This is a genomic window from Kitasatospora sp. NEAU-CNBT7 (assembly GCF_057220535.1).
Window position 1 is genome coordinate 226,409 of record NZ_JBXQQB010000006.1, and the last position, 55,643, is coordinate 282,051.

Sequence of the window (55,643 nt, forward strand, 5' to 3'; positions counted from 1 at the left end):
GGGAAGTACGGGCGGATCCGGGCGGGCTCGTCGGCGTTGTCGAAGACCAGCAGCCAGCGGGAGGTGGGCGAGCCGCGGCGCAGCGCGTCGCGGGCGGTGTCGGCGGCCTCGGTGACGCTCTCGCCGGTGCGCAGGCCGAGCCGGCCGGCGAGTTCGGCGAAGGACTGGGCGGCGGACTCGGTCTGCTCGGCGTTGATCCACCAGACCAGGTCGTAGTGCGACATGTAGCGGTGCGCGTACTCCAGCGCGACCTGGGTCTTGCCGATGCCGCCGAGGCCGTAGAGGGTCTGCGGGGTGGGCAGGACCGCGGTCGGGCCGCCGACCAGCTGTTCGCGCAGGTCGTCCAGCACCTTGGTGCGGCCGGTGAAGGAGTGGTTGCGCTGCGGCACCGACCAGTAGGCGGGCTTGGCGCCGGGGAAACGGGGGGCGTCGCTGCCGCGTTCGCCGAGGTCGGCCTCGGCCCGGCCGAGGGCGCGCAGCAGCGCCAGCACGGCCTCGCCCTCGTCGCGGCCGACCAGGTCGACCGGGTTGCGGTTGTTGTACGGGGCGGTGATGCGCACGTCGCCGACCCGGACCGGGATCATCTGGCGGCGGGCGCCGGCCGGGTCGGCGTTGACGGTCCGGCCCCACAGCGCCTGGGCCTGCGGGGAGGAGAGGTAGGCGGAGGAGAGCAGGGCGACGGTGCGGTAGGCGGAGTCGATGCCGCGTTCGGCGGCGGCCCGCGGGTTGGCGCCGACGCCGAGGTCCATCGACAGCACCCGGAAGCCGGCCCGGGTGAGCACCTCGGAGATCCAGTCGGCCCAGGCCCGGTCCTGCGGGACGTAGCTGAGGTAGAGGTCGGCGGGGGCGGTCGGCCGGCGGCGGACGAAGGCGGCGAGGTTGCGCAGCCGCAGGTCCTCGTCCATCGGCGGCAGCCCGGTGACCTGCCCGGAGGTGAGTTCGGCGGTCAGCCGCTCGCAGGCGGCGAGGATCGAGGCGGGCTGCTGCGGCAGGTCACCGAACGGCGCGAGGATCTCCTCGTAGGCGTAGAACGGCCGGTACGGGATCTCCACCGAGGCCCAGTAGCGCAGCAGTTCGGACTCGCCGAGGCCGGCCGGCAGGCCGCCGAACTTGATCCGGGCGAGCGCCCGGCCGGCGTCCGCCTTCTCCTTCTCGCCCTCGTCGATCCGCATCGGCACCGGGAAGATCCGGATCCCGCGGGCCTCGTAGAGGCTGTCGATGGTGTGGGCGACCCGGGAGGCGCCGTCGATCGACTGGTCGCTGAGGGTGAAGCAGACCACCAGGTCGTCGGGCATCTCGACGGTGCAGATGTCGGCGGTGTCGGTCAGGCCGGTGCGGCTGTCGATCAGGACGTAGTCGTAGCGGCGCTTCATATCGCGGCGCAGCGCCTCGATGAAGGCGGAGCCGTTGTGGGCCTCGTAGAGCAGGTCCCAGTCGATCCGGTTGCCGGTGCCGGAGTAGTCCCGGTTGAGCTGGCCGGCCGGGACGAAGTCCAGGCCGCCGTCGCCGGGGAAGTGCGGCCAGGCCAGCGAGACGGCGTGCGGGTGGATCCGGGCGAAGTCCTCGTGCCAGTTCGGGTCGCGGTCGAGCGGGCGGCGGGCCTCCTCCAGGTAGTCGGCGAACAGGTCCATGATGCCGGTGGTGCCGGCCACCACGTCCGGGTCGAGGAACGGCCGGAAGAACTGGTCGAGGCCGGGGGCTTCGAGGTCCCAGTCGACGGTGAGCACCCGGTGGCCGTTGGAGGCCAGGATCCAGGCCGTGTTGGCGAGCGCCATGGTGCGCCCGGTGCCGCCCTTGTACGAGTAGAAGGTGACGATCCGGCCGTGCCGGTCGTCATCTGTCCTGGCGTCGAAGTCCCGCTCGGTGCGGTGACCGGTGGCCCGCAGGCCCCTGGCCGGTGTCTCGGTCATGGCTCTCCTCCCCCACGGGCAGCCCGCCCGAGGCCGCCGTCCTCATCGCTGCCGTGTCCCTCGGTGTCCGGCCCGGTCGGCGGCTCGCCGCCGTGGATCCCCAGCCGGAGGCTGGGCCTGCGCGGCCCGGTCCCGGGGGTCCGCGTCTCGCCGCGCTGTTCGAAGCCGTTGGTGGCCTGCATGACCGCCCGTTCGAGTTCGCCGCGGAACTCCTCCAGGCTGCCGGGTGTGCCGCCGGCCTGGCTGCGCAGCGTCGGCCGGTGGGCGCCGCGGCTGAGCCGCAGCACTTCCTCGCTCAGTCCGTTGAGCATCTCCTCGTCTCTTCGGCACTCCGGGTCCTCCGGGTTCCACGGCTCCAGCACGCTCACCCAGGGCAGGTTCTTGCGGTCCAACTGACGAATCTTACCCGTTCGCTGACGATCCGTCAGGGCCCAGCGGTCGACCAGCAGCACGCTCGGGCCGGTCGGCTCCTCGGCCAGCAGCCGCTCCGCGTCGTCCTCGAACTCGGCCACCGTCGGGTCGAAGCCCATCCGGCGCGCCACCTCGGCCGCGTCCTCGGCCAGCGGACGGGCGGAGTGCGGCTGGTACGGCTGCCAGTCGAGCCGGCGGGCGCCGTAGCAGTCGGCGCTGCGTCCGGCGGGCAGCTCCCGGCGGCGCAGCGAGTAGACCGAGATCCGCACCCGGTCGGTCGGCGTCGGCGGCTCGAAGGCGCTGGGCTGGGACTCGAAGTCGGCCTGCTCCCCGAGCGGGATCACGGTGTGCCGGGCGACGTGGACGATCCGCTCGGCCAGCCGGTACACCGCGTTCTGGTACTGGGCCCGGTACGAGGCGATCTTCATCAGCGCGTACAGGCCCTCGGCCGCGTAGTCGCCGCCGAAGCTCTCGTGGCTGAACTGGAGCTCGCTGGCGACCCGGGGCAGCGGGTAGTGGTTCATCGCGACCCAGAGCACCGGGACGATCCCGGTGTGCCGCTCGCCGCCGGCCCGGCGCTGGTACACCGGGCGCTGGCTGAACAGCTGCCACTCCTTGCCGCAGGCCTGGCTGGCGAAGTAGCGCGGCGAGTAGAGCGGGACGAACACCCGGCAGTTGGCGAGTTCGGCGGAGAGCCGCTCGGCCCACTTCTGCCCCTGGTGCATCGAGCGGTCCATGAAGCCCACCGGGTGCCCGGAGGGCGCGTCGGTGAGCTGGAAGATGGCTTCGCAGAGGTCGTTGTAGAGCTGGGCCACCCAGATGTTCGGGTCGCCCGAACTCCTGTTCCCGGCCCGCGGAATGTGCGCGTAGCTGAGAAAGAAATAGGGTCGCTGGTCCCTGCCGCCGTCCCCCTGGCTGTTCAAGACGCGCCTCCCCCGAGACTTCCGGCCTGTTGACTGCCCGGCCGCACCCGCGACCGCACCGGCGTACTCGGCCGGCCGCCCCGCCCCACCCCCGCTCCCACTGGTCCCCGGGCTGCTTCGCCACCCCACAAAGGGACTTCAGTGTAGGAAGGTCAGGTTCCCGAATGGAATAGGGCCGCGCCGCGCAATCCGTGACCGAGCGTCAACTCCAGCGGTTTCGCAGCCATTTGTTCACGTGGTCGACGGCGTCGGGGATCGGCAGCAGAAAACTCGCCGCGTCGCCGAACCGGCCCCGCACCACCCCGGGCAGCTCCTCGGCCAGGACCTCGCCCAGCGTCTCGAAGTGCCGCACCTCCAGCCGCAGCGCGTCGAAGTGCACCCACTGCCGCCGCTGCCGCTCGTCCCTGACCACGCAGCCGTAGCGCTGCGTCACCTGCTCGGGCTGCCAGTACTCGGCGAGGTGGAACGGGGTGCAGCACCACAGCGGCACACCCACCAGCAGCGCCCGGGCGCCGTCCTGGTAGAGCCGGTGGGTCGGCGAGTCCTCGCCGAGGTGGCAGCGCAGCTCGTGCCCGGCCGTCAGCAGCCCGGCCTTGGGCCCCAGCGCCGTGAACGAGGTCTGCGGATGGGCGCTGCGCACCGCACCCGGCGTGGTGCGGACCTCCTCCGCGATCCGGCCCATGCTCGGCGAGGCGGGTGTGGTGTCCCGGTCGAACGGCGGCATCGCGGCCCGGAACGCCCGCAGCCGCTCCGGGTCCAGACCGCCGGTCCGGGCGGCGTCCAGCGGCGAGGTGTCGGAGTTCTCCGGCGTCGCGGTGTACACCACCAGGGTGCCCTGCGGGCCGAGCACCTCCCGCAGCGCGGCGACCACCGCCGCCGAGCCGCCGCGGACCGCGCCGATCGCCCGGGTGGAGGACTGCACCAGCAGGGTCTCGCCGGCCCGGACGCCCAGCGTGCGCAGGTCGGCGGCCAGCGTCTCTACGGAGTACAACGGGGCCTCCCCGGCAGCCGTCTCGGTCGGTCGGTGGATCGTGGTGGGCTGCGGTCGTACCGCGGTGGACCGCGTGGTGGGCCGCGGCCCGGGCGCGGGCCCCGGCGCGGTCCACCCGGGGCAGGGCGGGGCGAGGGGGCCGGGGTCCGGGGCCCGGGTCAGGTACCGGCCGGGGCCGTCCGTCCGCTGCGGGCCCGCCACCGCGCCAGGTTCTCGGCCGCCGCCTCCCGGGCCCGCCGCTCGGCCTGCTCGCCGACCGGCACGGCCAGCCAGGGCTCCGCGGTCGCCCGCATCCCGGCCGCGAACCGCTCGCCGAGCGCGGTCAGCGAACCGGAGCCGGCCAGCACCGCCACCGCGTCCACGGTGTGCGCCCGCCAGGTGGCCAGCTGCAGCCGGGCGGCGTCGGCGGCGTCGCTGCGCAGGCCGTCGTACGCCCGGACCCGGGCGGCCCAGAACTCGGTCACCGCGAGGTGGGCGTAGGTGCCCTGGAGCAGGCCCTCCAGCGGGCGCGGGTCCGGCCGCCAGGGGGCGTGGAAGAGCCGGTCGTCGGCCGGGTCGTACAGGTCGTGGAAGTCCAGCACCGCGCCCAGCTTGACGTGCTGGAACTCGTGCGCGACCAGCAGCGCGAGGATCGGCGCGGTGGCCGGACGGGCGATCCCGACCGCACCGAACGCCTGCCGGGAGGCGGCGCTGATGTCCCGCCCGTCCGGCCCGGCGGTGAGCGGGGTGACGGTGCCGAGGCCGGCCCGGATGCCCGGCGCGTAGCCGGGCAGGTCCCGGCGGATCAGCTCCCAGGCCTCCTGCAGCGGGCCGGCCCAGTCCAGCACCTCGGCCCCGGTCAGCCGGCCCGCGACCGGCCACTGGTGGCTGTCGCGCTGCGGGTCGGTGTCCTCCAGGGCGACCGTCCAGCCGCCCGCCAGGACGAGCCGGCGCACCGGCTGCCAGGGGCCGCCGTCCGGGGTGTCCCAGTCGATCCGCAGCGGTGCGGCGGCCGTGCGGACGGTGAAGCCGTCGGCGTCGCCGGTCACCCGCGCGGTGGCGTCGGACCGGTCCAGCAGGACCCGGCCGAGGCCGGGCAGCCGGAGCGCGCCCTCGTGGACCGGCACCTCCAGCTCGAAGTCCACCCCGGCCCGCAGCGCGGCCACCGCGGCGGTCCCGGCCAGCGCGCCGGGGTCCGCACCCGGCTCGCCGTTCAGGCAGCGCACCGCCCAGGCGCGCAGGTAGGGGTGGGCGAGCGCCGCGTCCAGCGCCCGGGGGGCCTTCGCGTCCAGCGCGGTCAGCAGGTCCCAGGCCTCGGCGGTCTCCGCCCGGCCGGCCGCGACGGCCGCCAGCAGCCGCCGGGTCAGGCCGAGTTGGGCGGCGGCGAGGGCGGCGACGGTCGGTGCACTGCCGTAGCCGTCCGCCAGCTCGTCCAACTGGGCCTCGGTGAGCACCGGTTCGACGGGGACGCTCTGCTCCGGGATGCCCGCCGGACCGGGGGCCAGGTCGCGAATCGTGGTGATCAGCTTCATGAGGTCCCCGCAGAAGACGGACGGATTGGCGAAGCCACTGCCGTCGCCCCGGTAGCGGTGCGCATACAGGCCACCTCCGCAGGAGCGGACGACGGGGCAGGCACGGCAGTCGGTGCTCAGCCCGGCGAGACCGGACTGCCGCTCCATCATGCCCGGGTGGCGCGCGACTTCATCCAGGGAGTGGGCGAAGATGTCGAAACCGGTCGCGGGTGCGCCGTCGTACGCCGTCTTCAGGCTGTCGGCCTGCTCGAGTTCGCCGTCGGTCTCGATCACCACCAGATCGGCCGGGTCGAGGCCCAGCGACTCGGTCAGGCTGGTCCTTCCGCGCAGGGTGCGGTGCACCGACTCGAAGATCCGGACCGGCACCGGGCGGCCCGCCGCCGTCCAGCGGTCGTAGACGGCGATCAGCCAGTCCGCGTAGGGCGTTCGGCCCATCCCGGGGGGGCGTTTCGGCGGAGTGTCCCAGGTCGCGTGGGGCAGCAGGAAGTCGATCCGGGGCGGCTCGAGCTCGATCAGCGCGTCCAGCACGGCGGCCGGGTCGTTCTCGACGTCGATGGTGCACAGCAGTCCGGCGTACAGGTGCCGGAACTCGCTCTCGCGCAGCAGTGCGACCGCCGCCAGCACCTTGGCGTGGCTGCTGCGGCCGTCGGCGAACCGGCGGTGCCGGTCGTTGGCGGCGCGGTCGCCGTCCAGCGAGATGCCGACCTTGATCCCGACCTGGTCGAACAGGCGGCAGAACTCGCGGTCGAGCAGCACCCCGTTGGTGTGGATCCGCAGGTCCAGGGCGCATCCGGCGGGCAGGGCGGCGCGCAGGAGTTCGGCGGCCCGACGCAGTCGCGCCGGGCCGGCCAGCAGGGGTTCCCCGCCGTGCAGGACCACGTGGACGGCCGGCAGCCGGTGCGCACGGGCGTGCTCCCCGATCCGCCCGGCGGCCTTGGCCAGCACCTCGTCACTCGCGTGCCTGGGGCGCCCGCGCCAACTGGTGTCCGCATGTTCGTAGACATAGCAGTGGTCGCAGGCAAGGTCACAGCGACTGTGCACCTTCAGCACGAACTGCCTGAAGGGGACCGGGGTGAGGGTCATCGAGGTGGGGGGCCGTCGTCAGGGACGCACAGGAGTCCGGGGAACCGATTCTTCCCTCTCAGATGGAGGACTGGAAGGCGGCGACCGGGACCTGGCCGCGGGCCCCGCCCGGGAGCGCCCGGGCGAGCTGGGCGGCGAGCTCCTCGGCACCCAGGGCGGCGAGGTCGGCCAGGGAGAGCCGGGTCGCGTCGAAATGATCGTCCGTCAGATTCTCGGCGGGCTTGGCGGCAAGTGTGATGGTCATGGCGATGCCCCTCTTTTAGGCTTGCGCGATGGAGACCAGTTAGGTGACTTGCACTCAGATGCCGATGACGGAGGCCGTCGACGGTGGCGGGCCACTGCGACACGAGTCCAAGAAGACCATGCTAGGACACCGCCGCCGCTGCGAGCGCGCCCAGAGGTCAACGCACCCGCCGGATCTCCCGGGGAGCCCGCGGCGACCACTCGTTCAGCCGAAGCGCGGCCGCCGGACCGGCCGGCAGGCGCCCTGACCGGCCCCGATCTCCACCCCGGACCGGCGCCCCGACGGCCTTCGCGTCACCATGGATTGACAGAGCGTCAGAACGCCAGGCCCCCGCCACGGACCGCCACCCGCAACGCCCCGGTTCCCGCCCGCGGACACAATCACCCGTCCGGAGGAACAGCACCCCCGGCGGCCCCGGGGCAGCCCCCTCGGCCGCCCCTCGACGGCCCCTCGGCAGCCCCTCGGCGACCCCGGAACGGGCCCGCCCGGCCCCCTCAGGGGCAGAGGCGCTCCACCCGCCAGCCGCCGCCGTCGGCGACGTAGCGCAGCCGGTCGTGCAGCCGGTTCTCCCGGCCCTGCCAGAACTCCACCGTCTCCGGGACCACCCGGTAGCCGCCCCAGAACGGCGGCACCGGTACGCCCTCGCCCTCCGGGTAGCGGGCCTCCAGGTCGGCGTACCGGCGCTCCAGGACCTCCCGGCCGGCCACCGGGCTGGACTGCTCACTGGCCCAGGCGCCGAGCTGGGAGCCGTGCGGCCGGGTCCGGAAGTAGGCGGCGGTCTCGTCCCGCCCGACCTTCTCCACCCGGCCGCCGACGATCACCTGGCGGGCCAGCGTGATCCACGGGAAGAGCAGCGAGGCGTACGGGTTGGCGGCCAGGTCGGTGCCCTTGCGGGAGCCGTAGTTGGTGTAGAAGACGAAGCCGCGCCGGTCGAAGCCCTTGAGCAGGACGGTGCGCGAGCCGGGGCGCCCGGCGGCGTCGGCGGTGGACAGCACCATGGCGTTGGGCTCGTCCACCCCGGCGTCGGCCGCGTCGTGGAACCAGTCGGTGAACTGGGTGATCGGGTCGGCGGCGATCCGGTCCTCGAGCAGGCCGTCGTGCTGGTACTGCCGGCGCATCGCGGCCAGGTCCGGACCGGACCGGGTCTCGGTGCGCTTGGTCAGGGCTGTCGGGTGGCGTTCCGCGGTAGGCACCCCAACATCATCCCGTACGACAAGCGTCGGGTACCGCTACGTCTGTGCAAACCCGGGTGGGAGATAAGGTGTCTCGCCACCGCTCCACCGCCCGCCGCACGGGAAGATTGTCCGGGAATGTCCGGCGATCCCCGGATTGTCCGCCGATGACGTCGGACCCGCAGGACCGGGTCGGCGCGGCCCGTGGGGGAAACATCACCGTGGTGGTGTATGGCGCAATGCACTGGGTGCCTGACAGTCTGACACCGAGTGCCAACCACCATCGGTCACCGGCGCGCCGCACCACCATGGCGACGCGCCGTATCGGATCACTGAAGGAGCCGTCTGATGTCCGATTTCGTACCCGGGCTCGAAGGGGTAGTCGCCTTCGAGAGCGAGATCGCCGAACCCGACCGTGAAGGCGGCGCCCTGCGCTACCGCGGTGTGGACATCGAGGACCTCGTGGGTCACGTCTCCTTCGGGCACGTGTGGGGTCTGCTGGTCGACGGGAAGTTCGCTCCCGGTCTGCCGGCCGCCGAGCCGTTCCCGATCCCGGTCCACTCCGGCGACATCCGGGTGGACGTGCAGTCCGCCCTCGCGATGCTCGCCCCGGTCTGGGGCCTCAAGCCGCTGCTCGACATCTCCGCCGAGCAGGCCCGCGACGACCTCGCCCGGGCCGCCGTGATGGCCCTGTCGTACGTGGCCCAGTCGGCCCGCGGCCAGGGCCGTCCGATGGTCCCGCAGAGCGAGATCGACAAGGCCGAGACCATCGTCGAGCGGTTCATGATCCGCTGGCGGGGCGAGCCCGACCCCAAGCACGTCAAGGCCGTCGACGCGTACTGGACCTCGGCCGCCGAGCACGGCATGAACGCCTCCACCTTCACCGCCCGCGTCATCGCCTCCACCGGCGCGGACGTCGCGGCCGCGCTCTCCGGCGCGGTCGGCGCGATGTCGGGCCCGCTGCACGGCGGCGCCCCGTCCCGGGTGCTCGGCATGATCGAGGAGATCGAGCGCACCGGCGACGCGGCCGGCTACGTGAAGAAGGCCCTCGACAAGGGCGAGCGCCTGATGGGCTTCGGCCACCGCGTCTACCGCGCCGAGGACCCGCGCGCCCGGGTGCTGCGCCGCACCGCCAAGGAGCTCGGCGCCCCGCGCTACGAGATCGCCGAGGCGCTGGAGAAGGCCGCGCTGGAGGAGCTGCACAACCGCCGCCCCGACCGCGTGCTCGCCACCAACGTGGAGTTCTGGGCCGCGATCATGCTGGACTTCGCCGAGGTCCCGGCGCACATGTTCACCTCGATGTTCACCTGCGCCCGGACGGCCGGCTGGTCCGCCCACATCCTGGAGCAGAAGCGCACCGGCCGCCTGGTGCGCCCGGCCGCCCGCTACATCGGCCCCGCCTCGCGCGGCCCGCAGGAGGTCGAGGGCTGGGACGCGCTGACGTCCTGAGTCCGCGGCCCACCCGGCCGTCAACGGACTGAGAACTCGTCACCCGCTCGAGCGGGCCCGGAATCACCCTCCGGGCCCGCTCGAACACGCAGGACGACATCTCAGCGTGCGGACGAAGGCCACACGGGCGTTGCGCGGAGCAGTAGGCTGCCGCTGTGGCTCAGATCCAGATCCCCGCTGACATCAAGCCCGCCGACGGCCGTTTCGGCTGTGGCCCCTCCAAGGTCCGCCCGGAGGCGCTGAGCGCCCTCGCGGCCACCGGTACCTCTCTGCTGGGCACCTCGCACCGGCAGGCCCCGGTCAAGAACGTGGTCAAGCGCGTCCGTGAGGGCGTCGCCGACCTGTTCTCACTGCCCGAGGGCTACCAGGTGGTACTGGGCAACGGCGGCTCCACCGCGTTCTGGGACATCGCGGCCTTCGGGCTCGTGCGCGAGAAGTCCCAGCACCTCAACTTCGGCGAGTTCTCCTCCAAGTTCGCCTCCTCGGTGAAGGCCGCCCCCTGGCTGGGCGACCCCTCGGTGATCAAGTCCGAGCCGGGCACCCACCCGCTCCCGGTCGCCGAGGCCGGGGTGGACGTCTACGCGCTCACCCACAACGAGACCTCCACCGGCGTGGCGATGCCGATCCGCCGCCCGGTCGGCGCCGACGAGGGCTCCCTCGTGCTGGTCGACGCCACCTCCGGCGCCGGCGGCCTCCCGGTCGACCTCACCGAGACCGACGTCTACTACTTCGCCCCGCAGAAGTCCTTCGCCTCCGAGGGCGGCCTGTGGCTGGCGACCTTCTCGCCGGCCGCCCTGGAGCGCGCCGCCGGGATCGCCGCCTCCGGCCGGTACATCCCGCCGTTCTTCGACCTGCCGACCGCGATCGACAACTCCTCGAAGGACCAGACGTACAACACCCCGTCGATCTCCACCCTGTTCCTGCTCGCCGAGCAGCTGGAGTGGCTGAACGGCAACGGCGGCCTGGACTGGGCGGTGGCCCGCACCGCGGAGTCCTCCTCGATCCTCTACACCTGGGCCGAGAAGTCCTCCTTCGCGCAGCCGTTCGTGGCCAAGGCCGAGGAGCGCTCGCAGGTGGTCGGCACCATCGACTTCGACGACTCCGTCGACGCGGCGGCGGTCGCCAAGGTGCTGCGCGCCAACGGCATCGTGGACACCGAGCCGTACCGCAAGCTCGGCCGCAACCAGCTGCGGATCGCGATGTTCCCGGCCGTCGACCCGGCGGACGTCCAGGCGCTCACCGCCTGCATCGACCACGTGGTCGGGCAGCTCTGACCCACCTCCGGCCCCGGCCGGAGAGCGCGAGGGCCGCCACCCGGAGCACGGGTGGCGGCCCTCGCCGCGTCGGGGGTGCGGTGGTCAGCGTCCGGCCAGCGAGCTGACCAGCACGACGGCCAGCAGCAGTACCAGGGCGCCGGTCACGATCCGCATACGAGTCTTGGGGTCCACGGTCATCGAGGTTACCCGGTGGCCCGCGCCGCCCGGGCCCGGCCCCGCCCCGGGCCGTCCGGCCCGGCCGGCCGGGCCTGCGGGACCGGCGCGGGCACCGGCCGCAGCTGCTCCTCGCCGCGGTACTGCTGGGCCCGGAAGACCGACGGCGCCACCCCCACCCGCCGGGTGAACAGCCGGGTGAAGTACGCCGGGTCCGCGTAGCCGACCCGGCGGGCCACCGCCGCCACCGGCAGCCCGCCGGCCGCCAGCAGCTCCTTCGCCCGGTTCAGCCGGACGGTCAGCAGGTACTCCTTCGGCCCGGCCGCGCCGACCGCCCGCACCGCCCGGCGCAGCTCCGGCACCGTCATCCGGGCCCGGCGGGCGTGGTCGGCCACCGACAGCGGCAGGCAGGCGTCGCGGCGCAGCGCCTCCAGCACCGGCGCGCCCTGCGGGTCCAGGCCGGCCCGGTGCCGGTGCAGCTCCACCAGCAGCTCGTGCACCCCGGCGGCGGCCTCCGCCCCGGCCGGCGGGCCGTCGCGGCGGCAGGCCGCGGCGATCTTGGCCAGCACCCGCTGGGCGGGCTCGGCGGCGTCCAGCGGCACCACCGCGGCCTCGGGCAGCAGCCCCAGCTCGGCGTAGGCCGCGGTGGCCGGCCCGGTGAAGTCCACGAACGACTCGGACCAGCCGCCCTCGTCCGGCGCGTAGTGGTGCGCGACGCCGGGGCGCAGCCACAGCACCGCGGGCCCGGTCACCGGCCGGCGGGTGCCGTCCGGCTCCTCGAACCAGCCGCGGCCGCGGGTCACCACCACCGCCACCCAGTGGTCCAGGGTGCGGGGCCCGACCGTGGGCAGCCGGCCGCGCTGCATGCCGACGCCCAGGCAGGCCAGGCCGGTGCGCAGCTGCGCCGGGCCCGGGGTGAGGTACTGCCACCAGCGTTCCACCCGTCGTCCCTCCCTCGCCGGTGTGCCCCGGGTGCGTCCGACAATCCAACACGCCGCCGGGCTTTGTCCATGGTCCCGGCCGGGTCGTTGCCGCAGGCTGGGGGCATGCTCACCTACGACTCCACCGGCTTCCTCCTCGACGGGCGCCCGCTGCGGATCCTCTCCGGGGCGGTGCACTACTTCCGCACCCGGCCCGAGCAGTGGCCCGCCCGGCTGGCCGCGCTGCGCGCGATGGGCCTGAACACCGTCGAGACCTACGTCCCGTGGAACCTGCACGAGCCGGCCGAGGGCCGCTTCGAGCGGCTGCCCGAGCTGGCCGCCTTCCTGGACGAGGCGGCCCGGCAGGGGCTGTGGGCGATCGTCCGGCCCGGTCCGTACATCTGCGCGGAGTGGGACAACGGCGGGCTGCCGGCCTGGCTGACGGCCCGGGTGGGCCGCCGGGTGCGGACCGCCGACCCGGGCTACCTGGCCGCCGTCGACGCCTTCTTCGACGTGCTGCTGCCGGCCGTGGTGGAGCGCCAGGTGGACCGGGGCGGCAACGTGCTGCTGGTCCAGGTGGAGAACGAGTACGGCTCCTTCGGCAGCGACCGCGACCACCTGCGGCACCTGGCGGACGGGCTGCTGCGCCGGGGCGTCACGGTGCCGCTGTTCACCTCGGACGGCCCGGAGGACCACATGCTGGCCGCCGGGACGCTCCCCGGGGTGCTGGCCACCGTCAACTTCGGCTCCGGGCCGGAGGACGGTTTCGCGGCGCTGCGCCGCCACCGGCCCGAGGACCCGCTGTTCTGCATGGAGTACTGGAACGGCTGGTTCGACCACTGGGACAAGCCGCACCACACCCGGGACGCCGCCGACGCGGCCGACACGCTGCGCCGGATCCTGGCGGCGGGCGGCTCGGTCAACCTCTACATGGCGCACGGCGGCACCAACTTCGGCACCACGGCCGGGGCCAACCACCAGGACGCGCCGTTCAACTCGACCTCCTGGGAACGCTCCCCGTTCCAGCCGGTGACCACCTCGTACGACTACGACGCACCGCTGGACGAGCGGGGTGCGCCGGCCGCCAAGTACGAGCTGTTCCGCGAGGTGCTGACCGAGTTCGCGGCCCGGCACCCGGAGCAGGCGCGCTTCCTGGACGACCGGGTGCCGGCCTTCCCCGCACTGCCGCCGGTGCTGGCACCGGACCGGGTGCCGCTGACCGGGTTCGCCGCGCTGCCGTTCGGGCCGGCCGTCCGCGGACCGGTGCCGCCGACCCTGGAGGAGCTGGGCCTGGAGCAGGGCCTGGTCCGCTACACCTTCCGGGTGCCGGACGCGGGGTCGGCCACCGGGCCGCACGCCGAGGGGCCGCACGTCGAGGGGCTGAGCGTCGAGGGGCTGCGGGACCGGGCGACGCTGCGGGTGGACGGCAAGCGGGTGGCGGAGCTGTACCGGGGCGTCGTGGCGGAGCCGGTGCAGGTGGCGGCCGGCAGCGAGGTGGAGCTGCTGGTGGAGTCGCTGGGCCGGGTCAACTACGGGCCGCAGCTGGGCGAGACCAAGGGCATCACGGGCGGGGTCCGCTTCGAGCGGCAGTACCTGCACGGCTGCCGGGCCGAGCCGCTGGCCCTGGAGCCGCTGCCGGCGGCGGAGTTCGGCCCCGGCGAGCCCGGCTCGGAGGTGCTCGCCCGGGGCACGCTGACCCTGGCGGCCACCGGGGACGCCTTCCTCGCCGTCCCCGGCGGTCTGCACGGGTACCTGTGGGTGAACGGCTTCCTGCTCGGCCGGTACGAGGCGGGCGGCCCGCAGGTGACGCTGTTCTGTCCGCAGCCGCTGCTGCGCGAGGGCGCCAACGAGCTGGTGGTACTGGAGCTCGGCGACGCCGCCCCGGCGGCGGTGGAGCTGCGCGCGGCGCCCGAGCTGGGGTGACGCGGGCCCGGGGGGCGGGCGTCGGCACCGCTCAGCCGGCCTCCCAGCGGGCCAGCGGCCAGCTGGACAGGCTCCGGTAGCGGGAGGGTCCGAAGCCGGTCTCGCTGAGCATCAGGTGCAGCTCGGCGGCCTCCCACTCGGCGCCCCGGAACTCCTCCAGCGCACCGGCCATCGCGTGCAGTTCGCCCACCGCCGAGCGCCGTTCGGCCCGCCGCTGCCCGTGCGAGGAGCCGGCCCGGGCCAGTGTGAGGTGCGGGTGGAAGCCGTGCTGGTCCGACTCGATCCCGAGCTCGGGCAGCACGGCGCGCACCCCCTCGGCCAGCCGCCGCAGCGCCCACACCTCGCCCGCCACCCCGGCCCACAGCACCCGGTCGCCGAAGGTGCCGCCGCCGGCCAGCCGGAGCCGGTGCGCGCCGTGCTCCCCGGCGACCCGGGCGAGCAGCGGCTCCAGCCGGGGCACCTCGGCGGCCGGCACCTCGCCCAGGAAGGCGAGCGTGAGGTGCCAGCCGGCCACCTCGCTCCAGCGCAGCCGGTCGGCGCCCGGCAGCTCGTGCAACGGTGCGGCCGCGTCGACCAGTTCCTGGAGTGCCGCCGCCGGCGGGTTGACCGCCACGAAGAGTCTCATGGCGCCATCCTGCCGTCCGGGTACCGCGGTCTCCCGCCCATTTCCCGGTGTGCGGCCCGCCGCGGCGGTTAGAACTGTCCTATGAACATCAGAACCGGAGGACCCGAGGACACCGCCGACACCCTCGCCCTGCTCGACTCCGCCGTCGCCTGGCTGGTCTCGCTCGGCCGCACCGGCCAGTGGGGCGAGCAGCCGTGGACCAGCCATCCGACCGCCGTCGAACGCACCGAGCGGTACGCCCGCGACTACCTGCTGCGGGTCGCCGAGGACGCCGACGGCCGGACGGTCGGGGTCTGCGTGCTGGCCGAGGAGATCCCCTCGTACGCCACCCCGGTGGACCGGCCCGAGCTGTACGTCCGGCTGCTGGTGACCGACCGGAGCCGCAAGGGCACGGGGGTCGGCGCCGCGCTGATCGCCGACGCGGTCGAGGAGACCCGGCGCCGCGGCCACGGCCTGCTGCGGGTGGACTGCTACGCCGGGGACGACCGCCGGCTGGTCGCCCAGTACGAGCGGCTCGGCTTCACCGCGACGGACGCCTTCGTGGTCGAGCAGGGCAGCGGGCCGTGGCCGGGGCAGATCCTGGAGATCAGGGTCTGACGGCCGGGACCCCGCCCGTCGGACGGGGCCCCGGCCGGAGCTCAACTCGCGGTGGCCAGCTGGTCCCTGGACACCGAGCGCGGCACGAAGGCCACCACCCGGCTGCCCCGGTGCAGGTCGACCCGCACCTTCAGGTCCGCGGCCCGGGCCAGCACCAGGCCGACCACGGCCGCCGCCAGCGCGGAGACCGCACCGCAGGCCAGCAGGCCGAGCCGCGGCCCGTACGCGGCGGTGACCCAGCCGACCAGCGGTGCGCCGATCGGGGTGCCGCCGGTGAAGACCAGCACCAGCAGGCCCATCACCCGGCCGCGCATCGCGGGGTCGGTGGCCAGCTGCAGGGCCGAGTTGACCGCGGTGTTGAAGGTCAGCCCGAACACGCCGATCAGGGTCAGCAGGGCGGCGAAGGTCCAGTACCCGGGCGCGAACGCGGCCGCCACCTCCAGCACCCCGAAGGCCAGCGCGGCCGCCACCAGCCGGCGCAGCCGCGGCGAGCCGCGGCGGGCCGCCAGCAGCGCGCCGACCAGCGAACCGACCGCCATCGCGGTGTTCAGCAGGCCGTACTCGCCGGGGCCGACCTTGAAGGTGTCGTAGGCGAAACCGGACAGCAGGGTCGGGAAGTTGAACCCGAAGGTCCCGATGAACCCGGCCAGCACCATCGGCCAGAGCAGCTCGGGCCGCTCGCGCACATAGCGCAGCCCCTCGCGCAGCTGGCCCTTCTCGCGGGCGATCGGCGCGGTGGGCCGCAGTTCGGCGGTGCGCATCGCGAGCAGTCCGCCGATCACGGCGGCGAAGGACAGCGCGTTGACGGCGAACGCCCAGCCGCTGCCCACGGCGGCGATCAGCAGACCGGCGACGGCCGGGCCGACCAGGCGGGCGCACTGGAAGTTGGCGGCGTTGAGGCTGACCGCGTTGGCCAGGTCCCGGGGGCCGACCATCTCGCTGACGAAGGCCTGCCGGGTCGGGTTGTCGACCACGGTGACCAGGCCGAGCAGCAGCGCGAACAGGTAGACCCAGTACTCGGTCACGGCGCCGGTGACGGTCATCACCGCGAGGCCGGCGGCCAGCAGGCCCATCACGCCCTGGGTGAGGATCAGCAGCCGCCGCTTGGGCAGCCGGTCGGCGAGCACGCCGCCCCACAGGCCCAGCAGCAGCATCGGGAGGAACTGCATCGCGGTGGTCACGCCGACCGCGAACGGGCTGCCGGTGAGGCTCAGCACCAGCCAGTCCTGGGCGATCCGCTGCATCCAGGTCCCCGAGTTGGAGACGATCTGGCCGGCGAAGAAGTAGCGGTAGTTACGGACCCGCAGCGAGGAGAACATCCCGCCGGGCCGGGTGAAGCGGGCCCCCGTGGGGCCGTCGGTGGTACGGGTGGTGCTGTCCCCCGCGGGGGCGGACGCGGCGGTGGAGGCCGCCGCGGTGCGTTCGCAGGGGTCGTCGTCGCCGGTGCCCGGCAGGCCCACGGGGGCGGGCGCCTGGCTCTCGGCGGTGGCGGTGGTGGCCGTCACGGGGTCGGTGGCTCGGTGGTGGGTACGACTGGCGGCGCTGGCTGCGGCCGGCGGTGTCACGTGGTGCTCCCCTCGGTGCGCGGCGGCGGGCAGGTGCGCCGCCGCGCTACTGGTCTTCCTGATCGGTCCTGCGGTGATGCGGTACTCCTTCGTGTTGCCGTGCCTGATGTCGTCCGGTGCCGTCCCGGGCCCGCGGGCCCGGGACGGGCAGCTCAGAGGTGGGCGAGCTTGTAGAGCACGGGCGCCGCCGCACGCAGCTGCGCCCACTCCTCCTCGGTCAGCCCGCGGGCCAGTTCGGCCAGCCAGGCGTTGCGCCGCCGACGGCTCTCGGCGAGCATCGCCTCGGCCTCCTCGGTACTGCTGACGACCACCTGGCGGCGGTCGTCCGGGTGCGGTTCGCGCCGCACCAGTCCCTTCTCCTCCAGCATCGCGATGATCCTGGTCATGGACGGCGGCTGGACGTGCTCCTTCCTGGCGAGCTCGCCAGGGGTGGCGCTGCCGCACCGGCCGAGGGTGCCGAGCACCCCGATCTCGGTGGGACTCAACGACTCCTCGACCCGCTGGTTTCTCAGCCGGCGGGCAAGGCGCATCGCGGACGAACGCAGCTGGCTGATCGCCGCCAGGTCGTCCTCGGACATCTCGGGCATGTCCTTAGACTATGTCATTACCCTCGCTAAGGAAAATCCGTTTCCCACCCGCCCCGCCGGACACACCGCCGCCTGTGATGCCCGGCGCGACGCCCGGCCGACACGGCCGCACCCGGCCTCGCACATCCCACCCCGGAACCGCCCGGATGCGGCATGATTATCGAACACCTGATCGATCAGCTAGGGAGAACGCGCCATGCCCGGATTCGCCGACCTCGCCATGGTCAACATCGACTGCGCCGACCCGGTCGAACTCGCCGAGTTCTACGGCGCCCTGCTCGGCTGGGAGCTCACCCACAGCCAGCCCGAGTACGCGATGCTCGCCGACCCGGCCCGGGGCGGCGCCCCGATCGGCTTCGGCCGGGTCGACGGCCACCGCCCGGCCGCCTGGCCGGACCCGGACGGCAGCAAGCGGTTCCACCTGGACTTCTACGTCGACGACGTGGAGCAGGCCGTCGCCCGCGCCCAGGAACTCGGCGCCGTCCGGCCGGACCACCAGCCGGGCGAGAGCTGGACGGTCATGCTGGACCCGGCCGGCCATCCGTTCTGCCTCTGCCGCCGCTGAGCCCCGCCGCGCCGGCCCCCGGTGCCCCGGCCGCCCGGGGCGCCGGTCCACGCAGGTGCCCGGGCGTCCCGGCCCCGCGGGTGCGGTGCACGAACGCCCGCCGCAGCGCGTGGTACGGCTCGCCCGGCTCGAAGAAGGCCCGCCGCATCTGCTCCAGCTCGTGCGCCCGGTACGCCGCCAGCGGGCGGTCCCGCTCCTGCGCCGCCCGCCGCTGCTTCTTGGCGAGCAGCCGCTCGGTCAGCTCCGGCGAGGCGGCGAGGGCCGCCGCCTCGCGTTCGACCCAGGCCCGGAACCCCGCGGTGGTGTCCTCCCGCACCCGGTCGACCAGCCCCAGCCGGGCCGCCTCGGGTGCCCCCACCGGCAGCGCGTCCCCGGTCAGCCGGCGGGCCTGCTCCTCGCCGACCCGGCGGGGCAGCGTGCAGGTCCAGTACTCGGAGCCGTACAGGCCCATCAGCCGGTAGTGCGGATTGAGCACCGCCGAGGCCCGGCACCACACCTCGTCGGCGGCGATGGCGAGCATCAGGCCGCCGGCCGCCGCGTTGCCGGCCAGCACCGAGACGGTCGGCTTCTCGGTGGTCAGGACCGCCTCCACCAAGTCGTCCATCGCGTTGATGTTCCGCCAGGACTCCTCACCGGGGTCCGCGGCGGCCTCGATCACGTTCAGGTGGATGCCGTTGGAGAAGAAGTCCCGGGCCGGTCCGAGCACCAGGACCGCGGTCGGCCGCTCGCAGGCCGCCCGGTGGGCCGCCAGCAGCCGCTCGCACTGCCCGGTGCTCATCGCGCCGCCGGGGAAGGCGAATTCGAGGTACCCGACGTCGTCCTTCTCCCGGTAGCGCAGCTCGGACCAGGTGTCCCGGCAGGCCGCCGCGGCCGGGGTCACCGGCACCTCGGGCACCCCCGCCAGCGCTTCGCCCAGCACCTGGGCCGCGGGCAGCTTGTACGTCGCCGGGCCGCCCGGTGCCCGCCGCGGGCGCAGCTGCGGGATCCACACCGCACCGTCCGCGGTGGCCCGGCACACCGCGCCGTCCCTGGTCGCCAGGACGGTGCCGGGCTCGCCGCGCAGCCGGTCCTCCCGGTGGCCGCCGTGCAGGTAGTACTCGCGGCCGAACAGGGCGTCCAGCACGCCGGGTTGCGAGTCCGCGGCGCGGAGCCTGCGCAGCACCGCGTCGGTACCGTCCGCCGCCCAGTCGATCCGCCGGAACCCCTGCGCGTGGTACGGCCGCATCGGCCCCCGCGCGCCCGGAGCGGGGACGAAGGTGCCGCCGGCCCAGCGCTCGACCGCCAGCGAGACGGCCCGGGCCGCCGCGTCGGCGACCTCGGTACGGTACAACTCGCTCTTGCCGCACGGCCGTACGGCGAACGGGACGGCGGCCCAGACCGGTCCGCCGTCCAGCTCGGCGGTGGCCTGGAGCACGGTGACGCCCCACTCGGCGGCGCCGTCGGCGATCGCCCAGTCCAGCGAGGAGGGCCCGCGGTCACCGGGCGGCCCGGGGTGGACGATCAACACCGGGTGGCGGCGCCAGACGTCCTCGGGCACCGGGCAGGTCAGCATCGGCGCCACCAGCAGGTCCGGGGCGAACCGCTCGACCGCCGCCGACGGCGGCTCCCCGCCGGGCATCAGCTCCACGGCGACGGTGTGGCCCCGCTCTCGCAGGTCGCAGTGGATGCGCTGGGTCAGGCTGTTGAAACCACTGGCGAGGAGCAGGATGCGCACGGCGCCCTCCGGCGGCACGGCGGCCGGACCGGGCGCGCCCGGCGCCGGAGCGGACCGGACCCCGCCGGAGGTACCCGGCCGTGACGGATCGTCACGATCTCCGGCCCGGGGTGGCCGGAACAGGACCGTAGCGCGTCACTGGCCGATCAACTGGAAGGCGAGCCGCCCGAACCTCACCTGGTCGCCCGCCCGGACGAGCACCGCGCCCGCCACCCGCAGGCCGTTGACGTAGGTGCCGTTGCTGGACCCCAGGTCCTGCAGCACCCAGCCCTGCGGTTCCAGCCGCAGCTCGGCGTGGACCCGGGACACCGAGGCGTCCCCGAGCCGCAGGTCGGAGCCGGTCTGCCGGCCGATCCGCAGCACACCGGCGCCCGGTCCCGGCAGGCACAGCCCCGGCAGCTGCTCGGTCTCCCAGCTGCGCCGCAGCCGGACCTTGAACGCCGACACCCCGGCGACCGCGCGCAGCAGCGCCCTGGACACCCGGCCGTACGTCCGCAGATCGGCCACCACGGTGGCCAGTTCGGCCCGGCTCTTGGCGGTGAGCACCAGCTCCATCCGGCGGATGAAGGTGTCGTGGGAGAGCTGCCCGCTGCCGACCCCCTCCCGCAGCACGTCCAGCGCCCGGTCGCGGTCGGCCTGCGACGGCCGGGCCACCTGGGTGCGGAACTCGAGAGAGGTCATGGACAGATTGTCGGCGCGCCGACCTGGCCCTGTCCAGATTCCGTCCGGGCAACCGGCCCGCCGGGCCCGGCGGGGACGACCCGCCGGGCGGGCTGCCCGGTGATGCCCGCGATCAGGTCGTGGTCGCCGTCGTGGCGGAGGACCGTGACGCTCGGCAGTCGCCGCAATGAGGATGTCCCCTATCGACTGCACTCGGTGGTAGCCCCGAAAGGGAGCCGTGCCGGATCTCCTTCGCTCGGTCCCAGACCTCGTCGGTGCCCGACAGGTGGTCGAAACCGGTACGCGGGTGACGCAGGCGGTCCGCCTCGGCGACCGAGCGCGCACTGGACAGAACCTCCGTCTCGACCGTGGCGCTCACGACGAGCAGCGCCCATTGCGAGAGGTAGTCGAGCACCGGCGGTACCGCCGGTCTGTCCCACCGGGCCAACGCCGACCTGTCGATCAGGCCGTGCTCCCGGCTCACCCCACCGCCCGGCCGCTACGGGCAGCAGGCGACTCCGGGACCGGTGGGAGGCTCGCCGGCGGGCGCCGGTCCCGGCCGCTCGCGTGGAAGCCGAAGCTCACGAGGATGATCCGCTCCCCGGCACCGAGGGGGGTCCGGCCGTGCGGCGTGAGGGCACCGTCGAAGACGACGCAATCGCCCACCGCGAGATCGCACTCGAGGTAGCCGCCGGCGCCGATGAACACGCTCGTGCTGACCCTCGGCGTCGCACTCGGACGCTCATGGGCGAGGCACAGGATCAGGTTCGCTTCACCGAAACCGAACTCGTCCACATGGACGTCAAGGAATTGCCCTTCGTCGTAACCGATGTAGACACCCGCGTGAGGCTGCTCGGTGTCCAGGCCGGTGGACCGAGCCACGACGGCGGCGAGGTCCACGTGTTCGACGAAGAGCTTCGCGGCGTCACCGACGGGAGCGTTCGTCTTGCCGTTGTGCAGGTACCCGTCGGCGGACAGCGCCTTCCTTGCCTCGGCTGCCATGGCGGCGATCCGCTCGGCGGGGAACGGGCGTCCCCCTACGCGGCGGGGCTGGACGCGCTGCTGGCCGACGAGTGCCTGCACAGCGTCCCGAATGGCGGGGAAGTCGTCGCTCCACCTGCTCCGGTCGCGCACGGAGGTGCGGCCCTGAAGCCATGACGTCCATCCCCGGCTCCACTCGCTCAGGGCCGCGGCGCCCGTCCCTGCCTCGGTGGCGGCGATCAGCGACTCGACCCGGTCGAGTGCGGCTTGAGTCGATGCAAGCAACTCGATGTCACCCTTGGCGATCCGCAGCCGCAGCACCTCACGCAGGTGGGTTCGGGCATCCCGGAGGGCGCCTGATTCCATGAGGTGCTTGCCGAAGTGCTGGAGTGCGTAGTCCAGAATCTCCGGGCACTCGCTCCGCGCGGTTGCCAGTGCCCCGCGGTAGAGCGAGTCCGCAGCCTGAAGGTCACCGGCGTACCGGTGGGCGTCGCCGAGGTTGAGTCCGGTGGCGACGACGGCCCTGATGTTGTGGGCGGACCTGGCCAGGGTGAGCGACCGCCGAAGGAACGCCTGGGCCTCACCGGGGTCGCCCAGGCTCAGCAGGCCGATGCCGATCCACCGGGTGAGCACCCGGGTGCGGGCCGGGTCGGCCTGCTCGGCTTCGCCCGTCAGTTCCTCGCGGAGCCGGGCGACTTCGGCGAGCAGGGCGTTCCGGTCGGTGGGAACCATCCGCAGGTCTTCGTCCTGCGTGATGAGGTGCTGTAGCACTGGGCCTTCCCTCGGTCGGTTGCGGTCAGCCTGGCACTACAGCTGGTCGATCTGCTGGCGCAGGCCGGCCAGCAGGGCCACGCCGTGCGGGGTGAAGTGCTGTTCCAGGAGTTCGAGTTCGCGCATGAGGTACCGGGCGGCCGGCAGACCCTCGTCGTAGGCGCTGCGGAAGCTCGCGCGCTCGGTCTCGGTCAGGTCGTCGCGTTCCAGCTCGGTGCGGCGGAAGCGCAACAGCTGGCCGTAGACGCAGGTCGCGTGGAACGCGCGGTCGACCTCCCACGCCTGGTTGCGGGCAACGCCCTGGCCTGCACGCCACGCGATTTCGACCTTCGGGGAGGTCTCGGACGAGTATCCGTCGGCGAAGACCTGGTGCTGGTGGATGTGGAGGGCCACCGACTGGTGCGTTCCCTCGTGCAGCAGGTTCTCCGCCAGGAAGAGAGGGGATGGTTCCGGGCTGACGGTGTTCGGCGGGATGTGGTGCCGGGCCTTGTCGGAGAACACGATGACGTACGGGAGCGCCGGGTCGCTGGAACTGGTCAGGGAGGAGGCACGAACACCGTGCTGGAGGCCCACCCACAGCAGCCCTCGAACGAACTCACGCATGCGGTCGAAGCCCTCGGGGTGGACCAGCGACAGACGCTCCAGCGCCGCGATCAGTGCCGCACGCCGTTCGTCGGTGTGCTCCGAGATCCGGTAGTTCGTCAGGTTGATGTCGTCGGCGATCTCGCGGGGCAGCTCGGCGTCGAACCAGTCGAAGGTCACGCCGGCCACCGTCAAGGACTCGCTGCGCAGGGTGCGGGCGTGCTCCGCGTGGGAGGTACCCGACCTCAGGATGCGTCCCATCAGAGCGAAGGGGAGGGCCGGCTCTGCCCCCTCTTCCCGGAGCCGGGTCAGCTCCGGGTCGCTGCGGCTGAGGTCGAAGAAGGAGCCGGACGGAACGCGGGCGGCGATCGTGGTCGGCACGGTGGGCTCTCCTTGGGCAGAAGGTCGGAAGGCTGAGCGGGAGGGGTGCGGGTCGGCTCGGCTGTTCACACCGAGCCGACCCGCAGTGCCGTCGACCGGACGGCGTCACTTCGGGTCCGGGATCAGCTCTCGGTCACAGACGCGAAGCCGCCGTCCGGGACCACCTGGTCCGGGGACCGGGTCAGGTCGGTGACCGTCGGCGCGAAGTCCCCGTCCGGGACGGAGTGGTCCAGCCGCCGCGTCAGGGCGGTGATCTCCGGGGCCTGCTCGGTGTCGGTGCTCATCTGCTCCTCCATTCATTTGCTCTGCCCGTCCGGCAGCGGGCGGGCGTTCGCACAGGTGTTGGGGCCCGTTCCGGCGGAAGCGTCCTTCCGGTGGTCCGGGAGTTCATGTGCACCCGAGGGCGCCGTGCGGTCGGGCGCGGCACCCGTCGGAAGCGGTCCGGGCGGCACTTCGGAGAGAGCCCGGCCGCGTTGAGCGCTCTGACAGTTAGTGAACCGGACGACCGGCACACTCGGTACGCTTGTCGGCACGTAGAGTGGTTTAAGCGGTTTACAGCGCCACCTGGGGGCCGGTCGTGGACCCGAGCAACGAACCCAACCAGCTTCTGAAAGAAGCAATTTCGAGCACACGCTGGACCTACGAGGCGCTTGCCGCTGCCGTTCGACGGATCGGTGCCGAGAACGGCGAGACCCTGCGCACCAACAAGTCGGCCGTGGCCCACTGGGTCAAGGGGCGGCAGCCGACCGGTCAGGTCGGCCAGTACGTCGCCGAAGCACTCTCCCGACGCGCCGGACGACCGGTCACGACGACGGAAATCGGGCTCGCCGAGCCCACGGATTCCCTCGCCAGCAGCCAGAACCCCATCGAAACGGCGGCCATCCTGGGCCGCGCCGATGTCGGACGTCACAACTTCCTCGCTGTGGCCGCATTTTCGACCGCAGGCGTCGCCATGCCCCTGGGCTACGACCCCGAACCGATCTCACGCCTGATGCGGACCCGCACCTCCGGCGCACGTGTCGGCCTTGAAGAGATCGAGATTGTCCGCCAGATCACGGCGGTATTCAGCACGGCAGACGAACGGCTCGGCGGAGGACACGGGTTGACCACCGTGACCGCGTACCTCGCCGACACGGCCGCCCCTATGCTCAGTGCCCGGTATCCCGGCGAGGGCATCCGACAGCAAGCGTTCGGAGCTGTGGCAGAACTCGCCTACCTTGCAGGCTGGAAACACCACGACCTCGGGCAGGAGGGCGCTGCCCAGCGCTACTACCAACTCGGCTACCAGCTCGCCGTCGAAGCCGACCCGCACGGCCATGCAGGCTGGATGATGCGCGCACTCGCGCACCAAGCACTCAGTCTCAAGCAACCGCACAACTGCCTCGCGCTGATCGAGAACGCGCTCGGCCGAAGCGTCGGACGCGTGGACGGGCAGACCGAGGCACTGCTCCACATCACTCACGCGAGGGCGTTCGCGGCCACCCGCGACAAGCCTGCCGCAGCCCGCGCGCTGTTGGCCGCAGAGGACGCGCTCGCCCGGCACGACGCCCCGCAGCCGAGCTTCTCACTCGTCAGCGGCCCCGCCGCCGGCACCGTCGCCAGCCACACCGCCCGGACTCTCACCGACCTCGACGACCACGCGGGCACCGAGCACCAGCACCGGACGGCACTGATCCGTTGGGACTCCGAGAAGTACAAGCGGGTCCATGCCCTCACCTACGCCGACCTCGGAGACAGCCTGGCCGCCCAGGCCCGAGCGGACGAGGCCGTGGCAACGTGGGGCCGAGCACTCGACCTCATCGAGGGGATGACCTCCGACCGGACGAGAAAAGCGATCAGCTCGATCCGGCCGCAGCTGGCGATCTACCGTAGTCGAGGAGTCCCAGGAGCCAGCGACCTGGAACGCCGAGCACGCGAGGCACTGACCTGACCGCCCCATCGCCGGAAGGAACCGAACCCGTGGCCCAGACAAGCACCGATCGGCCCGTCGCGCTCGAGCCCGCCACGGAGTCGATGACACTGCTGGTCGCCGCTGTGATCGTCCACGACCGCGAGGCCCGGCAAGTGGCCCTCCTCCGACGCGGCCCCAGGGCCAAGTTCGCACCGGGCATGTGGGATCTCCCGGTCGGCAAGAACGAGCCGGGCGAGCCGATCACCCGGACCGCCGTGCGCGAACTCGCCGAGGAGACCGGACTCGTTGTATCGCCCGACGCGCTGAACCTGGTGCACGTCATCCACGGAGCACGTGGCGTCGAGGCTCCCAACGGCTTCCTGACCGTGGTGTTCGCCGCACACGAGTGGTCGGGCGAGCTTCGCAACGGAGAGCCCGAGAAGCACGCAGAGGTCGCATGGGTGGGCACCGAAGCACTCCCGGAGGAGTTCGTCTCCACCACCGGCGCGGCCCTGAGCCGCTACCTCCGGAACGGCCCCAGCGTCTCGCTCGACTCGTGGCAGGCCGAATCCTGACTTCTCATCGCAGGTGGGCCCCGCACTCGTTCGGAAGTGCGGGGCCACCGTCGGGGCTCGCCGGTCGGACGGGCGGTCAGTCCAGGCCGAGGGCCGGGAGCAGGTAGTAGAAGGCGAAGACCGCCGCGACCGCGTACATCGCGACCGGGACGCTGCGCCAGCGGCCGGCGGCCGCCCGCAGGATGCAGAAGGTGATGAAGCCGACGCCGATGCCGTTGGTGATGGAGTACGAGAAGGGCATCATCACCATGGTCAGGAAGGCCGGGACGGCGATCGTGTAGTCCGTCCAGTCGATCTCCGTGATGGAGTTGGCCAGGATCAGGAAGCCGACCGTGACCAGGGCCGGGGTGGCCGCCTGGGCGGGGACCATGGTGGCGAGCGGGGTGAGGAAGAGCGCGACCAGGAAGAGCGCGCCCGTGACGATCGAGGCGAAGCCGGTGCGGGCGCCCTCGCCGACGCCGGCCGTGGACTCGACGAAGCAGGTGTTGGCGGAGGAGGAGGTGACGCCGCCGGCCGCGGTGGCGATGCCGTCGACCATCAGGATCCGGTTGATGCCGGGCAGGTCGCCCTTCGCGTCCAGCAGGTGGGCCTCGTCGGCGACGCCGAGGATGGTGCCCATCGCGTCGAAGAAGCACGACATCAGCACGGTGAAGACGAACAGCACCCCGGTCAGCGCGCCGACGTGGGAGAAGCCGCCGAACAGGCTGACCTGGCCGACCAGGCCGAAGTCGGGGGCGGCCACCGGGTTGCCGGGCCAGGCCGGGACGGTGAGGCCCCAGGCGGTGCCGGGCAGGTCGGCGAGCTGCTGGATGAGGACCGCGATGCCGGTCATCACCACGATGCTGATCAGGATCGCGCCGGGCACCTTGCGGATCAGCAGGACGAGGGTGAGCAGCAGCCCGAGCACGAAGACCAGGACCGGCCAGCCCAGCAGGTGGCCGTTGCTGCCGAGCTGCAGCGGGACGGTGGTGTGGGCGGCGTCCGGGATGCGGCTGACGAAACCGGAGTCGACCAGGCCGACCAGGCAGATGAACAGGCCGATGCCGATGGCGATGGCCTTGCGCAGCCCGAGCGGTACGGCGTTCATGACCCGCTCGCGCAGCCCGGTGGCGACCAGGATCATGATCGCGAAGCCGGCCAGGACGACCATGCCCATGGCGTCGGGCCAGGTCATCCGGGGGGCGAGCTGCAGCGCCACGATGGTGTTGACGCCGAGGCCGGCGGCCAGGCCGATCGGGACGTTGCCGACCACGCCCATCAGCAGGGTGGTGAGTCCGGCGGTGAGCGCGGTCGCGGTGACCAGCTGGGCGCTGTCCAGGTGGGTCCCGTTCATGTCCACGGCGTTGGCCAGGATGATCGGGTTCAGCACCAGGATGTAGGCCATGGTGAAGAAGGTGGCGACGCCGCCGCGGATCTCGCGCGACAGGCTGGAGCCGCGGTCGGAGATCTTGAAGAAACGGTCGAGGGGGCCGGTCTGGTGGTGCGGCGCCTTCGGGGCGGGCGTGGCGTCCGACGCTTCGGTCGAGTCGGCCAGCGGAGGCATTCGGGTGTCCTCGTCGGGTGGGGGCGGAGGAGGAAGGGGGCACCCGAGCGACGTCGGCCGGGTGGGCCGGGGGCCTTGGCGCTGGCGCCCGGAAGGCGACCGGCCGGGAGCCGACCCGGAGCCCCAAGTATGAGTTCCCGGATCGTGCACGCGCCATCTTCGCGCGTAGAAGCGACCCCTTACGGTCGCCCTCGGTCGCCACGGCACCCCCCGCCTCTGCCGTGCCTCCACGCCTCACCCGTACGCTAGGGCGCATGCCGAAGACCCCGCTGCACCCCTCCCCTCCGCCGCTGGAGGCCAACGACGTCGCGATCGTCGGCGGCGGCACGGTGTTGTGGTTCCTCGGCTTCGTGGTGCTGCTGCCGTTCCAGGGCGCGCTCTCCGACCACGGCCACGGCTCCTGGCCGTGGATCTGCCTGTCCGGCGGCCTGCTGGGCCTGATCGGCCTCTGGTACTGCGTCTCGCGGCGCAACGCCATCCGGCGCAGCCGCGCCGCCGCCGAGGGGGCGGAAGGGGCCGGGCCGGCCGGGACGAGTGCGGCCGCCCCCGGGGACAACCACGGCTGAGCCGGGCCGCCACCCGGTTGGCCCGAATCGCCCCACAGTGGGGCGCAACGGGCAAATCACCCCCCTAGAGTCGGTGCCATGACGCACCCCGGGGAAGACCGCTCCGATGCCGGGTCCGAGACCGGGTTCGACACCGGGTCCGCTGCCGGGAGCGCCTCACCGGCCGCCCGGTCGGCCGCGATGGCCACACCCGGCGCGGACCTGCCCGACCCCGACGGCCCAGGCCCCGGTCCCGACGGCACCGGCACCGGCACCGGCCTGCCGGACTCCCAGCGCTCCGGTCCGCCGCTGCCCGGCGCCCACGCGACCGGGCCGCGGCCGGCCCGGGCCCCCGGGCTGACGGCCGCCGAGGTCGCCGAGCGGGTGGCCCGCGGCCAGGTGAACGACGTCCCGGTCCGCTCCAGCCGCTCCACCCGGGAGATCGTCCGGGCCAACGTCTTCACCCGGTTCAACGCGATCATCGGCGTGATGTTCGGGATCATCCTGGTGGTCGGTCCGATCCAGGACGGCCTGTTCGGCCTGGTCATCGTCGCCAACACGGCGATCGGCATCGTCCAGGAACTGCGCGCCAAGAAGACCCTGGACAGCCTGGCGCTGATCGGCGAGGCCAAGCCGCAGGTCCGGCGCGACGGCGCCGCCCGGACCGTGCCGACCTCCGGGATCGTGATCGACGACACCGTGCTGCTCGGCATCGGCGACAAGGTGGTGGTGGACGGCCTGGTGGCCGAGGCGGACGGCCTGGAGATCGACGAGTCGCTGCTGACCGGCGAACCCGACCCGGTGCTCAAGCACCCGGGCGACGAGGTGATGTCCGGCAGCTTCGTGGTGGCCGGCGCGGGCGCGTTCACCGCCACCAAGGTCGGGCGCGAGGCGTACGCGGCGCAGCTGGCCGAGGAGGCCAGCCGGTTCACGCTGGTCCGCTCCGAGCTGCGCAGCGGGATCAACGACATCCTGCGGTTCATCACCTACCTGCTGATCCCGACCGCGCTCGGGCTGGTCGTCAGCCAGCTGGCGGTGGAGGGCAACGACTGGCGGGAGGCGGTGCGCCGGATGGTGGCGGGGATCGTCCCGATGGTGCCCGAGGGGCTGGTGCTGCTGACCTCGGTGGCGTTCGCGATCGGGGTGATCCGGCTCGGCCGCCGGCAGTGCCTGGTCCAGGAGCTGCCGGCGATCGAGGGGCTGGCCCGGGTGGACACGGTCTGCCTGGACAAGACCGGCACGCTCACCGAGGGCGGGATGGACGTGATCGAGCTGCGGCCGCTGCGCCGGGCGGACGGGGAGCCGGGCGAGGAGCCGGCGGTGCTGCAGCAGGCGCTGGGCGCGATGGGCGGGGCCGACTCCCGGCCGAACCCCAGCATGCAGGCGGTGATCGACGCGTACGGCCCGCCGGGGGACGGCGGCTGGCGGGTGCTGGAGGCGATGCCGTTCTCCTCGGCCCGCAAGTGGAGCGGGGTGCAGCTGCTGGAACCGCAGGGGACGGAGGCGAGCTGGCTGCTGGGCGCGCCGGACGTGCTGCTGCCGGCCGGCGACCCGGTGCTGGCCGAGGTGGACGAGCTGGGCGCCAAGGGCCTGCGGGTGCTGCTGCTGGGCCGCACCCCGTCCGCGCTGGACGGGCCGGACCCGGCGGCCGCCCTGGAGCCCCTGGCGCTGCTGGTGCTTCAGCAGCGGCTGCGCGACGACGCGGCGGACACCCTGCGCTACTTCGAGGGCCAGCAGGTGCGGGCGAAGGTGATCTCCGGTGACAGCGCCGTCTCGGTGGGCGCGGTGGCCGCGCACCTGAGCCTGCCCGGCGCCGAGCACCCGGTGGACGCCCGGACGCTGCCCGCCGGGCAGCAGGAGCTGGCCGAGGTCGCCGAGCGGACCTCGGTGTTCGGGCGGGTGACACCGCAGCAGAAGCGGGAGCTGGTCGGGGCGATGCAGTCGCGCGGCCACACCGTGGCGATGACCGGGGACGGTGTCAACGACGTGCTGGCGCTGAAGGACGCCGACATCGGGGTGGCGATGGGCACCGGCTCCGACGCGACCCGGGCGGTGGCGCAGATCGTGCTGCTGGACGACCGGTTCGCCACGCTGCCGTCGGTGGTGGCGGAGGGCCGCCGGGTGATCGGCAACATCGAGCGGGTGGCCACCCTGTTCCTGGTCAAGACGGTGTACTCGGTGCTGCTGGCGCTGCTGGTGGTGTTCACCAACGTGCCGTACCCGTTCCTGCCGCGGCACTCGACGGTGCTCTCGACGCTGACCATCGGGGTGCCCGCGTTCTTCCTGGCGCTGGCGCCGAACAACGAGCGGGCCAGGACCGGTTTCGTGCGGCGGGTGCTGCGGCTGGCGGTGCCGGGCGGGGTGATCGCGGGGACCGCGACCTTCACGGCGTACATGCTGGCGCGGGCCGACCACTCGAGCGACCTGAAGGCGGACACCAGTGTGGCGACGCTGACGCTGTTCCTGGTGGCGATGTGGGTGCTGGCGATCGTGGCCCGGCCGTACACCTGGTGGCGGCTGCTGCTGATCGGGGTGATGGGCGGGGCGTTCGCCCTCGTGATGGTGGTGCCGTGGCTGTCGGACTTCTTCCAGCTGTCCCTGGAGGGGGCGCGTGACGCCTGGATCGGGGTAGGTATCGCGGTGGTGGCGGGCCTGCTGCTGGAAGTGGTCTGGCGGGTGGTGGTCCGCCGGACGGATGCCTGAACGGGGGCCGGGGTGGCGCGCAGGGGCGGGGAGTTGGAGGCGTTCATCGCCTTTGGGGCGGGCGGGGCGGCCGCGCTGGTGCTCTGGCTCGCCCTGCGGGGCGCGGCCCGGCTGACCGGGCTGGGCGTACCGCACGGCGGGGCGCTGCTGGTGCTGTCGGCCGCCGGGGCCGGGTGCGCGGTGCTGGTGTACCGCGCACTGCGGGCCCCGGAGGCCGCGAGGCAGGCCCAGGACCTGGCCTCGCTGCAGCAGCTGAAGGAGCGTCAGGACTCGAAGTCGCGGGCTGCCAGCAGCTCGTAGGCCCGGTCGGGCTCGGTGAGCGCGGCGAGGACCTCGAACCGGCGGTGCCACTGGCCGACCGACCAGGCGAGGCCCGCGGCCAGGCCCTCGGGGGTGGCGGCGTGCAGCAGCCCGGGGACCGGCGGCACCTCGAACTCGTCGTCCTCGTCGGCCGCTTCGGCGTCCTCGGGGTCGTAGGGCAGCTCGGGCGCCGGGGCCGCGGTGTCCCAGCGCCAGTGCACGGCGGCCTCCTCGCCGTCCGGGCCGACCACCAGCAGCTCCTCGTGCTCCTCGTACCCGGCGGGGCAGCCGGGCAGCAGCTCGCGGACGACCGCGGGCACCCGGTGCAGGGTGCCCTCGGAGAGCACCCGGCCGCCGGCCACCTCGCTGGCCAGCGAGACGTGCAGCCGCTCGGCGAGGTCGGCGGCGTACCCGGGGTCGACCGGCAGGACCGGGTGGTCGTGCAGGAGTTCGACCAGGTCGGGGGCGTCGGCGACGACCGCGTCGGCGGCGTCCACGATGACCGTGGCGTCGCCGCGCCGGCCGGTCTCCCGGTCCAGCGCGGTGAGCGCCCGGACCACGTCCAGCGCCTCCACCTGCTCGGCCGGCAGCTGGGCCAGTGCGGTGTAGATGCCGTGCAGCTGGCGGTGGGTGACCTGGGAGGCGGGGTCGGTGAGGCGGTCGAGCAGCTCGTCCGGGCCGTGCGGCTCGGCGAGCAGCGCGGCCAGCGTGGTGCGGACCCCGAGGGCGTGCAGGAACTGCTCGTCCAGGGTGGTGCGGGCCTCGTCGTACAGGCCGCGCAGCAGCGGGTCGGCGCCGGCCGCGCGCAGGCCGGCCGGCTCGCGGCCGTCCAGCACCGGGTGGTCGCGCAGCCACCAGGCGGTGTACGGCGGCAGGTCGGTGTAGCTGCCGTCGGGCAGCAGGGTGCGGACCGGGTCGACCACGGCCTCGCGGTAGGGCGGGCGGGCCAGCAGGGCGAGCGCCTCGGGCCAGGCGGCGTCGTCCACCAGGTCGAGGTCGCGGACGGCGAGCAGTTCGGCGGCGACCGGCGGCACCCCGAGGCCGGCGTCGTCGGAGTGCAGGGCCTCCAGCACGTCCTCGCACCACTCGGCGAGCCCGTCCGGGGCCTCGTCCAGCAGGCCGGTCGGGCGGCCGCCGGCGGCGTGGCCGGCGGGGGCGGTCGGGTCCAGGCGCTCCAGGTCGTCGGGGTCGAGCACGACGTCCTCGGCGCGCACCAGCGCGAAGGTGGCGAGCACCCCGGCGGCGGCCAGCACCTCGGGGCCCCAGCGCTCCAGCAGGTCGTCGTCCACGTAGCCGGCGTCGTCCTCGCGGGCGAGGGCGGCGAGCGGGCTGTCCGGGAGGATCAGCTCGCCGGCCCGGGTCAGCTCGCCCTCGTCGTCGGGAAGGGCGAGCCGGGCCAGCCAGGGGTGGCCGCCGGGGGTCGTGTCGGCGGCCTTGACCAGGGCGAGCACGGCGTCGGCGAGGTCGACGGCGGCGTCGAAGTCGTCCTCGCCGACCTCCATCGAACGGGCCACCGCGGCGCGGACCTCGGGGGTGTCCAGGACGCCCGCGGGGGTGGCGGTGGCGGCGCCGAGCTTGGCCAGCAGCGGGTGGGCCGCGTCCGGGTGGGCGAGGCGCAGGTCGAGCAGCTCCAGCGCCTCGGCGAGGGCCTCGGGGTAGCCCTCGTACCCGGCCCAGTCGGCGGGGTCGGAGGGCAGCAGCACCCGGCGCGGACCGGTGACCGTCCGGCCGTCGGCCAGCGGGACGGGGAGCGCGCCGAGCGACTCCGGGTCGGCGCCGCCGAGCGCCGCGTACAGGTTGCGCCACCAGGAGGGCTCGCGGTCCAGGCCGCCGAGCTGGTCGACCACCTCCGCCAGCGGCACCCGGCGCACGGCCAGCGCGCGCAGCTCGCTGCGGCGCTCCAGCCCGGCCGGCAGCAGGCCGGGGAAGATCGGGGCGAGCGCCTCCACCACCAGGTGGTCGGCGCCCTCCAGCAGGGTGGCGTCGCGCGGGCGCAGCGCCGGGGTGCCCTCCTCGACGGCGCCGGGGTGCGGCAGGAACGGGGTGGCGGGCAGCCGCTGCAGGATCGCGGTGCGCAGCGCGTTGTCCAGGGCGCCCTGGCCGAGCGGGCCGGGTACCAGGCCGAGCGAGCCGAGGTCGGCGCCGCGGCCGCGCAGCAGGTCGGCGTAGGCCTCGGCGGCGCGTTCGGTGAGGAAGTCGGTGAGCGGCCCGGGGGCGACGTGGCGGCGGGTGGAGTCCAGCGGGTACCCGGCGATCAGCAGCGCGGGGACGCCGAGCGGCTCGTCGCTGGGGGTCGGGGCGTGCACCACGGGGGTGGTGCGGGGCGGCTGCGGGGTGCCGTCGGCGGTGACCGGGACGGCCCAGGTCACCGACCAGTACGGGCGGGCGCGCTCCTCGGTGGTGCGGTCGGCGAGCAGCGCGGGGTCGAGGCCGCCGGAGCGGGCGACCAGCTGCCACCGGGCCTGCCGGTCGCCGTCGGTGATGGTGACCTCGGTCAGGCCGTCCGGCCGTGCGGTGGCGGCGGAGCGGGTCAGGGTGCGCACGCCGTCCGGGGTCTCGACCACGATCTCGGCGAGGCCGGGCAGGGTGAGCAGCAGGGCGTCGTCGATCTCGGCGAGCAGCCGGCGGGTGAGGTCCTCGGCGGCGGAGTCGCGCAGCGGCAGCACCACCACGGTGTCGTAGCCTTCGGGTGCGGCGCCCTCGGCGGGCAGCGGCAGGCGCAGCAGCGGGACGTGGCCCTCGCGGCGGCGCAGTTCCCCGGCGAGTTCGGGGCGGGCGTCGGCGAGCGCGTGCGCCTCGGTGAGGGACCAGCGGACGCCGCCGTGGGCGCCGAGCACGGCGGGTTCGTCGCTGACGGCGAGGACGGCGGAGAAGCCGACGCCGAACCGTCCGACCGCGCCCTGGCCGCCGTCGCGCTTGGCGGAGGCGCGCAGGGTGGACAGCGACTCGACGGCGGTGGCGTCCAGCGGGGCACCGGTGTTGGCGGCGGCGAGCACGCCCTCGCGCAGGGTCAGCCGGAAGCGGCCGGGGCCGTGGCCGGCGCGGGCGGCCGCGTCGGCGGCGTTCTGGGCGAGTTCGACGACCAGCCGGTCGCGGTAGCCGCCGAGGGCCAGTTCCTCCTCCGCGTTGGCGTCCTCGCGGAACCGGGCGGGCGCGGCCGCCCAGGCGTCCAGGACCCGCCGCCGCAGTCCGGCCGTGTCGAACACGTCCGCCGCCTGTCCGTCCGTACCACTGCCGATGATCCGAGACTCCACCGCGACCTGCCGCCTTCCGCCGAGCTGCCGTGCGTACGGAGGCATTCTTCCCTGCCGGACCGTCACCGCGGACCACGGGTGGGCGTGCCGCGGCCGCCGTGCGGGCCCGGGCGGGAGCCGTGGCGGAAGCGGTGGTGGGGCGTGGTGCGCCCGGCCGGTACCCGCTGACCGGGCGCGCGGCGGCGGTGGTCGGCGCGGACCACGGGCGGGCGCCGACGCCGGCGTCGGCCGAGGAGGCGGCCCGGGCCCGGGGCTCGCGGGTCGGTGCTCCTGCCAGGTACGGCCACGGCCGGTCCGGCGGGTCCGGCGGCGGACCCCGCCGGAGCGGGGCCCGTCCGGCCGACCGGCCGGTCCTGCGCTCAGGAGTGGCCGAGCTCCTCGGCGGGGGCGTCGGGCTCGACCGAGCCGCCGGTGCGGTCCGGGCGCAGCTGCAGCGGCTCGACCACGGTCTCGTCCAGGATCAGCTCGGAGGGGACCGGCGGAGCGGGCAGCACGGCGGCCTCGGAGTGCGCCCCGCAGCCGTACCCGAGGGAGACGACCTGGCCGTCGGCCGGGCCGAACTCGTTGCCGCAGACGCCGAACGCCTGGCCGAGCGAGCCGCCGATCGGGACCAGGAAGCCGCAGCTGGTGCAGGACGCCGGGGCCGCCTGGGCCATCGGCGTCTGCGGGCCGAACGCGGACTCCCAGCGGTCGGCGGCCAGGTGCAGGCCGAGCCGGGACAGCACCCGGGGGCGGGCCAGGCCCAGCTCCTCGGCGATGGCGCCGATCCGGGCCCGGGCGGGGGCGGGCTGGACCTCGGGGTCGGCCACCACCACGTCCTCCTCGGCGGCCAGCGCCACCGCGGAGTTGGGGGCGGGCTCGTCCTCGCCGGTCCAGCCGGGCTCCAGGCGCAGATCGTCGGCGCCGGTCGGCAGCAGGTCGCCGGGGCCGAGGTCGCCGGGGCGCAGCCGCTCGCTCCACGGCACCCACTCGGGGGCCAGCACGGCGTCCTGGCCGGGCAGCAGGACGGTCTCGTCGAGGGTGACGTTCTTGGCCCGCGGCGCCCGCGCCACGGTCACGGCCCAGTGCCAGCCGCGGTAGGCGGCGTCCAGGCACTCGAAGGTGTGGGTGACGACACGGTCGCCGTCCGCCTGCACACCGAGGTGGCTGCCCACGCTCTCGGGGCCGACCGCCTCCTCGGCGGCCTGACGGGCGATTTCGACGGCCTCGGCACAGAGCCGGTCCGGGGTACGGCTTCGCATCGCAGCGCTCACGGCGTCGATTCTCTCCCAGTCCTGTCGTTCCTGCGGTCGATATCCGGCTCACCGCCCCGCCCGAGCGGTGCCCGCAGTGCTGCCGGCGGGCATCGGTCCGCCGGATCACGGTGTCCATTCTGCTCGAACCGGGGAGACCGCCGGGACGGGCCGCGCCGCCCTGGCCCTCCCCTGCTCACGGCCCGGCACGCGCCGTAGTGCAGGCTACCCGTCGGTCGGCCGGGGAGCACAGCCCGGGGCACCGGCGCGGCCCGGGCGGGGCACCGGACACCGTCCGGTCGGCGACTCGCCATCCGTACGCAAGGCCCAATCACTCGTAGGCCGGGCCGTTCTCGGGCAGGATGACGGTGTGACGGACGAGACCCCGTCGCAGCACGGGCCGCACTCCCCGCAGGGCGAGGACCACGCGGAGGCGGACACCATGCCGCGGCAGCCGACGGTCCCGCCGGCCGGTGCGGCGCAGCCGTCGCCCGGGCCGGAGGACGGGTCGGCGCAGCCCGCGCGCGGCGGGAACGCGCTGACCCGCGGCGCGTCGGCGGCGGGTGCCAGGACCGGCCGGGTGGTGCACGGCACCGGGCGGCGGATCCGCCGGGCGACGTCCGCGGAGGGCGCGGGCGAATCGGGGCTGGCCAAGCTGATCGAGTTGCACGCGCTGAACTCGTTCGGCGACATGCTGATCACCATCGCGCTGGCGTCCACCATCTTCTTCTCGGTGCCGACCGGTGAGGCGCGCGGGCGGGTCGCGCTCTACCTGCTGATCACGATGGCGCCGTTCGCGGTGCTGGCGCCGGTGATCGGCCCGCTGCTGGACCGGCTGCCGCACGGCCGCCGCTCCGCGATGGCGATGTCGATGCTGGCGCGGGCGGTGCTGGCCTGGACGATGGCCGGCACGGTCAGTACCGGCGGGCTGGCGCTGTACCCGGAGGCGCTGGGGGTGCTGGTCGCCTCGAAGGCCTACGGCGTGGTGCGCAGTGTGGTGGTGCCGCGGCTGCTGCCGCCGCAGTTGTCACTGGTGAAGGCGAACTCCCGGGTGACGCTGGCGGGGCTGCTGGCGACCATGGTGGCGGCCGGGGTCGGCGGGGCGCTGCACCTGATCGGGCCGGGGTGGCCGCTGCGCGGGGCGTTCCTGGTGTTCGTGATCGGCACCCTGATGGCCTTCCACCTGCCGCACAAGGTGGACTCCGCCAAGGGTGAGCAGCGGGCGGTGCTGCACTCCGAGGAGCACGGTCCGGCGCCGGCCAAGGGTGTGCTGCGGGCGGTCGGGCCGTCGGTGATCCTGGCGCTGCGCGGGGTGTCGGCGCTGCGCTGGCTGGTGGGTTTCCTGGTGATGTTCCTGGCGTTCCTGATCCGCAACGACCCGCCGGGCGGCCTGCCGGAGACCGCGACCCTGGGCGTGGTGGCGGCGGCGGCCGGGGTCGGCAACGCGCTGGGTTCGGTGTTCGGGTCCTGGCTGCGCACCCGCGGCTCCGAGGTGATCATCACCGGGGTGCTGCTGCTGGCGACGGCGGCCACCACCTGCGCGGCGCTCTGGTACGGGCTGCTGACCATGGCGCTGGTGGCGGCGACGGCGGGCATGTCGGCGTCGCTGGGGAAGCTGGCGCTGGACGCGCTGATCCAGCGGGACGTCCCGGAGGCGGTGCGGACCTCGGCGTTCGCCCGCTCGGAGACGCTGCTGCAGCTGTCCTGGGTGCTGGGCGGGGTGATCGGCATCTCGCTGCCGCTGAACGCGGTGCTCGGGCTGTCGCTGGCCGCGGGGGTGACCTGTCTGGCGCTGGTACTGACCATCTGGTCGCTGACCAGGGTCGGCCTGCGCGGGCCCGCGGCCCGCCCGCGGGTGGCCTGAGCGGGCCCGGATCGGCCGCCCGTGGGGCGGGTGCCGCGACTCGGGCACCCGGGCGCACCGTGATCGCGAAAGCCCGGTAGCCTCTTGCCCATGAGCCTCAGCACCCGTGTCATCGCCGCCGTCGGCGCCGTCGTCGTGATCGGCGCCGGCACGGTCGGCGGGTCCATCGCGTACGCCAACAGCGAGGGCAAGCCCCCGAAGCGCGAGGCGACCCTCGTGGTCGGTACCACCTCGGTCCGCAGCGCCCCGCTCTGCTACAACAACGGCAAGCCGCTGGACCAGGACCAGATCGAGAAGTGCCAGGCCGACGGCAAGGCCGCCGCCAAGGACAAGAAGCTGACCTCCTCGGACGTCCGGGCCAGCGACCGGATCGGTGTCGGCGTCGACACCGACACCGCCGACCGCGGCTGGTTCGCCTTCACCGACGGCGGCCAGCAGGGCCAGTCCCCGATCGCGCAGGAGGTCAAGGGTTCGACCTTCTCCGGGTCGGTGCTCGCCTCCACCCTGCTGAGCACCACCGGCACCACCACGGTCACCGTGGTCGAGGCCGACCAGAAGACCAACGACATCTACGGCGTCTGGTACTTCACCCTGAACACCAAGGACTGACCGGTCCCGCGATGAGCGTGCGCGGCACCGACGAGCAGCCCGGCCCCTCGCAGGCCGGGCTGCTCGTCGTGGTCGCGGTCCCGGCCGAGGCCGAGGCGGTGCTGCGCGGCCTGCCCGCGGGCGGGAGCGCGCTGCCGCTGCCCGGCGGCGGTGAGCTGCGCCGCGCCCGGTCCGCCGACGGCGTGCCGGTGGACGTGCTGTCCGCCGGGGTCGGCCCGGCCGCCGCCGCGGCGGCCGCGGCGGCGGCGCTCGCCGCCCGCCCGTACGCGCTGGCGGTCTCCGCCGGGATCGCCGGCGGGTTCGCCCCCCGGGCGCCGATCGGCTCGCTGGTGGTGGCGGAGCGGATCGTCGCGGCCGACCTCGGCGCCGAGACTCCCGAGGGCTTCCAGGACGTCACCGAGCTGGGTTTCGGGACCGTCCGCCACACCCCGCCGCCCGCAGCCGTGACGCTGGCCGTACGGGCCCTGGAGGCCGCCTCGGGGGCCGTGCTGACCGTCTCCACGGTCACCGGCAGCGCCCGGCGGGCGCGGGAGCTGACCGCGCGTCACCCGGACGCGGTCGCGGAGGCGATGGAGGGGTTCGGGGTGGCCGAGGCGGCCGCCCGGTTCGCCGTCCCCGCCTTCGAGGTCCGGGCCGTGTCCAACGCCGTCGGGCCGCGCGACCGCGCCGCCTGGCGGATCGGCGAGGCGCTGGGGGCCCTGGAGCGGGCCTTCCGGACGCTGCCGTACCGAGCCCTGCTCCAGGAGGTCCGCCATGGCTGAGCCGCTCAGGGCCGCGTACTCGCCCTGCCCCAACGACACCTTCGTCTTCCACGCCTGGGCGCACGGCCTGGTGCCCGGCGCGGCCGCGCCCGAGGTCACCTTCGCCGACATCGACCTGACCAACGGCATGGCCGAGCGGGGCGAGCTGGACCTGCTGAAGATCTCCTACGGGCAGCTGCCGTGGGTCCTCGACGAGTACGCGCTGCTGCCCTGCGGCGGGGCGCTCGGCCGCGGCTGCGGTCCGCTGGTGCTCACCGCCGGGGAGCGCGACGCCGCCTCGCTGGCGGGCCGGACGGTGGCGGTGCCGAGCGAGCGGTCGACCGCGTACCTGCTGTTCCGGCTCTGGGCCGCGAAGGCGGTGCCGGGCGGCTTCGGGGAGATCGTGGTGCTGCCGTTCCACGAGATCATGCCCGCCGTGCGGGACGGCCGGGTGGACGCCGGCCTGGTGATCCACGAGGCCCGGTTCACCTACCGGCGGTACGGGCTGCACAGCCTGGCCGACATGGGCGAGGCGTGGGAGCTGGAGACCGGCCTGCCGATCCCGCTCGGCGCGATCGTGGCCCGCCGCTCGCTCGGCGCCGAGCGGCTGCGCGAGCTGGCCGCGACCATCCGCACCTCGGTGACCATGGCCTGGGACGACCCGGCGGCCTCCCGCGACTACGTGCTGGCGCACGCCCAGGAGATGGACCCGCAGGTCGCGGACAGCCACATCGGGCTGTACGTCAACGAGTTCACCGCGGAGCTCGGTGAGGAGGGCCACGCCGCGGTGCGGGCGCTGCTGGCCCGGGCCGCCGAGGAGGGGCTGGTCCCCGCGGTCGACCCGGGCGCGCTGGCGTTCTGAGCACCGGCCGCGGACGGCGCGGCGGCGGCGCTCAGACGTCGAACTGCTCGGCCACCGCCCGCAGCAGGACCGCGAGCTGCTGACCGGTCGGCTTGGCCGGGTAGCGGCCGCGCTGCAGGCCGGGCAGGACCGCGTCGAGGGTGGAGATCAGGTCCTGCACGATCGGGGCCATGTCGTCCGCGCTCTTGCGCTGGGCCGCCGCCACCGAGGGCAGCGCGTCCAGCAGCGTGACGCCCATCGCCTGGTCGCCGCGGTGGCCCGCGGCGATGCCGAACTCGACCCGCTGCCCCGGCCGAAGCGTGGTCACGCCGGTGGGCAGCGCCTTGGTGTGCACGAAGACCTCGCCGCCGTCGTCGCGCGACAGGAAGCCGTAGCCCTTCGTCTCGTTGAACCACTTGACCTGGCCGGTGGGCATCTCGGAAGTCCTCGTGTGGGTGTGGGAGCGGCCCCGGCATCGCCCGGGGCCCGCTGGACGGGGAGCCGGACCGACCACGCGCGGCGGGTCGGCCGGACAGCGGATCAATGATCTCTCAGCTGCTCACTCATGCGCTGCAGCAGATCCGGACCGGGGCCTGGCCGGGCCAGGGTGCGACATGGCGCTGACCACTGGCTCTCACCCCCGATCGGTAGGGCGGGGCGTCCGCCGGACCCCGCGCGATGGCTGCATACCCCGGCCGGGGCGCGGTCGAAACTCCCCGCTGCCAGGAAACTCCGGGCAGTGACCGATGCCTGGTCACAGCGGGCGCCGGAGGGTGGGCGGGGCCGCGCGGGCCGGTTCGGCCGGGGCGGCCGTCAAGGGGTGGGTCAGGAGGGGGCGTTGAGGTGTTCGGAGAGCCAGCCGAGCGAGGCCGGCAGCATCCGGTTCCAGGTGTTGAAGTTGTGGCCGCCGGTCTCCAGGGTGATCGAGGACACCTTGGTCGGACCGCCCTCGGCGGCGGCGACGAAGCGCCGGGTGTTGTCGTAGTAGTCGCCGTCGCCCTCCTTGCTGCCGCCGACCAGCAGGGAGACCGCGGGGTGCGGCAGGTTGGCGAGGCGCCAGCCCAGGTCGGCCTCGTCGCGGCGCTGCTGCCGGCCGTCGAACAGATCGCCGGTGGTGGGGTCCTCGGCGGCACGGTAGTAGCCGGACAGCGAGACGGCGGCCGAGTACACCTCGGGGTGCTTCATGGACAGCTTCAACGCGCAGTAGCCGCCGGTGGAGTTGCCGATCAGCCCCCAGTCGCCGGCCCCGTCGCCGACCCGGTACGAGGCGCGGATCGCGGCCGGCACGTCCTTGGCGAAGTACGACTCGGCCTGCGGGCCGCCCGGAATGTCCTCGCACTCGGTGTCGCGCGGCATCGCCGGGGAGGGGCGCATCAGCACCAGCACCGCGGGCTTCATCCTGCCGTCGCGGATCTGCTGCAGCTCGGTGGCCGGGTAGTTGAGCTTGCTGACCAGGTTCTTGGCGTCGCCGGGGAAGCCGGTGATGGCGATCACGGCGGGGAACCTGCGGTCCCGGTAGTCGGGCTGGAAGTACTGCGGCGGCAGGTAGACGTAGCCCTCGGTGGACAGGCCGGTGGTGGCGCCGGGGATCCGGATCCGCTCCAGCTTGCCGACCAGCGCCGGGTCCCGGCCGACCGACTTCGTGCCGCGCACGTTCTCGTCGGAGATCTGCTGGATGCCGGCCGTGCGGCGGCCGTCCGCGAACTGGTTCTCGATGGTCACCGGGCCGTTGTCACCGGTGCCGAGCAGGTCGTCCCAGCTGCTGTAGAAGGCGAAGGAGTTGTTGGCCAGCAGGCCCAGGGTGCACATCACGGTCAGCTGGGTGGCGATGATCGTGCCGATCCGGCCGCAGATCGCGGCCCAGCCGCTGCGGGCCAGCCGCGGCCACAGCCAGACCGTGCCGGCCACCATCAGGAGGGAGACCAGCGCGGACAGCGCCAGCACCTTGTGACTGGTCAGACCCATGCGTGTATAGCCCCTGTATCCCGATGGCCCGGCCTCCGGGAATCCCCCCGCAGAAACCGCAGTACGACAATCACCAGGGTGCCTGAGAGTTCCCTGGGAAACCTGAGCGTACAGACGGACCCCGCCCCCGCCGATCGGCGGGGGTCGGGGCGTTCTGCGACACTGGGCCGTCGAGGCGAGAAGGAGTCAGTTGTGAGCAGTCAGCGTGCGGACCGGGGCGATGCGCTGGTCAGGACCGGGGGTCTGGTCTTCGGCGCCGGGGCCGTGGCCACCCTGGTGACCTTCGTGCCGCTCTTCTTCGACCTGCCGCGATTTCCCAGCTTCGCGTACTGGCTGTGCATGCTGATGCCGCTCGGCTTCCTGCTGTCGGTGACCGGGCTGCTGCTCTCCGCCCGGGCGCAGCGGCGCCGGGTCACCGAGCGGGCCGCGCAGCCGGCCGCCGCCGCGGCTGCCCAGGCGCCCGCGGCAGCTCAGGCGCCCGCAGCGGCTCAGGCGCCCGGGGCGGCGGCCGAGGCCAGGTAGCCGGCCAGCCAGGCCGGGAAGCCGGTCAGGTCGTCGAGCACCACGTCCGCCCCGGCCTCGGCCAGCTCCGCCACGCCGTACGGCCCGGTGGCCACGCCGACCGCGACCGCGTCCGCCGCCCGGGCCCCGACGATGTCGCCGAGGTGGTCGCCGACGTACACGGCCGCGCCGTGCTCGCGCAGCGCGGCACCCTTGGTCTCCGCCCACAGATCGCCGACCAGGACGTCCGCGTCGAGACCGGCCGCGGCCAGGTGCAGCCGGGCGTTGGGCTCGTGCTTGCCGGTGATCACCGCGACCCGGCCGCCGCACTCCCGGACGGCGCGGAGCGCCTCCAGTGCGCCCGGCAGCAGCAGGGCGCGCTCCACCGCGTGCTCCGGGTACAGCGCCCGGTAGCGGTCGGCGGCCTCCGCCACCCGGGCGGGCGGGAACCACTCGGCGATCTCCCGGGCCAGCGGCGGGCCGAGCCGGCTGACCGCCAGGTCGCTGTCGATCCACACGCCGGTCTCGGCGGACAGCACGTCGTAGGTGGCCTTGATGCCGGGACGGGTGTCGAGCAGGGTCATGTCGAGGTCGAAGCCAACGGTGAACGCCATGGCCGCCAGCCTATGCGGTGGCCGACAGGCCACCCCGGGAGCGGCGAAATGAACCGGACCGAACCGGCGAACCGGACATAATCGCTGACATCCGGCCGCGTCGACCCGAGCACGGGCCGGGCACCGACCGCGATCCGGAGGTCCGCGCGTGCCGCCCCAGCCGTCCCGCCGCACCGCCCTGGCCGGGCTCGGCGCCGCCCTGCTGGCCGGGTGCACCGGCTCCGGCGGTCACCCGCAGTCCCCGCCGGCCGGCACCGCGGCGGGCCGGGCCCCGGTACCGACCCCGGGCGGCACCGTGCAGGCGGGCAACGGCCCGGTGGTGGTACCCGCGCACCCGGTGCGGGTGATCGCGCTGGACACCGCCGAACTGGACTCGGCGATGACGCTCGGCATCACCCCGGTCGGCGCCCTCAAGGCCCCGCTGGACGCCGGGCTGCCCTCGTACTGGCCGCTCTCGCGGCTGGAACAGGTCGAGCCGGCCGGGGACATCGGCAACCCCGACCTGGCCCGGATCATCGACCTCGCCCCGCAGCTGATCCTCGGCAACCTCGCCCGGGACGACGGCCGCTACGACGCGCTGGCCCGGATCGCCCCCACCGTCCTCAGCCGGACCACCGGCGCCCCCTGGCGGGACAACTTCCAGCTGCACGCGGCCGCGCTCGGCCGCCGGGAGCAGGCGGCCGCCGTGGTGGGCGCGTACAACCGGCACGTCGCCCAGGCCGTGCAGGCGATCGGCGCGGCCGGCTCGGGCGGGCGGCGGATCAGCGTGGTGCGGTTCGTCGAGGGATCCCCGGGGATCCGGCTGTACGGGCGGCAGAGCTTCATCGGCACGGTCCTGACCGACCTGCAGCTGAACCGGCCCGACCCGCAGAACACCGACCGGCTCGACGTGGAGGTGACCCTCGACCAGCTCGCCCTGGCCGACGGCGACTTCCTGTTCCACTCCACCTACGGCGACCCCGACCGGGCAGGTGCCACCACCGCCCTGAGCAGCTCCGCCTGGCAGGCGCTGGGCGCGGTCAAGGGCCACCGGGCGTTCCCGGTCGAGGACCAGCTGTGGTTCGAGGGCATCGGCTACACCGGCGCCAACCTGGTCATCGCCGAACTCCAGCGCGCCCTCGGCGGGTAGTGCGGCGGGTGGTGCCGAGAATGGGTGGTGCGGCGGGTGGTGGGCGCGCGGGGAACGGCCTGGGGCCGCTCTTGCCCGGTGGCCGCCCGGCGGGCGAGCATGACGGCATGCCCGACGCCCAGCAGCGCCCGCCCGACGCCCGCGACCGCGCGACCGGCGCCCAGGACGGCACGCCCGGCGCCCGGCGGGGCGAGGACGTGTCCCACCGGCGCAAGGACGAGCTCGCCCGCACCTTCTCGCTGGTCGCCGACGACTACGAGGCCCGCAACGGCCCGTTCTTCAACCCGGTCGGGGCCCGGCTGGCCAGGCTGGCCGCGCTGGGGCCGGGACGGCGGGTGCTCGACCTCGGCTGCGGGCGGGGTGCGGTGCTGTTCCCGGCGGCCGAGGCGGTCGGGCCCGGGGGGACGGCGGTCGGGATCGACCTGGCACCCGGGATGGTCCGCCGCACCTCGGCCGACGCCGCCGCCCGCGGGCTGACGCAGGTCTCGGTGCGGCTCGGCGACGCGGAGCGGCCGGACTTCCCCGACGGTTCCTTCGATGCCGTGCTGTCCTCGTTCGCGGTCATCCACACCCCCGATCCGGCCGCGGCGGTGGCTTCGGCCCACCGGCTGCTGGCGCCGGGCGGACTGTTCGGGTTCACCGCCTTCGGCGCGGAGGACCCCCGCTGGGCCGAGCCCTCGGCCGCGCTCACCGCCTTCGCCGCCGACCCGCCGCCCGGCGCCCTGCGCGGCGGGCGCACCGGCGGCGCCAACCCGCTCGCCCGGGACGCGGACGCAGCGGCGGAGCTCCTCACGGCGGCGGGCTTCACCGAGGTCCGCAGCGTCGAGCACCAGGCCGTCACCCACTACCCGGACCCGCACGCCTGGTGGGACGCACTCCGGGCGAGCGGACGCCGCAGCACCCTGGACGCGATCCCTGCCGACCGGCTGCCGCAGGCCAGGCGGGCGGCGTTCGACGCGCTCGCGCCGCTGGCCGGTCCGGACGGCAGCCTGACCCGCCGCACCGCGATCCGCTACACGACCGCCGTACGGGCACGCTGACGAGCCGTCATCCCCGTGCGCGCGTTCCGCCGTCGGCGGCAGCGCGCCGAGGGCCGGTGCGGCGCAGGCCGCAGGCCGTCGCGGTATGCGGTGCGGGGTGCAGGCCGCCGCGGCATGCGGTACGGGGTGCGGGGCACGGGCCGCAGGCCGCCGCGGTGCAGGGTACGGCCGGCGCTCGGCCCCCGCCGTCCGGCCAGGTCGGCTACTCCGGCGCCGCGCCGTCCGGCCGCTCCTCCGCGGCCTCCTGGCCCGTCGTGCCGCCCACCGCGCGTTTGCCGCCCTGGCGGGGGCGGGCCTGGCGGGTCCGGGCGGTGCGGCGCCGATGAGGCATCAGTTCCCTTTCTCGGCCGGAGTCGGAGGCACCCACCAGCGGGATCGGCTGGGGGAAGCGGAGCAGGGTGGCACCCGGTTCGGCCGAACCGGAGGCGGACCCGGCCGCGGCGCCGCCCTGGCCGGCCGTACCAGCCTGGGCGGCGGGGCCTGCGGGCGCGCCGGTGCGCGGCTCGGCGGCCGCCGAGCGCGGGCCCGGGCGCCCTCAGGCCTCCTTGCGCCGCCGCAGGGTGAGCGCCAGCAGGAACACCGCCGTCAGCACCGCCGCCAGCCGCAGCACCCCGGGCGCCGCGTCCCAGGTCACCTTGCCCATCGAGGTCCCCGCGTCGACCGGCGTACCCCAGCGCCCCCGGGCCCGGCCCCAGAACCAGACCGACGCACCGGTCATGCAGGCCAGCGGGATCCCCAGTACCGCGAACTTCTTGGTGGTGTCCCCGAGCCCCCGGGACAGGTACGCCGCGCCCCAGCCGCCCAGCATCGCCAGCAGCACCCCCGTGTACGCCCCGGCCAGCAGCGCCGCCGACGCCACCAGCAGCAGCGGCGCGGGCCGCCGCCCGGCCAGCAGCCCGGCGCCCCGGGCCGCCGCCGCCACCGCCGCGCCCGCCTCGGCCGCCGGGGCCGGGGCCTCGGCGGCCGCGACCGGTACCTCCGCGGTCTCCCGCGGCGGCGGCACCGGCGCCGGGGCGGGCTCCTCGAACGGGTAGAACCTGACGGTGTCCCAGCCCGGGAACCGCGCCGTGACGTCCTCGCCGCCGAGCGGCCGCGCGGGCCGGTCCACCGCGCCGCCGTCCTGGACCGGTACGGCCCCGGCCCCTCCCGAGGCGGCCGGCGGCTTCGCCCAGCCCGTCGGCGCCGGCACCTCGGCCGTGTACACGCTCTCCTCGGGCCGCCCGGCCCCCTCGGTACCCCCGGCACGGACCGCGCCGAGCACCCGCTTCCCCGCCCGCCACCACTCGCCGCCCGTGGGGCTGTCGCCACCCGTAGGACTGTCCGCCATCGCCCCTGCCACCCCGTATCGCGCCGCCGGCCCACCTGCGCTGACGGTACCCACTGCCGGGCTCCCCAAGCGAGCCGTTCGCCCCCGCACGCCCCGTGCCGGTGCCGCGTGCGCACCGTCCGCCCGCCCCCGCCCGCACCGCGCGCCCCACCCGTACCACGCACGCCCGTACCGCGCCCGCCGGCCACCGGGCCACTGCGGCCCGCCCGGCGACGTCCGGTCCCGCCCACCCGGCGACGTCCGGGCCTTGCCTTCTCTTGGTCCGGGCCGACTAACCTGGGTCGGATGACCACAACGCAGAGCGGGTCTCGCCCCGGCCGGGCCACCGCCCCCCGCACGCTCGCCGAGGAGCTCCGCGCCCGGAGCGACCAGGCGCTCACCGGCCTGCTCCGCGCGCGGCCCGATCTGCTCAACCCGGTCCCCGGCGACCTCACCCAGCTCGCCGCCCGGCTCTCCAGCCGCGCCTCCGCACTGCGCGCCCTGGAACGCCTGGACCGCTTCACCCTCCAGGTCGCCGAGGCGCTCGCCGCCCTCCCCGACGGCGGCCCGGACACCGCCGTCCGCAACCTGCTCACCGGCCCGGCCCGGGTCAAACCCCACCCCGCGGCCGACCCCGCCGACCGCGAGGCCGTCACCGCCGCACTGCCCGGCGCCCTCACCGACCTGCGCGAACAGGCCCTGCTCTGGGGCCCGGACTCCGCCCTGCGGCTGGTCATCGCGGTCCGCGAGGCACTCGCCCCGAGCGCCGCCAACCCCGGCCGCACCGGCCTCGGCACGACCCTCGCCGAGGCGACCGTCGGGATGTCCCCGGCGCGGCTCCAGCAACTGCTCACCGGCGCCGGACTCCCCCCGACCGCCGACCCGGTCACCGCGGTGGCCGCCCTCGGCGCCCTGCTCACCGACCGCAGGCGCTGCGCCGCACTGCTCGCCGAAGCCCCCGAACCCGCCCTGGCCCTGCTGGAACGGCTGGTCTGGGGGCCGCCCACCGGCACCGTCCCGGACGCGGCCCGCCCGGTCACCGCCGACGAGGCCCGCAGCCCGGTCGAGTGGCTGCTGGCCCGCGGCCTGCTGCTGCCCTCCAGCGCCGGCTCGGTGGTCCTGCCCCGCGAGCTGGCCCTGCACCTGCGCGGCGGCCGCAGCCACCGCACCGTCGAACCGGCGCCCCCGGCCCTCACCGCCACCGCCGCCCACGACCCGCGGACGGTGGACGCCGCCGCCGCCGGCCAGGCCCACACCGCCGTCGCCACCGTCGAGGAACTGCTGGAGGCCTGGGGCCTCACCCCGCCCGCCACCCTGCGGGCCGGCGGCCTCGGCGTACGCGACCTCAAGCGGGCCGCACTGATCCTGGAGTGCCCCGAGCCCACCGCCGCGTTCTGGCTCGAACTCGCCTACACCGCGGGCCTGCTGGCCCCGGACGGCGAGGCCGACGAACGCTGGGCACCGACCCCCGGGTACGACACCTGGCGCCAGCAGCCGACCGCCGACCGCTGGGCCCACCTGGCCCGCAGCTGGTTCACCGCCACCCGGGTGGCCGCCCTGACCGGCACCCCCGACGGCAAGGGCCGCACCCGCGCCGCACTCGGGCCCGAACTCGACCGCACCCTCGCCCCGGTGGTCCGCCGCGCGGCCCTCACCCTGCTCGCCGACCTGCCCGCCGGCTCGGCCACGGGCGCCGAGGCCCTGCTCCCGGTGCTGCGCTGGCACCGGCCCCTGCGCGGCGGCCCCACCGGGCCGGACGGCCGCGACCTGCGCGACCACCTCACCGACTGGACCCTCGCCGAGGCCGAACTGCTCGGCGTCACCGGCCGCGGCGCCCTGGCCGGCCCGGCCCGCGCCCTGCTGACCGGCGCCGACCCCGCCCCCCTGCTGGAACCGCTGCTGCCGCAGCCGCTCGACCACGTCATCCTGCAGCCCGACCTGACCGCCATCGCGCCCGGCCCGCTGCTCACCCCGCTCGCCCAGGCGCTCGCCCTGTGCGCCGACGTCGAGTCCAAGGGCGGCGCCACCGTCTACCGCTTCACCCCCGAGTCGGTCCGCCGCGCGCTGGACGCCGGGCGCACCGCCGCCGACCTGCACACCTTCCTCGGACGGCACTCCCGCACCCCGGTGCCGCAGCCGCTCAGCTACCTGATCGACGACGTGGCCCGCCGGCACGGCGTGCTGCGGGTCGGCGCCGCCTCCTCGTACCTGCGCTGCGACGACCCGGCGCTGCTCGCCGAGGTGATCGCCGACAAGCGGGCGGCCGAACTGCGGCTGCGGCTGCTCGCGCCCACCGTGCTCGCCGCCCAGGCCGGGCCGGAGACGCTGCTCGGCGTGGTCCGGCAGATGGGGTACGCGCCGGTCGCCGAGTCCGCCGAGGGGGACGTGCTGATCACCCGCCCGGACAGCCACCGGACGCTGCCGCGGACCGCCCCCGTACCCGTCCCGGACGGCCCGCCGCGGCCGGACGCCACCCTGCTGGCGGCCGCGCTGAAGGCGATCAGGGCAGGTGACCGGGCCGCCACCGCGGTCCGCCGGGAGACCGTGGCCGGCCCGGCCGCCACCGTCCAGCAGCACGGACCGGCCCGCGCCGACCTGCGGCAGCTGCCGCGCACCGCCGCCGCCGACACCCTCGCCGCGCTGCAGACCGCGGTGCTGCTGGGCGAACGCATGTGGATCGGGTACATCAACGCGGAGGGGCTGTCCTCGCAGCGGGTGGTCGACCCGGTCAAGGTGGAGGGCGGCTTCGTCACCGCGTACGACCACCTCTCCGACGAGGTGCGCACCTTCGCCCTGCACCGGATCACCGGCGTCGCCGAGGTCGACGAGGACTGACCGCCGGCCCGGACCACCACCCACCCCTGGGGGAGACCAGATGGAACTCGCACCCGGCATCCGGTACGCCGTCGCCGACCGCCACGGCGGCGTCAGCGCGCCGCCGTTCGACACCCGCAACCTGGGCGGCACCACCGCCGACGACCCGGCCGCGGTCCGCCGCAACCGGGAGCTGACCGCCCGTGAACTCGGCCTGGACCCGGCCCGGGTGGTGTTCATGCGGCAGGTGCACAGCGCCGAGGTCCGGTACGTCACCGAGCCGTTCGGCGCCGACGCGCCGCCGCTCGACGCCGTCCACACCGACCGGCCCGGACTCGCGCTCGCCGCGCTGGCCGCGGACTGCGCGCCGGTGCTGCTGGCCGACCCGGTCGGGCGGCGGATCGGCGCCGCGCACTCCGGGCGGGTCGGCACCGTGTCCGGGGTGGTGCCCGCCCTGGTCGCCGCGATGGCCGAGCACGGCAGCGACCCGGCCGACCTGGTGGCCCTGGTCGGGCCGCTGGCCTGCGGCCGGTGCTACGAGGTGCCGGCGGCCATGCGCGAGGAGGCCTGCGCCGGGCTGCCGGAACTGTGGTCCACCACCCGCCGGGACACCCCGGCGCTGGACGTCCGGGCGGGGATCACCGCCCAGCTCACCCGCGCCGGGGTGACCGGGATCCGGCACGACGACCGGTGCACCATGGAGGACCGGGACTTCTTCTCGCACCGCCGCGAGCAGACCACCGGCCGCTTCGCGGCGTACGTCTGGCTCACGGACTGAGCGAAGGCGACCGAACGAAGGCGACCGGGCGAAGGGGACCGGGCGAAGGCACCCGAGCGGAGGCGCCCGCGGCCCGGCGGGGCCTCAGTGCTGCTGCTGGGCCTGCTGGGCGTCCTGCTCCTGCTTCTGCTTCTTCGCCTGGTCGACGATCGACTGCGGGTCGGGCACCTTGGGCTCGACCCCGGTCAGCAACCCGGTCACGGTGAAGGCCGCGGTGCCGAACAGCCCGCCGGGCTGGCCGATGTCGGCCACCTGGTCCAGGCCGGGGGTCGGGGCGGCCTGCGCGGGGGTCGCACCGACGGCGGTGGCGACGGCGGCACCCGTGAGGGCGAGGCCGGCCAGGAAGCGGTTGCGCGTGTTCATGGCCTGCCCAACGAGCCCGCCCGCGTCCGGTCACCCACCGCCACCCGCGCGGGGGCATCCGCCGTCCCGCCCCGGCCCCCTGCCGCCGTACGGCACACTGGATGTTCGGCCTCATCGAAAGGGCACAGGCGTGAACGACGGACCGCTCATCGTCCAGAGCGACAAGACGCTGCTGTTGGAGATCGACCACCCCCGGGCCGCCGACTGCCGCCGTGCCATCGCGCCGTTCGCCGAGCTGGAGCGGGCCCCGGAGCACATCCACACCTACCGGGTGACCCCGCTGGGGCTGTGGAATGCGCGCGCCGCCGGGCACGACGCCGAGCAGGTGGTGGACGCCCTGGTGACGTACTCCCGCTACCCGGTGCCGCACGCGCTGCTGGTCGACGTGGCCGACACCATGGCCCGCTACGGCCGGCTGCAGCTGCAGAAGCACCCGGTGCACGGGCTGGTGCTGTCCACCACCGACCGGCCGGTGCTGGAGGAGGTGCTGCGCTCCAAGAAGATCACCCCGCTGGTGGGGGCCCGGCTCGACCCGGACACGGTGGTGGTGCACCCCTCCGAGCGCGGCCAGATCAAGCAGGTGCTGCTGAAGCTCGGCTGGCCGGCCGAGGACCACGCGGGGTACGTGGACGGCGAGGCGCACCCGATCGAGCTGGAGCAGGACGGCTGGCACCTGCGTCCGTACCAGCAGCAGGCCGTCGAGGGGTTCTGGCACGGCGGCAGCGGCGTGGTGGTGCTGCCCTGCGGCGCGGGCAAGACGCTGGTGGGTGCGGCGGCGATGGCCGAGGCCAAGTCGACGACGCTGATCCTGGTGACCAACACCGTCTCGGCCCGGCAGTGGAAGCACGAGCTGGTCAAGCGGACCTCGCTGACCGAGGACGAGATCGGCGAGTACAGCGGCACCCGCAAGGAGATCCGTCCGGTCACCATCGCCACGTACCAGGTGATGACGACCAAGCGGAAGGGCGTGTACGCGCACCTGGAGCTGTTCGACGCCCGCAACTGGGGCCTGGTGGTCTACGACGAGGTGCACCTGCTGCCCGCGCCGGTCTTCAAGTTCACCGCCGACCTGCAGGCCCGCCGCCGGCTCGGGCTGACCGCCACCCTGGTGCGCGAGGACGGCCGGGAGGGCGACGTGTTCTCGCTGATCGGCCCGAAGCGCTTCGACGCGCCCTGGAAGGAGATCGAGGCGCAGGGCTACATCGCGCCGGCCGACTGCTGCGAGGTGCGGGTCACGCTGTCCGACTCGGAGCGGCTGACCTACGCGACCGCGGAGCCGGAGGAGAAGTACCGGTACTGCTCGACCACGGCGACCAAGCGCCGGGTGGTGGAGTCGCTGGTCCGCAAGCACGCCGGCGACCAGACCCTGGTGATCGGCCAGTACATCGACCAGCTGGACGAGCTCGGGGAGGCCCTGAACGCCCCCGTGATCAAGGGCGAGACCAGCAACGCGCAGCGGGAGAAGCTGTTCGAGGCGTTCCGGACCAAGGAGATCAGTGTGCTGGTGGTCTCCAAGGTCGCGAACTTCTCGATCGACCTGCCGGAGGCGACCGTCGCCATCCAGGTCTCCGGCACCTTCGGTTCGCGCCAGGAGGAGGCCCAGCGCCTCGGCCGGGTGCTGCGGCCCAAGGCGGACGGGCACTCGGCGCACTTCTACTCGGTGGTCGCCCGCGACACGGTCGACCAGGACTTCGCGGCGCACCGGCAGCGCTTCCTGGCCGAGCAGGGCTACGCGTACCGGATCATCGACGCCGACGACGTGTAGCCGCCGGCGCCGCGGGGGTCGTGGGCCCGGCCCCCGCGGGGGTCAGAGTCCGACGCCGTCGCGGCCGAGGAAGACCACCCGGGCGGCGGTGTCGAGCGCGATGCCGACGTTGCGGACCGCCGTGGAGACCGGGTTGCGGCGGCGCGGGCCGGTCGCCGAGGTGGCTCCGGCGGCGGTCCGCTGGGTGGGGACGGAGGGGTGGGGGTTGCGCACCCGGGGGGCCGAGGCCGCGGCCCGGGGCGCCGTGATGTGGGCGGTGCTCATGTCTTCCACAGTAGTTTTCCGGCGGGGCGGACGGCATCGGTCCAAAGACCGTGGTCGGCGGGGTCCGGCTCGTCCTTCCGGCGTACGGGGGTCCCCGGGGCCCTCAGGGGTGCCACTCGGGGTGCGGACCGGCCGGCGGCGGCGCGGGGCGGGCCGTGCAGGCCGCGGATCGGGCCGCGGAGGCCGTGGATAAGGATTCGCGCCGCCCCACGGGCGGGTCTATGATCTCCGGTCTGTCCCCTCCCGAACCGTGGTGCCCGTGTCGTCGGCAGCCGTGGGAGGTCCCGACCGGTCGGCAACCGGCGGTACCCCTTTCACCGTGAGCTACGACGAGTCCGCTGCCCCGCCCCACCCCTTCCGGGCGGCCGGGCAGCCGGGAAGGTTCGCTGTGCCATCTGCCACCCCCACCGACGATCCGCTGCGCCGCGAGCGGGACCACCTGGCCGCCTCGCGGGCGGCGCTGCGCGTGATGCGCGAGGACGTCGAGTCGCTGGACCTGCGGGACGTGACCGGCACCTGGGTGTCCGCCGCCGTCCTGCGCAACCAGATCGAGCTGCGGATCGCCGCACTGGCCGATCTGGCGCACACCCCGCTGTTCTTCGGCCGGCTGGACTACCTGCACGCGATCGGCGGCGAGGACGCCGAGGGCGCCTTCGGGGAGCGGTTCTACATCGGCCGCCGGCACGTGCACGACGCCGGCGGCGACCCGATGGTGATCGACTGGCGGGCGCCGGTCTCCCAGCCGTTCTACCGGGCCAGCCGCAAGGAGCCGATGGACGTCGAGCGGCGCCGCCGGTTCGGCTACACCGGCGGCGAGCTGACCGCGTACGAGGACGAGCACCTGACCGACCCGGCGGAGACCGAGACGCGCTCGGCCCTGCTGGCGGCCGAGATCGAGAAGCCGCGCGTCGGGCCGATGCGCGACATCGTGGCGACCATCCAGCCCGAGCAGGACGAGATCGTGCGGGCCGACGTCACCGGCACCGTGTGCGTCCAGGGCGCCCCCGGTACCGGGAAGACCGCCGTCGGCCTGCACCGGGTCGCCTACCTGCTGTACGCGCACCGGGAGCGGCTCGCCCGTACCGGCACCCTGGTGGTCGGCCCGAACCGGTCGTTCCTGCACTACATCGAGCAGGTGCTGCCCGCGCTCGGCGAGGTGGACGTCGCCCAGGCGACCGTGCAGGAGCTGGTCTCCCAGGTCGAGGTGCGCGGTGAGGACGGCGCCGAGGCGGCGACGGTCAAGGGCGACGCCCGGATGGCCGAGGTGCTGCGGCGGGCCGTACGGGCCGGGATCTCGCTGCCGACCGAGCCCTGCGTGGTGGTCCGCGGCTCCCGCCGCTGGCGCGTCCCGGCCTACGAACTCACCGAGATCATCGAGGAGTTGAAGGGGCGTGAGATCCGGTACGGGGCGGCCAGGGAGGCCCTGCCGCAGCGGATCGCGCACGCCGTGCTGGTGAAGATGGAGCAGGGCGGCGAGGCTCCCGACGACCGGGTGCAGGACGCGGTCGCCCGCAACCCGGAGGTCAAGGCGGTGGTCCGGGCCTGCTGGCCGGCCGTGGACCCGGTCAAGCTGGTGCACCGGCTGCTCGGCGACGCCGATTTCCTGGCCGCGTGCGCGGACGGGATCCTCACGCCCGAGGAGCAGCGGGCGGTGCGCTGGGCGAAGGCGCCGCGTTCGGTGAAGTCGGCCCGCTGGTCGGCGGCGGACGCGGTGCTGGTCGACGAGGCCGCGGACCTGGTGCAGCGCACCCCGTCGCTGGGACACGTGGTGCTGGACGAGGCGCAGGACCTGTCGCCCATGCAGTACCGGGCCGTGGGGCGGCGCTGTTCGACCGGTTCGGCGACCGTCCTCGGCGACCTGGCGCAGGGCACCACCCCGTGGGCGACCGGGAGTTGGCCGGAGGCGCTGCACCACCTGGGCAAGGCGGGCGCGCACGTGGAGGAGCTGACCCAGGGCTTCCGGGTGCCGGAGGAGGTGATCGTGTACGCCTCGCGGCTGCTGCCCACGATCGCTCCGGGGCTGGCGCCGGCCGGGTCGGTGCGTGAGCTGCCGGGGTCGCTGGTGGTGCGCCACGTTCCGGACGGGCTGGTCGGGGAGGTGGTGGCGGCCTGCCGGGCGGCGCTGGGGTTCGAGGGCTCGGTCGGCCTGATCGCGGCGGACGCCCGGGTCCCGCTGTTCGCCGGGGCGCTGGCCGGGGCGGGGCTGCCGTTCCTGGAGCCGGGTGCCGAGACCACGGCGCAGGCGCGGCTGACGCTGGTGCCGGCCTCGCTGGCCAAGGGCCTGGAGTACGACTACGTGGTGCTGGACGAGCCGGCCGCGGTGGTGGCCGGGGAGCCGGACGAGCGGACCGGGCTGCGCCGGCTGTACGTGGCGCTGACCCGGGCGGTGTCCGGGCTGACCGTGCTGCACGGTGAGCCGCTGCCGGAGCAGCTGCGCTGAGCGGCGGGCGGGTCCGGCCCGGGGCGGCTCAGGCGTCCAGCAGGGTCCGCCACTCGGCGACGGCGGCCGCGTCGACGGGGCCGCGCCAGCCGTCCGGGCGGACGGCCCCGCCGATGTGGAAGGCGTCGAAGCCGGCGGCCCGCAGGGCGGGGACGTGTTCGGCCCGCAGGCCGCCGCCGACCAGGATCTGCTGCCGGTAGCCGGGGTCGCCGGACTTGGCCAGTTCGCCCTCCAGGACGGTCAGGCCGTGGTCGACGCCGGCGGCGGCGCCGGAGGTGAGGTAGGTGTCGAGGCCGGGCAGGCCGTCGAGGGCGGCGCGCAGGGCGGCCCGGTCGGCGCTGTGGTCGATGGCCCGGTGGAAGGTCCACCGGCAGCCGGCCACGGCTTCGGCGACGGCCAGGGTGGCGGGCAGGTCCAGGGCGCCGTCGGCGGTGAGGAAGCCGAGGACGAACTCCTCGGCGCCTTCGGCTCGCAGGGCGGCGGCGCGGGTGAGCAGTCCGTCGAGGTCGCCGGGGGTGAAGCCGTCGCGCAGGCGGAGCATGACCCGCAGGGGGAGGTCGACGGCGGCGCGGATCTCGGCGAAGGCGGCCACCGCGGGGGTGAGCCCGTCGGCGGCCATGTCGGTGACCAGTTCGAGGCGGTCGGCGCCGCCGGCTGCGGCGGCCTGGGCATCCTGCGCGGTCAGCGCGATGACTTCGAAGACTGGTCTAGACATGTCGCTACCTTGCCACACCGTCCGCCGCCGCGGCGAGCCCCCTGCGGGTCCGCGCTCAGCCGGCCGTCGGCGGCCGGTCCGGCCGGGCGTCGTGGCGTCGCCGCAGCCACCGGGCCGCCAGGACGGCCAGGACGACGAACGCCAGGTAGCCCGCCGCCCGTTGGGCCCCGCCGAGCTCGAAGTCGATCCAGTACCAGAGGTCGTCGTCGAGCAGCAGCGGCAGCCCGCCGACGGCCGCCGCGGCGAGCCGGATCCGGCCACGGGCCAGGCCCAGCAGCGGCAGCGCCACCAGGGCGAGCCGGTACGGGTGCCAGCTCGGGTCCCACAGCAGCGGGGTGTGGACGACCTCCTTGCCGGCCGTGAGCAGCAGCGCCACCCCGACGCCCGCGAGGGCGCTCCACGCGGTGCGGCGGGCCCGACCGCCGAGCAGGTCCGCGGGTGCCGACAGCAGCAGCGCCAGCCAGGCGAGCGGGCCGAGGCCGGCCCGCAGGGCCTGGCCGAGGTAGTACGACAGCGGCAGGTGCTGGTACGGCGGGCTCTGGATGCTCCAGCCGACCAGCAGCGCGATCCCGGCGACGGTCGCCGCCGCGGCGGTCCAGCGGGCCGCGGTCCAGCGGCCGGAGAGCCCGATCGCCAGCGCGAGGGCCCAGACGGCGGCGAGGCCGACCCCCCACCAGCGCAGCGGCCCGTGCCAGGCGAAGTCGTACGGCGACACGTTCCAGGCCGAACCGGCCTGCTGGCCGAACCCGGCCCCCACGACGAACGGCACCGTCGCCGCGAGCAGTTGGCCGGGCAGGCCGCGGGAGGTGAGCCCGGCCCGCAGCCGCAGGCCGTGGCCGGCCAGGCCGGCCAGCTCG

48 protein-coding genes (2 of these 48 running past the window's edge) are annotated in these 55,643 nt (G+C 74.7%); 21 read left to right on the forward strand and 27 right to left on the reverse strand.

Annotated features, from left to right (window positions below; translation table 11 throughout):
* From fxsT to pdxH, 6 genes are all read right to left on the reverse strand, one after another.
* A protein-coding gene (gene fxsT, locus AC2TEW_RS11020; RefSeq protein WP_082526527.1) for an FxSxx-COOH system tetratricopeptide repeat protein crosses the window boundary here: on the reverse strand, window positions 1-1,910 show its start. 2,107 nt of this gene lie to the left of the window's left edge; only the first 1,910 of its 4,017 coding nucleotides appear in the window; its start codon is at window positions 1,908-1,910; its stop codon lies beyond the left edge, outside the window.
* Window positions 1,907-3,244 carry a TIR-like protein FxsC gene (locus tag AC2TEW_RS11025; RefSeq protein WP_484623196.1) on the reverse strand — a complete coding sequence of 446 codons (1,338 nt, stop codon included), beginning with the start codon at window positions 3,242-3,244 and terminating at the stop codon, window positions 1,907-1,909. Before AC2TEW_RS11025 ends, fxsT begins: the two co-directional genes overlap by 4 nt.
* Before the next feature lie 202 nt (window positions 3,245-3,446).
* Window positions 3,447-4,235 carry an AAC(3) family N-acetyltransferase gene (locus AC2TEW_RS11030; protein ID WP_484623197.1) on the reverse strand — a complete coding sequence of 263 codons (789 nt, stop codon included), beginning with the start codon at window positions 4,233-4,235 and terminating at the stop codon, window positions 3,447-3,449.
* Between the two features lie 158 nt (window positions 4,236-4,393).
* Entirely contained in the window at window positions 4,394-6,829 is a 2,436-nt protein-coding gene (locus AC2TEW_RS11035) for an FxsB family cyclophane-forming radical SAM/SPASM peptide maturase (RefSeq protein ID WP_484623198.1), read from the reverse strand.
* A gap of 58 nt (window positions 6,830-6,887) precedes the next feature.
* On the reverse strand, window positions 6,888-7,073 hold the full coding sequence (fxsA, locus tag AC2TEW_RS11040) for an FxSxx-COOH cyclophane-containing RiPP peptide (RefSeq protein WP_484623199.1): 186 nt from the start codon (window positions 7,071-7,073) through the stop codon (window positions 6,888-6,890).
* Between the two features lie 494 nt (window positions 7,074-7,567).
* Window positions 7,568-8,191, reverse strand: a complete 624-nt coding sequence (gene pdxH / locus AC2TEW_RS11045) for a pyridoxamine 5'-phosphate oxidase (protein ID WP_484623303.1) — start codon at window positions 8,189-8,191, stop codon at window positions 7,568-7,570.
* Window positions 8,192-8,593: 402 nt separating this feature from the next.
* Here pdxH and AC2TEW_RS11050 point away from each other — a divergent pair, with 402 nt between their 5' ends.
* Both AC2TEW_RS11050 and serC read left to right on the forward strand, forming a co-directional pair.
* Window positions 8,594-9,694: a citrate synthase 2 gene (locus tag AC2TEW_RS11050; RefSeq protein ID WP_033817859.1), complete on the forward strand. Its 1,101-nt coding sequence runs from the start codon at window positions 8,594-8,596 to the stop codon at window positions 9,692-9,694.
* Between the two features lie 155 nt (window positions 9,695-9,849).
* Window positions 9,850-10,968, forward strand: a complete 1,119-nt coding sequence (serC, locus tag AC2TEW_RS11055) for a phosphoserine transaminase (RefSeq protein ID WP_484623200.1) — start codon at window positions 9,850-9,852, stop codon at window positions 10,966-10,968.
* Between the two features lie 185 nt (window positions 10,969-11,153).
* Here the strand turns inward: serC and AC2TEW_RS11060 are convergent, their stop codons facing one another.
* Window positions 11,154-12,065, reverse strand: a complete 912-nt coding sequence (locus tag AC2TEW_RS11060) for a helix-turn-helix transcriptional regulator (RefSeq protein ID WP_484623201.1) — start codon at window positions 12,063-12,065, stop codon at window positions 11,154-11,156.
* Window positions 12,066-12,170: 105 nt separating this feature from the next.
* Between AC2TEW_RS11060 and AC2TEW_RS11065 the strand changes: the two genes are divergently transcribed.
* The gene (locus AC2TEW_RS11065; protein WP_484623202.1) at window positions 12,171-13,967 is read left to right on the forward strand and encodes a glycoside hydrolase family 35 protein; all 1,797 of its coding nucleotides are present in this window, start codon (window positions 12,171-12,173) and stop codon (window positions 13,965-13,967) included.
* 31 nt (window positions 13,968-13,998) lie between these two features.
* Here the strand turns inward: AC2TEW_RS11065 and thpR are convergent, their stop codons facing one another.
* Window positions 13,999-14,592 carry an RNA 2',3'-cyclic phosphodiesterase gene (gene thpR, locus AC2TEW_RS11070; protein WP_484623203.1) on the reverse strand — a complete coding sequence of 198 codons (594 nt, stop codon included), beginning with the start codon at window positions 14,590-14,592 and terminating at the stop codon, window positions 13,999-14,001.
* Window positions 14,593-14,673: 81 nt separating this feature from the next.
* Here thpR and AC2TEW_RS11075 point away from each other — a divergent pair, with 81 nt between their 5' ends.
* Complete coding sequence (locus tag AC2TEW_RS11075; RefSeq protein ID WP_484623204.1) at window positions 14,674-15,189, forward strand: GNAT family N-acetyltransferase; 516 nt, start codon at window positions 14,674-14,676, stop codon at window positions 15,187-15,189.
* A gap of 41 nt (window positions 15,190-15,230) precedes the next feature.
* Here AC2TEW_RS11075 and AC2TEW_RS11080 read toward each other — a convergent pair whose 3' ends face one another.
* Both AC2TEW_RS11080 and AC2TEW_RS11085 read right to left on the reverse strand, forming a co-directional pair.
* A complete protein-coding gene (locus AC2TEW_RS11080; RefSeq protein ID WP_484623304.1) occupies window positions 15,231-16,508 on the reverse strand; it encodes an MFS transporter in 1,278 nt (425 codons plus the stop codon).
* Window positions 16,509-16,906: 398 nt separating this feature from the next.
* Window positions 16,907-17,341: a MarR family winged helix-turn-helix transcriptional regulator gene (locus AC2TEW_RS11085; RefSeq protein ID WP_484623205.1), complete on the reverse strand. Its 435-nt coding sequence runs from the start codon at window positions 17,339-17,341 to the stop codon at window positions 16,907-16,909.
* Between the two features lie 196 nt (window positions 17,342-17,537).
* Here AC2TEW_RS11085 and AC2TEW_RS11090 point away from each other — a divergent pair, with 196 nt between their 5' ends.
* On the forward strand, window positions 17,538-17,906 hold the full coding sequence (locus AC2TEW_RS11090; RefSeq protein ID WP_484623206.1) for a VOC family protein: 369 nt from the start codon (window positions 17,538-17,540) through the stop codon (window positions 17,904-17,906).
* Here the strand turns inward: AC2TEW_RS11090 and AC2TEW_RS11095 are convergent.
* The 5 genes from AC2TEW_RS11095 to AC2TEW_RS11115 form a co-directional block, all read right to left on the reverse strand.
* Window positions 17,860-19,620 (reverse strand): hydrogenase maturation protein, encoded by a 1,761-nt coding sequence (locus AC2TEW_RS11095; RefSeq protein ID WP_484623207.1) that lies wholly within the window; start codon window positions 19,618-19,620, stop codon window positions 17,860-17,862. The two genes, AC2TEW_RS11090 and AC2TEW_RS11095, sit on opposite strands and share 47 nt — an antisense overlap.
* Before the next feature lie 135 nt (window positions 19,621-19,755).
* Window positions 19,756-20,301 (reverse strand): FHA domain-containing protein, encoded by a 546-nt coding sequence (locus AC2TEW_RS11100; protein ID WP_033817865.1) that lies wholly within the window; start codon window positions 20,299-20,301, stop codon window positions 19,756-19,758.
* A 459-nt stretch (window positions 20,302-20,760) separates the two neighbouring features.
* On the reverse strand, window positions 20,761-22,032 hold the full coding sequence (locus AC2TEW_RS11105) for a tetratricopeptide repeat protein (protein WP_484623208.1): 1,272 nt from the start codon (window positions 22,030-22,032) through the stop codon (window positions 20,761-20,763).
* A 36-nt stretch (window positions 22,033-22,068) separates the two neighbouring features.
* Window positions 22,069-22,995 carry a hypothetical protein gene (locus tag AC2TEW_RS11110; protein WP_484623209.1) on the reverse strand — a complete coding sequence of 309 codons (927 nt, stop codon included), beginning with the start codon at window positions 22,993-22,995 and terminating at the stop codon, window positions 22,069-22,071.
* Between the two features lie 122 nt (window positions 22,996-23,117).
* Window positions 23,118-23,279 carry a hypothetical protein gene (locus AC2TEW_RS11115; protein WP_484623210.1) on the reverse strand — a complete coding sequence of 54 codons (162 nt, stop codon included), beginning with the start codon at window positions 23,277-23,279 and terminating at the stop codon, window positions 23,118-23,120.
* A 293-nt stretch (window positions 23,280-23,572) separates the two neighbouring features.
* Between AC2TEW_RS11115 and AC2TEW_RS11120 the strand changes: the two genes are divergently transcribed.
* Together AC2TEW_RS11120 and AC2TEW_RS11125 are read left to right on the forward strand one after the other, a co-directional pair.
* On the forward strand, window positions 23,573-24,925 hold the full coding sequence (locus tag AC2TEW_RS11120; protein WP_484623211.1) for an NsdA family TPR-like regulatory protein: 1,353 nt from the start codon (window positions 23,573-23,575) through the stop codon (window positions 24,923-24,925).
* Between the two features lie 29 nt (window positions 24,926-24,954).
* A complete protein-coding gene (locus AC2TEW_RS11125; protein ID WP_484623212.1) occupies window positions 24,955-25,461 on the forward strand; it encodes an NUDIX domain-containing protein in 507 nt (168 codons plus the stop codon).
* Between the two features lie 76 nt (window positions 25,462-25,537).
* Here AC2TEW_RS11125 and AC2TEW_RS11130 read toward each other — a convergent pair whose 3' ends face one another.
* Entirely contained in the window at window positions 25,538-27,004 is a 1,467-nt protein-coding gene (locus AC2TEW_RS11130) for an NCS2 family permease (protein ID WP_484623213.1), read from the reverse strand.
* Window positions 27,005-27,258: 254 nt separating this feature from the next.
* On the opposite strand from AC2TEW_RS11130, the gene AC2TEW_RS11135 reads away from it, so the two are divergent.
* From AC2TEW_RS11135 to AC2TEW_RS11145, 3 genes are all read left to right on the forward strand, one after another.
* Entirely contained in the window at window positions 27,259-27,570 is a 312-nt protein-coding gene (locus tag AC2TEW_RS11135; RefSeq protein ID WP_484623214.1) for a DUF2530 domain-containing protein, read from the forward strand.
* 180 nt (window positions 27,571-27,750) lie between these two features.
* A complete protein-coding gene (locus AC2TEW_RS11140; protein ID WP_484623305.1) occupies window positions 27,751-30,252 on the forward strand; it encodes an HAD-IC family P-type ATPase in 2,502 nt (833 codons plus the stop codon).
* 12 nt (window positions 30,253-30,264) lie between these two features.
* Window positions 30,265-30,552 carry a hypothetical protein gene (locus AC2TEW_RS11145; protein ID WP_484623215.1) on the forward strand — a complete coding sequence of 96 codons (288 nt, stop codon included), beginning with the start codon at window positions 30,265-30,267 and terminating at the stop codon, window positions 30,550-30,552.
* On the opposite strand, the gene AC2TEW_RS11150 is transcribed toward AC2TEW_RS11145, so the two are convergent.
* Both AC2TEW_RS11150 and AC2TEW_RS11155 read right to left on the reverse strand, forming a co-directional pair.
* Window positions 30,516-33,806: a sacsin N-terminal ATP-binding-like domain-containing protein gene (locus tag AC2TEW_RS11150; RefSeq protein ID WP_484623216.1), complete on the reverse strand. Its 3,291-nt coding sequence runs from the start codon at window positions 33,804-33,806 to the stop codon at window positions 30,516-30,518. The two genes, AC2TEW_RS11145 and AC2TEW_RS11150, sit on opposite strands and share 37 nt — an antisense overlap.
* Before the next feature lie 359 nt (window positions 33,807-34,165).
* On the reverse strand, window positions 34,166-35,047 hold the full coding sequence (locus AC2TEW_RS11155; RefSeq protein WP_484623306.1) for a DUF3027 domain-containing protein: 882 nt from the start codon (window positions 35,045-35,047) through the stop codon (window positions 34,166-34,168).
* A gap of 433 nt (window positions 35,048-35,480) precedes the next feature.
* Between AC2TEW_RS11155 and AC2TEW_RS11160 the strand changes: the two genes are divergently transcribed.
* The 4 genes from AC2TEW_RS11160 (at window position 35,481) to AC2TEW_RS11175 (ending at window position 39,113) form a co-directional block, all read left to right on the forward strand.
* Window positions 35,481-36,902, forward strand: a complete 1,422-nt coding sequence (locus tag AC2TEW_RS11160; protein ID WP_484623307.1) for an MFS transporter — start codon at window positions 35,481-35,483, stop codon at window positions 36,900-36,902.
* Window positions 36,903-36,992: 90 nt separating this feature from the next.
* Window positions 36,993-37,511, forward strand: a complete 519-nt coding sequence (locus AC2TEW_RS11165; RefSeq protein ID WP_484623217.1) for a hypothetical protein — start codon at window positions 36,993-36,995, stop codon at window positions 37,509-37,511.
* Window positions 37,512-37,522: 11 nt separating this feature from the next.
* Window positions 37,523-38,272, forward strand: coding sequence for a futalosine hydrolase (locus AC2TEW_RS11170; protein ID WP_484623218.1), 750 nt, complete (start codon window positions 37,523-37,525; stop codon window positions 38,270-38,272).
* Entirely contained in the window at window positions 38,265-39,113 is an 849-nt protein-coding gene (locus AC2TEW_RS11175) for a 1,4-dihydroxy-6-naphtoate synthase (protein ID WP_484623219.1), read from the forward strand. The genes AC2TEW_RS11170 and AC2TEW_RS11175 overlap by 8 nt, the downstream gene beginning before the upstream one ends.
* A 31-nt stretch (window positions 39,114-39,144) precedes the next feature.
* Here the strand turns inward: AC2TEW_RS11175 and AC2TEW_RS11180 are convergent, their stop codons facing one another.
* Both AC2TEW_RS11180 and AC2TEW_RS11185 read right to left on the reverse strand, forming a co-directional pair.
* Window positions 39,145-39,528, reverse strand: coding sequence for a cold-shock protein (locus tag AC2TEW_RS11180; RefSeq protein ID WP_033819571.1), 384 nt, complete (start codon window positions 39,526-39,528; stop codon window positions 39,145-39,147).
* 389 nt (window positions 39,529-39,917) lie between these two features.
* Window positions 39,918-41,057, reverse strand: a complete 1,140-nt coding sequence (locus AC2TEW_RS11185; RefSeq protein ID WP_484623220.1) for an alpha/beta hydrolase — start codon at window positions 41,055-41,057, stop codon at window positions 39,918-39,920.
* Between the two features lie 192 nt (window positions 41,058-41,249).
* Between AC2TEW_RS11185 and AC2TEW_RS11190 the strand changes: the two genes are divergently transcribed.
* On the forward strand, window positions 41,250-41,579 hold the full coding sequence (locus AC2TEW_RS11190) for a hypothetical protein (protein WP_484623221.1): 330 nt from the start codon (window positions 41,250-41,252) through the stop codon (window positions 41,577-41,579).
* Here AC2TEW_RS11190 and AC2TEW_RS11195 read toward each other — a convergent pair.
* Complete coding sequence (locus AC2TEW_RS11195; RefSeq protein ID WP_484623222.1) at window positions 41,546-42,172, reverse strand: HAD family hydrolase; 627 nt, start codon at window positions 42,170-42,172, stop codon at window positions 41,546-41,548. The two genes, AC2TEW_RS11190 and AC2TEW_RS11195, sit on opposite strands and share 34 nt — an antisense overlap.
* 148 nt (window positions 42,173-42,320) lie before the next feature.
* Here AC2TEW_RS11195 and AC2TEW_RS11200 point away from each other — a divergent pair, with 148 nt between their 5' ends.
* Window positions 42,321-43,301 carry an ABC transporter substrate-binding protein gene (locus AC2TEW_RS11200; protein WP_484623223.1) on the forward strand — a complete coding sequence of 327 codons (981 nt, stop codon included), beginning with the start codon at window positions 42,321-42,323 and terminating at the stop codon, window positions 43,299-43,301.
* A 107-nt stretch (window positions 43,302-43,408) separates the two neighbouring features.
* The gene (locus AC2TEW_RS11205; RefSeq protein WP_484623224.1) at window positions 43,409-44,341 is read left to right on the forward strand and encodes a class I SAM-dependent methyltransferase; all 933 of its coding nucleotides are present in this window, start codon (window positions 43,409-43,411) and stop codon (window positions 44,339-44,341) included.
* Between the two features lie 202 nt (window positions 44,342-44,543).
* On the opposite strand, the gene AC2TEW_RS11210 is transcribed toward AC2TEW_RS11205, so the two are convergent.
* Window positions 44,544-44,672: a hypothetical protein gene (locus AC2TEW_RS11210; RefSeq protein WP_484623225.1), complete on the reverse strand. Its 129-nt coding sequence runs from the start codon at window positions 44,670-44,672 to the stop codon at window positions 44,544-44,546.
* Between the two features lie 204 nt (window positions 44,673-44,876).
* Window positions 44,877-45,668 (reverse strand): hypothetical protein, encoded by a 792-nt coding sequence (locus AC2TEW_RS11215; RefSeq protein WP_484623226.1) that lies wholly within the window; start codon window positions 45,666-45,668, stop codon window positions 44,877-44,879.
* Between the two features lie 285 nt (window positions 45,669-45,953).
* Here AC2TEW_RS11215 and AC2TEW_RS11220 point away from each other — a divergent pair, with 285 nt between their 5' ends.
* Together AC2TEW_RS11220 and pgeF are read left to right on the forward strand one after the other, a co-directional pair.
* The gene (locus tag AC2TEW_RS11220; protein WP_484623227.1) at window positions 45,954-48,482 is read left to right on the forward strand and encodes a helicase-associated domain-containing protein; all 2,529 of its coding nucleotides are present in this window, start codon (window positions 45,954-45,956) and stop codon (window positions 48,480-48,482) included.
* Window positions 48,483-48,522: 40 nt separating this feature from the next.
* On the forward strand, window positions 48,523-49,239 hold the full coding sequence (gene pgeF, locus AC2TEW_RS11225; RefSeq protein ID WP_484623228.1) for a peptidoglycan editing factor PgeF: 717 nt from the start codon (window positions 48,523-48,525) through the stop codon (window positions 49,237-49,239).
* Window positions 49,240-49,323: 84 nt separating this feature from the next.
* Here the strand turns inward: pgeF and AC2TEW_RS11230 are convergent, their stop codons facing one another.
* The gene (locus AC2TEW_RS11230; RefSeq protein WP_484623229.1) at window positions 49,324-49,602 is read right to left on the reverse strand and encodes a hypothetical protein; all 279 of its coding nucleotides are present in this window, start codon (window positions 49,600-49,602) and stop codon (window positions 49,324-49,326) included.
* A gap of 130 nt (window positions 49,603-49,732) precedes the next feature.
* Here AC2TEW_RS11230 and AC2TEW_RS11235 point away from each other — a divergent pair, with 130 nt between their 5' ends.
* Entirely contained in the window at window positions 49,733-51,367 is a 1,635-nt protein-coding gene (locus AC2TEW_RS11235) for a DNA repair helicase XPB (RefSeq protein WP_484623230.1), read from the forward strand.
* Window positions 51,368-51,409: 42 nt separating this feature from the next.
* On the opposite strand, the gene AC2TEW_RS11240 is transcribed toward AC2TEW_RS11235, so the two are convergent.
* Window positions 51,410-51,631, reverse strand: coding sequence for a hypothetical protein (locus tag AC2TEW_RS11240; protein WP_033819582.1), 222 nt, complete (start codon window positions 51,629-51,631; stop codon window positions 51,410-51,412).
* Between the two features lie 388 nt (window positions 51,632-52,019).
* Between AC2TEW_RS11240 and AC2TEW_RS11245 the strand changes: the two genes are divergently transcribed.
* Entirely contained in the window at window positions 52,020-54,071 is a 2,052-nt protein-coding gene (locus AC2TEW_RS11245) for a HelD family protein (protein ID WP_484623231.1), read from the forward strand.
* Between the two features lie 28 nt (window positions 54,072-54,099).
* Here the strand turns inward: AC2TEW_RS11245 and AC2TEW_RS11250 are convergent, their stop codons facing one another.
* Window positions 54,100-54,786 carry a copper homeostasis protein CutC gene (locus AC2TEW_RS11250; protein ID WP_484623232.1) on the reverse strand — a complete coding sequence of 229 codons (687 nt, stop codon included), beginning with the start codon at window positions 54,784-54,786 and terminating at the stop codon, window positions 54,100-54,102.
* Between the two features lie 55 nt (window positions 54,787-54,841).
* Window positions 54,842-55,643, reverse strand: the 3' portion of a protein-coding gene (locus AC2TEW_RS11255; protein ID WP_484623233.1) for a hypothetical protein. 128 nt of this gene lie beyond the right edge of the window; the window shows 802 of its 930 coding nt (coding positions 129-930); its start codon lies off the right edge, out of view — the gene reads right to left on this strand; the stop codon is at window positions 54,842-54,844.

Excerpts from the sequence above, each read along its gene's own strand:
- AC2TEW_RS11250 (WP_484623232.1), bottom strand. The coding sequence starts at position 54,786 with ATGTCTAGACCAGTCTTCGAAGTCATCGCGCTGACCGCGCAGGATGCC.
- AC2TEW_RS11170 (WP_484623218.1), top strand. The coding sequence starts at position 37,523 with ATGAGCGTGCGCGGCACCGACGAGCAGCCCGGCCCCTCGCAGGCCGGG.
- pgeF (WP_484623228.1), top strand. The coding sequence starts at position 48,523 with ATGGAACTCGCACCCGGCATCCGGTACGCCGTCGCCGACCGCCACGGC.
- AC2TEW_RS11240 (WP_033819582.1), bottom strand. The coding sequence starts at position 51,631 with ATGAGCACCGCCCACATCACGGCGCCCCGGGCCGCGGCCTCGGCCCCC.
- AC2TEW_RS11155 (WP_484623306.1), bottom strand. The coding sequence starts at position 35,047 with ATGCGAAGCCGTACCCCGGACCGGCTCTGTGCCGAGGCCGTCGAAATC.
- AC2TEW_RS11100 (WP_033817865.1), bottom strand. The coding sequence starts at position 20,301 with ATGACCTCTCTCGAGTTCCGCACCCAGGTGGCCCGGCCGTCGCAGGCC.
- AC2TEW_RS11205 (WP_484623224.1), top strand. The coding sequence starts at position 43,409 with ATGCCCGACGCCCAGCAGCGCCCGCCCGACGCCCGCGACCGCGCGACC.
- AC2TEW_RS11065 (WP_484623202.1), top strand. The coding sequence starts at position 12,171 with ATGCTCACCTACGACTCCACCGGCTTCCTCCTCGACGGGCGCCCGCTG.
- thpR (WP_484623203.1), bottom strand. The coding sequence starts at position 14,592 with ATGAGACTCTTCGTGGCGGTCAACCCGCCGGCGGCGGCACTCCAGGAA.
- AC2TEW_RS11130 (WP_484623213.1), bottom strand. The coding sequence starts at position 27,004 with ATGCCTCCGCTGGCCGACTCGACCGAAGCGTCGGACGCCACGCCCGCC.
- AC2TEW_RS11135 (WP_484623214.1), top strand. The coding sequence starts at position 27,259 with ATGCCGAAGACCCCGCTGCACCCCTCCCCTCCGCCGCTGGAGGCCAAC.
- AC2TEW_RS11160 (WP_484623307.1), top strand. The coding sequence starts at position 35,481 with ATGCCGCGGCAGCCGACGGTCCCGCCGGCCGGTGCGGCGCAGCCGTCG.
- fxsA (WP_484623199.1), bottom strand. The coding sequence starts at position 7,073 with ATGACCATCACACTTGCCGCCAAGCCCGCCGAGAATCTGACGGACGAT.
- AC2TEW_RS11140 (WP_484623305.1), top strand. The coding sequence starts at position 27,751 with ATGGCCACACCCGGCGCGGACCTGCCCGACCCCGACGGCCCAGGCCCC.
- AC2TEW_RS11090 (WP_484623206.1), top strand. The coding sequence starts at position 17,538 with ATGCCCGGATTCGCCGACCTCGCCATGGTCAACATCGACTGCGCCGAC.
- AC2TEW_RS11220 (WP_484623227.1), top strand. The coding sequence starts at position 45,954 with ATGACCACAACGCAGAGCGGGTCTCGCCCCGGCCGGGCCACCGCCCCC.
- AC2TEW_RS11085 (WP_484623205.1), bottom strand. The coding sequence starts at position 17,341 with ATGCCCGAGATGTCCGAGGACGACCTGGCGGCGATCAGCCAGCTGCGT.
- AC2TEW_RS11230 (WP_484623229.1), bottom strand. The coding sequence starts at position 49,602 with ATGAACACGCGCAACCGCTTCCTGGCCGGCCTCGCCCTCACGGGTGCC.
- AC2TEW_RS11035 (WP_484623198.1), bottom strand. The coding sequence starts at position 6,829 with ATGACCCTCACCCCGGTCCCCTTCAGGCAGTTCGTGCTGAAGGTGCAC.
- AC2TEW_RS11115 (WP_484623210.1), bottom strand. The coding sequence starts at position 23,279 with ATGAGCACCGACACCGAGCAGGCCCCGGAGATCACCGCCCTGACGCGG.
- AC2TEW_RS11050 (WP_033817859.1), top strand. The coding sequence starts at position 8,594 with ATGTCCGATTTCGTACCCGGGCTCGAAGGGGTAGTCGCCTTCGAGAGC.
- AC2TEW_RS11195 (WP_484623222.1), bottom strand. The coding sequence starts at position 42,172 with ATGGCGTTCACCGTTGGCTTCGACCTCGACATGACCCTGCTCGACACC.
- AC2TEW_RS11080 (WP_484623304.1), bottom strand. The coding sequence starts at position 16,508 with ATGTTCTCCTCGCTGCGGGTCCGTAACTACCGCTACTTCTTCGCCGGC.
- AC2TEW_RS11210 (WP_484623225.1), bottom strand. The coding sequence starts at position 44,672 with ATGCCTCATCGGCGCCGCACCGCCCGGACCCGCCAGGCCCGCCCCCGC.
- AC2TEW_RS11175 (WP_484623219.1), top strand. The coding sequence starts at position 38,265 with ATGGCTGAGCCGCTCAGGGCCGCGTACTCGCCCTGCCCCAACGACACC.
- AC2TEW_RS11165 (WP_484623217.1), top strand. The coding sequence starts at position 36,993 with ATGAGCCTCAGCACCCGTGTCATCGCCGCCGTCGGCGCCGTCGTCGTG.
- AC2TEW_RS11075 (WP_484623204.1), top strand. The coding sequence starts at position 14,674 with ATGAACATCAGAACCGGAGGACCCGAGGACACCGCCGACACCCTCGCC.
- AC2TEW_RS11185 (WP_484623220.1), bottom strand. The coding sequence starts at position 41,057 with ATGGGTCTGACCAGTCACAAGGTGCTGGCGCTGTCCGCGCTGGTCTCC.
- pdxH (WP_484623303.1), bottom strand. The coding sequence starts at position 8,191 with ATGCGCCGGCAGTACCAGCACGACGGCCTGCTCGAGGACCGGATCGCC.
- AC2TEW_RS11215 (WP_484623226.1), bottom strand. The coding sequence starts at position 45,668 with ATGGCGGACAGTCCTACGGGTGGCGACAGCCCCACGGGCGGCGAGTGG.
- AC2TEW_RS11180 (WP_033819571.1), bottom strand. The coding sequence starts at position 39,528 with ATGCCCACCGGCCAGGTCAAGTGGTTCAACGAGACGAAGGGCTACGGC.